Source organism: Saccharothrix syringae, assembly GCF_009498035.1.
Lineage (GTDB): Bacteria > Actinomycetota > Actinomycetes > Mycobacteriales > Pseudonocardiaceae > Actinosynnema > Actinosynnema syringae.
Window position 1 is genome coordinate 8316380 of the sequence record NZ_CP034550.1, and the last position, 57671, is coordinate 8374050.

A 57671-nucleotide genomic window follows, 5' to 3' on the forward strand; every position below is an offset into this window, starting at 1 on the left:
CGCGGCCTGGCCGACCCGCAGCGCGCACTTGCCCAGCGGGCCCTGGCCGCCCAGCCCGCGCAGGTCGCCGGGCACGGGCAGCACCAGCCGCGCGGTGGTGGCTGCGGCGCGCCGCAGCGACGCGAGCAGCAGCGCGGGACCCACCGGGACCTCGTCGGGGCCCGGCAGGTCGAGGGCGGTGGCGGTGCCGTCGTCGTCGGCGACCACCTCGTGCGCGTCCGCCCAGGCACCCAGGGCGTCGAGCACGTCGTCCGCCGCGGCCGCTCCGTGCAGCCAGGCGGACGTCCAGACGACCAGCGTCGCACTCGCAGTAGACACGCTGTCCGAGGGTACGCGGACAACGGCCCGGGATCAGGCCGCCGGCCCCACGTGTTCCACCAGCAGGGACCGGAATTTCGCCACCGCGTCGGCGTCGGCGAACGCCCGGTGCGGCACCGCGTACAGCGCGGCGCCGGCGGTCCGCAGCACGAAGCCCCGCGACGTCTCCGCCCAGCCGGGCAGGTCCGCCCAGTCGACCTCGCTGCGCGCGGCCTCGCCGACCGACATGCGCAGGGAGTGGTCGTCCGCGGTGCCGCTGACCGTCCTGGCGGCCAGCGGGTGGTTGTGGAAGTTCACCGCGGTGCCCACCGGCACCAGCGCGATGATGACCGCGGCCAGCACGAGCGCGAACACGCCCGCCCAGGTCATGCCCAGCAGCAGCACCACGACGCCGAGCCCGCCGAGCACCGCGGCGAACCACGGCGCCCAGCGGTAGAGCGGCACGGCGATCTTCAACGCGTCGCTCCAGTCCCCCGGCCGCGGCGACCAGCTGAAGTCGACGCTCACGGTGCCGTCCGGTCCGAACCGGCCCGCGCCGAGCCCGCCTGCTCCGAACCCGCCCGGTCTCCACCCGGCTGCCCCGAACCCGCCTGCCCCGGCCGCGGCCTGCGGGCCGGTTCGCAGCACCGCGGCGCGCACAGCTCGCCGTTGGCCGTGCAGCCGGCCGCCGGGAACGCCGACAGCTTGCGCACCGGCGCGCCCGCCAGGTGCTCGTCGACCAGCTCGGCCACCAGCCGCGCGAACCGCGGGTCGTCGTTCGGGGTGCCCGCGCGGGCGAAGCCCATGCCCAGCTCGGCCGCCCGGTCGCGGGCCTCGGTGTCGAGGTCCCAGACGACCTCCAGGTGGTCGCTGACGAACCCGATCGGGCACACCACGACGTTGGCCACGCCGCGGGCGTGCAACTGGTCGACGTGGTCGACGATGTCGGGCTCCAGCCACGGCACCTCCGGCGGCCCGGAGCGCGACTGCCACACCACGTCGTACTCGTCGACCCCCAGCGCCGAGGCCACCAGCCGGGACGCCTCCCGCACCTGCCGGGAGTAGCGGTGCCCGCCCTCCTCCGGCGGCCCGGCGGCCCGGTCCGCCGACAGCGGCACCGAGTGGGCGGTGAACACCAGCCGGTACCCGTCGAACGCCTCGGCGGCGGAGCGCACGGCGTCCGCGAAGGACTCGATGAACAGCGGGTGGTCGAAGAACTGGCGGATCTTGACCAGCTCGGGCGCGTCCTCGACGGCCGCGCGGGCCCGCAGGATGTCCTCGTCGTACTGGCGGCACGCCGAGTAGCCGCCGTAGGCGCTGGTGGGGAACACCAGGGCGCGCCGGACGCCCGCGGCCTTCATCTCGGCCAGGGTGTCCTCGACCATGGGGTGCCAGTTGCGGTTGCCGAAGTACACCGGCAGGTCCACCAGCGCGCGCACCCGCTCGATCGCCGAGCGGTTGAGCGCGTTGATCGGCGAGACGCCGCCGAAGTGCTGGTAGTGCTTCTCGACCTCGTCCAGCCGCTCGGGGGGGACACCGCGGCCCCGGGTCACGTTCTCCAGGAATGGGCGCACGTCCTCGGGCCCTTCCGGGCCGCCGAAGGACAGCCAGAGCAGCGCGTCGTAACTCACCCGGACATCCTCGCGCCGTGACCACCACCACGCACGACCGGGTCGCGTGATCGAACGCACGCGACCCCGGTCGGGTGGTCGGGCCCTAGAGCCCCAGGAAGTGGACGCCGCCGTCGACGAACACCATCGAGCCGGTGGTGGCGGGGAACCAGTCGGACAGCAGGCCGCACACCGACTTCGCCACCGGCGTGGGGTCGTTGACGTCCCAGCCCAGCGGCGCCTTCTCGCCCCACATGGCCTCCAGGTCGGCGAAGCCCGGGATCGACTTGGCCGCCATGGTGCGCACCGGGCCCGCCGAGACCAGGTTCACCCGGATACCGCGCGGGCCCAGGTCGCGGGCCAGGTAGCGGTTGATCGACTCGAACGCCGCCTTGGCCGCGCCCATCCAGTTGTAGGCGGGCCACGCCTGGCGGGCGTCGAAGTCCAGGCCCACGATCGACGAGCCGGGGCCCAGCAGCGGCAGGGTGGCCTGCGCCAGGGCCTTGTAGGAGTACGCCGAGACGTGCATGGCCGTGGCCACGTCCTCCCACGGCGCGTCCATGAACGGCGCGCCCAGGCACGACGGCGGGGCGTAGCCGATGGCGTGCACGACGCCGTCCAGCCCGTCGACGTGCTCGCGGACCCGGTCGGCCAGCGAGTCCAGGTGCCCCTGGTCCTGCACGTCCAGCTCGATCACCGGCGCGGCCTCGGGCAGGCGCTTGGCGATGCGCTCCACCAGGCTCAGCCGGCCGAAGCCGGTGAGCACGACCTGGGCGCCCTGCTCCTGGGCGGCCCTGGCCACGTGGAAGGCGATCGACGCGTCCGTGATCACCCCGGTGACCAGCAGCCGCTTGCCTTCGAGCAGTCCCGTCACGGGTTCTTCCTCCGAGAGTTGTGCTTGCTGTGCTTGCGGTGGGCCGTCAGTGGCCCATGCCGAGGCCGCCGTCGACGGGCACCACCGCGCCGGTGATGTAGGCCGCGGCGTCGGAGGCCAGGAACGTGACGGCGGCGGCGACCTCGTCGGTCGTGCCGTACCGGCCCGCGGGCACCTGCGCGAGGATCTGCTGCTTGCGGTCCTCGGGCAGGGCGTCGGTCATGTCCGTGGTGATGAACCCGGGCGCGACGACGTTCGCGGTGATGTCGCGGGTGCCCAGCTCGCGGGCGATCGAGCGGGCCACGCCGACCAGGCCGGCCTTGCTGGCCGCGTAGTTGACCTGCCCCGCGCCGCCGGTGAGGCCGACCACGGAGGAGATGAACACGATCCGGCCGTAGCGCTTGCGCAGCATGCCCTTGGACGCGCGCTTGGCCACCCGGAACGCGCCGGTCAGGTTGGCGTCGAGGACGCGGGTGAACTGCTCGTCGGTCATCCGCAGCAGCAGGGTGTCGTCGGTGATGCCGGCGTTGGCGATCAGCACCTCGACGGGTCCGTGCGCGGCCTCGACCTCGGTGAAGGCGGCGTCGACCTCGTCCGGGTCGGTGACGTCGCACTTGACGCCGAGCAGGCCCTCGGGGGCGCCGGAACCGCGGTGGGTCACCGCGACCTTGTCGCCCTGCGCGGCGAACGCCCTGGCGATCGCCAGGCCGATGCCCCGGTTCCCGCCCGTGACCAGTACGGACCTCGACACGCTCGCTCCCATCACCGCCGGCTGATGCGCCGCGAGGCTATCTGCTACCCGGGAGTTCGCCACCATCGGCCGGGGTTGGATCACAATTCGGGTCGTGACCGGGTTCGCCGGACGGCCGTGGGCGGGGCCCGCGGCGCCCCCGACGAGTCGCGTGACGGGGGTGCCGGCCGCGTCTCGCCGGGATGCCGGGGAAGCGGGGAGGTCCGGCGCCTTGCCGGCGAGGAACGGCGGTACCGGCTTGTCGTCGGGACCCGTGATCGCGGCCTCGTGGACGTCGGGCGCGGAGAAGTGCTCGCCGTCGAGCGCCGGGACCCGACCGCCCGGCTCGCCCGCGCGCGGCGCCGGCCGTTCGGCTGGTACCCGCTCTGGCGGCTCCAGCCGGGAAGCCACCCGGCCGAGGTGGCGATGGCGCCCGCGACGTGCCGGAACCGACCGGGTCGGTCAGGGCGTTGTGCGCTGTGACTCGGCTGCCGCACGCCTCCGGATGTCACCGTTCGACGCACACCCGTTGGACCCTGGAGCGACACCGCGGCACCCCCGGCGCCGGCGACCGGCCGCCGTCGCGGATCACAATGCACCGCGTGACCGGATTCGTCGAACGCCTGCGGGCCGAGGTGGACGGTGACGTGCTCGCCGACGCCGCGAGCCGCGCCCTCTACTCCACCGACGCCTCGAACTACCGCCACGTGCCGCTGGTCGTGGTGCGGCCCCGGTCGGTCGACGCCGTGCGGGCGGCGGTGGGGGTGGCGGTCGAGCACGGCGTGCCGGTCACCCACCGGGGTGCGGGTACCTCGATCGCGGGCAACTCCGCGGGCGCCGGCCTGGTGGTCGACTTCTCCCGCTACCTCGACCGGGTGATCTCGATCGACCCGGTCGAGCGGCTGGCGGTGGTGCAGCCCGGCGTGGTGCTGGACCGGCTCAACGACGCGGCGCGGCCGCACGGGCTGGTGTTCGGCCCCGACCCGTCCACGCACTCCCGCTGCACGCTCGGCGGCATGATCGGCAACGACGCGTGCGGCTCGCACTCGGTGGCCTGGGGCAAGACCAGCGACAACGTGCGCGCGCTCGACGTGCTGCTGGCCGACGGGCGGCGGTTCGACACGCGCACCCCGCCGCCGCTGGACCTGCCCGGGGTGGACCCGGCGTGGTTCCCCGCCCTGGACCGGCGGGTGTCGGGCTACCGGCTGGACGCGCTGCCGGACCTGACCCGGGCGCTCGTCGGCTCCGAGGGCACCTGCGTCACCGTGCTGGGCGCGACGGTGGAGCTGGTGCCGCTGCCGGAGCGGCGGGTGCTGGCCGTGCTCGGGTTCGACGGCCCGTACGACGCCGCGGACCTCGCGCCCGCGCTGCGCGAGCTGGACGTGCTGACCGTCGAGGGGCTGAACGCGTCGCTGGCGCGGGCGGCCGGGCAGCTGCGGCTGCTGCCGCGCGGCGAGAGCTGGCTGTTCGTGGAGACCGCCGACGAGTCCGCGGCGCACCGGGCCGCCGCGCTCGCGCCGCACTCCGCGGTGGTGACCGACCCGGCGCGGCAGCGCGCGTTGTGGCGGGTGCGCGAGGACGGCGCGGGGCTGGCGACCCGGATGGCCGACGGCGGCGAGGCGTGGTCGGGGGGGGAGGACGCGGCCGTGCCGCCCGAGCGGCTGGGCGCCTACCTGCGCGAGTTCGACGCGCTGCTGGGCCGGCACGGCAGGCGGGGCGTCACCTACGGCCACTACGGCGAGGGCTGCCTGCACGTGCGCATCGACTTCGACCTGGCGCGCGGGCACCGGTCGTTCCTGGAGGACGCGGCCGACCTGGTGGTGGCGCACGGCGGGTCGCTGTCCGGCGAGCACGGCGACGGGCAGGCGCGCTCGGAGCTGCTGCCCCGCATGTACCCGCCGGCGGCGATCGAGGCGTTCCGCCGGTTCAAGGCGGCGTTCGACCCGCGCGGGCTGATGAACCCGGGCCGCATCGTCGACCCGCTGAAGCTGGACGACGACCTGCGCGTGGTCGTCGCTCCCCCGGTGATCCCGACCCGCGCGGCGCTGGCGCTGCGCGCCGACGGCGGCGACCTGGCGGCGGCCACGCGGCGGTGCGTCGGCGTGGGCAAGTGCCTGAACACCGCGGGCGGCGTGATGTGCCCGAGCTACCGGGTGACGCGGGAGGAGAAGCACTCCACGCGCGGCCGGGCGCGGCTGCTGTTCGAGATGCTGGGCGGGCGCGTGGTGCGCGACGGGTGGCGGTCGGCGGAGGTGCGCGACGCGCTGGACCTGTGCCTGGGCTGCAAGGGGTGCAAGCGCGACTGCCCGGTGGACGTGGACATGGCCGCGTACAAGGCGGAGTTCCTGCACCACCACTACCGCCGGCGCGTGCGGCCCGCGGCGCACTACTCGATGGGCTGGCTGCCGCTGTGGCTGCGGCTCGGGCTGGTCAACCGGGTCAGCGCCCGGTTCGCGCGGTTCGCCGGGGTCGACCCGGCCCGCCCGCTGCCGGTGCCGGTGCGGTCGTTCCAGTCGCGGTTCCCGGGCGGTGGCGACGGCGACCGGGTGCTGCTGTTCCCGGACACGTTCACCAACCACTTCGAACCGGGCGTCGGGCTGGACGCGGCGGCGGTGCTGCGGCACGTGGGCCAGGCGGTGGAGGTGCCCCGGGCGGCGGTGTGCTGCGGGCTGACGTGGTTCTCCACCGGCCAGCTCGGCGTGGCGCGGCGGGTGCTGCGGCGGACCGCGCGGGTGCTGCGGCCGTGGACGCGGGCGGGCGTGCCGGTGGTCGGGCTGGAGCCGAGCTGCACGGCGTTCCTGCGGGCGGACGCGCTGGAGCTGGCGGGCGACGACCCCGACGTGACGGCCCTGGCCGGTGCGGTGCGGACGTTCGCCGAGCACGTCGGGCCGCTGGTGGAGCCGCGGCCCGCGGCGGGTGGGGCGGTGGTGCAGCCGCACTGCCACCAGTACGCGGAGGTGGGGCTGGACGCGGACCGGGAGCTGCTGGCCAGGGCGGGGGTCGAGGCGTCGGTGCTGGAGGGCTGCTGCGGCCTGGCGGGCAACTTCGGCTTCGAGCGCGGGCACCACGACGTGTCGATGGCGGTCGGCGACCTGACCCTGTTCCCGGCCGTGCGCGCGGCGGGCCCGGACACCCCGGTCGTCGCGGACGGCTTCAGCTGCCGCACCCAGATCCGCCACGGCACCGACGCCACCCCCCAGCACACGGCCACCCTGCTCCGCCACCGCCTGGGCCTGTAGCCCGCGAGTCGAACCTCCAGCACCCTCGTGTCGAACCTCCGGCACCCCCGTGTTCAACGCTCGGGACCCCCGAGTTCGACATTCGCGTTCACATCCTGTTGGGCCTGAATGTCGAACTCGGGGGTCCTGGGGGTTCGACACGACGGGTCTGGAGGTTCGACTCGCGCGTGCACCCGGGCGGCGGCGCGGGTCTGCCTATCGGGCGGCGGCCTCGAACAAGTCGTGCGTCCCCGGTCGAACAGCACCACCCGCACCGAGGTGATCCCCGGCGTCTCCTCCGCCGTCTCGGCGATCGTGGTCGACGCGATCCGCGCGGCGGACTCGACCGGCCACCGGTGGGTCCCGTGGAGATCGCCGGGAACGCGATGCCGCGCGCACCGGGACCGGCCGCGACGCGCATCGAGTTGCGGTAGCGGTCGGCCGGCGGGTGGGAGCGGTCCTCCGTCGCCACGGCCTGCCCTGTTCCGAGCCCCGGCCGCGATGTCGGGTTCGACGCGGTTCACGAGCGGCACCCTCCGGCCTTCACGGGTCGTGGTCGATCGGGTCCCCCCGGCCTGAATGTCGAACTCAGGGGTCCTGAATGTCGAACTCGGGGGTCCTGGGGGTTCGACACGACGGGTCTGGAGGTTCGACTCGCGTGGGGGCTAGGGGGCGATGCCGGTCAGGGCCAGGGCCAGCAGGCGGTCGGCCTCGGCGGGGTCGCCCTCGGCGGCCAGCGAGACGGCGTTGGCCAGCTTGAGCAGGTCGGCGGCTGCCACGTCGGGGCGGGCGGCGCCGGCCCGCCGGGCCTCGGCCACGAGGGCGTCGGCGGCGGTGGTGATCATCGCGTGGCAGGTCTCGCCGAGGGCCGGGTCCGCGCCGCGCAGCAGTGACGCGGCCAGGCCCCGGTTGGCGGCGGCGTGCCGGGCCACCGCGCGCAGCCACTCGACCAGGGACGCGTTCGCGGACCGCGCGCACAGCGCCGCCACCCGGTCGTGGAACACCGCTTCCAGCAGGGCCTGCCTGGTCGGGAAGTGGCGGTGCAGGGTGGCCGAGCCGACGCCCGCGCGGCGGGCCACCTCCTCCAGCGAGGCGTCCGCGCCGTGCTCGGCGACGGCCGCGTCGGCGGCGGCCACGATCCGCTCGCGGTTGCGCCGTGCGTCGGCTCGCATGGGCGGCTCCCGGATGAGGACTCGACGAAGTGGGGTGGTCCCCCATATCGTAGCCCGCACTAAACGGGGGACCACCCCACTTGCAGGAGGAGAACTGGTGAGGACGATTGCCGTGGTCGGTGCGACCGGGCTCCAGGGGCGTGCGGTGACCGAGCGGCTGCTCGCCGACGGCTGGGCGGTGCGGGCGCTGACCCGCACCCCCTCGCGGGCGACCGGGCCCGCGCCGTTCGTCGGCGCCGAGATGGACGACGTGGACTCGCTGGTCGCCGCCATGACCGGGGCGCACGGCGTGTTCAGCGTGCAGCCGACGGTCGGCTCCCCGGGTGCCCCGCCCGGCTTCACCGCCGACGACGAGGTGCGCTGGGGCCGCAACGTCGCCGAGGCCGCGCGCCGGGCCGGGGTGGCGCACCTGGTCTACAGCTCGGTCGCCGGCGCGGGCCGGGACGAGGAGCTGCCGGTGAACGTGGCCGCCAAGGCGCGCGTCGAGCGTGCGCTGGACCTGCCCGCGACCGTGCTGCGCCCGGTGTCGTTCATGGAGAACTTCACCGGCGCCTACGCCCTGCGCGACGGCGCGGTGGCCACCGGGCTCGCGCCGCACGTGCCGCAGCAGCTCATCGCCGTGGACGACGTCGCCGCGCTCGTGGCGCTCGCCTTCTCCGCGCCGGGGACCTGGATCGGCCGCGCCGTCGACGTCGCGGGCGACGAGCCGACCCCGGTGGAGGTCGCCGCCGCGATCTCGGCGGCCGTCGGGCGGGAGCTGCCGTACGAGCAGGTCCCGGTCGAGGCGATCCGGGCGGTGGGCGAGGACTTCGCCTTCGCCAACGAGTGGCTGAACGAGCGCGGCTACCGGGCCGACGTCGCCGCCACCCGCCGGCTGCTGCCCGGCGCGGAGGACCTGCGGGCGTGGCTGGCCCGGGTCGGGGCGGCGCGGATCGACGCGTTCCTCAGCGGGTCTGCGCGGTGATCCAGGCCAGGTAGTCGGGGTTGCCGCCGAGCACCGGCAGGGCCACCACCTCGGGCACGTCGTAGGAGTGGTTGGCCTTGACGAACTCGGTCAGCTCGTCCACCCGGTCGTAGGCGGTCTTGATCCAGAGCTGCCACTCCCGGTCGTCCCGGACCTCGCCGTCCCACCGGTAGACGCTCCGGATCGGACCGCCGACCTGCGCGCACGCCGCCAGGCGGGCTTCCACCACCGCCCGCGCCAGGGTGGCGGCGGACTCGGCGCTGTCGGTGGTGGTGAGGACCACCACGTGGTTGTCGTCCACGCGCGGAGCGTAGCCGTTTCGGGGCGTGGGGGCGCCCGATGGCCCCTCGTCGCCAACCGCACCGCGGTCCGACCACCGGTGGCCGGGGGTGTGCCGCGCCCTGTCGTTCGACGACGCGGCACAACGGTCCCCGACCGCGAACCGACGGGGCGTCGAGCGCCCGGCGGCACCGAAAGGCGCTACAGCCGAGCCGCCAACCCCTCCCAGGGCGCCGCCACTTCGAGCTGCCGCGCCAACCGCAGCAGCACCCCCTCCGCCCCCAACCGCCCGAGGAACTGCACCCCCATCGGCAACCCGTCCGGCGTGCGGTGCAGCGGCAGGCTGATCGCGGGTCGCCCGGTCACGTTGGCCAGCTGCGTGTAAGGCACCCACCGCAGGTTCCGCTCGACCACCTGGTCCACCGCACCGAGGTGCCGCAGCACCCCGGTGGTCCGGGTGCGCAGCACGGCCCGCGCCAGCGTCCTCAGGTACCCGGGCGTCTCCAGCGACCCCACCCGGATCGGCGGCTCACCGAGCGTGGGCGTCAGCAGCAGGTCGTGGCCCTCGTGGAACGACGCCAGCGCCGCGACGTACGAGCGGCGGCGTTCCTGGGCCTCGTGGAACTCCACCGCGCCGAACGTGCGGCCCAGCGCGGCCATGAGCAGGGTGTCCTGCTCGAACCCCTCGTCGCCCGCGCCGGTCAGCCGGCGGACCCGGGCGACCTCGACCGCCTGGTGCACGAACCACGTCACCAGGAAGTCGCGGGCCAACTGCCGGTCGTCGTGGGGCGGGTCCACCTCCTCCACGTGGTGGCCCAGGTCGGTGAGCAGGGCGGCGGCGTGCTCGACCGCGCGCACGGCCTCGGGGTGCGGCTGCGCGCGCAACGCGCACCGGGTGGTGTAGCCGACGCGCAGCGGTGCCGGCGCCTCGTCGAGCCGGTCCAGGAAGGACCCCTCCGGCACGGCCGGGGCGTACGGGCTCATCGCGTCGGGCCCGCTGATCACGTCGAGCATCGCCGCGGTGTCGCGGACCGTGCGGGAGATGACGCCGGCCGTGGCCAGGCCGTTGAGCGGTTCGCTCTCCACCGGCCCGGACGGCACCAGCCCCCGGCCGGGCTTGAGGCCGACCAGGCCCGTGCACGCCGCCGGGATGCGGATGGAGCCGCCGCCGTCGCTGGCGGCGGCCACCGGGACGATGCCGGCGGCCACCGCGGCCGCGGCGCCGCCGGACGAGCCGCCCGGGGTGCGGTCGGGCGCCCACGGGTTGCGGGTCGGGCCGTGCAGCTCCGGTTCGGTGATGCCCTTGGAGCCGAACTCGGGGGTGTTCGTCTTGCCGAAGACGACCAGGCCCGCGTCGAGCCAGCGCCCGACGACGGTGCCGGTGTGCTCGGCGGGCCGGCCCGCCAGGGCGCGGCAGCCGTTGGCCGTGGGGGTGCCCGCGATGTCCTGGTGCAGGTCCTTGAGCAGGAACGGGACGCCCGCGAACGGGCCGGACAGCTCGCCCGCGACGCGCTGGTCGGCGTGGTCGTCCAACCACGTGCACACGGCGTTGACCTCCGGGTTCACCGCCCGCGCCCGGTCGCGGGCGGCCGCCAGCAGCTCCTCGGCCCGCACCTCGCCGGACGCCACCAGCCCCGCCAGCGCCAGCCCGTCGTGCCCCAGGTAGTCGCGCTCGTCCACCCGCCACCTCCTCGTCCCGGTCGGATGCGGTCGGGACATGATCGCCCACCGACCGGCCGGTTCCAAGGAGCGTCCGCGGAACACCCCTCCGCCGCTACGCCCGAACTGCCCGAACGGCACCCGGAGGTGGTCCCGCGGCGGTGCGGCGAACGAGGTTCAGGCGCGTGCGGACGGCCGCCGGCTCCACGCAGGAGTCCTTCGCGGGAGCCGTGCACGTCGACCGCGGCACGGTGGCGCGCCGGCACCCCGCGTCCGGGCGCTGTTCGGGATCCGCGGCGCACGAACCCTGGCCCGGCTGGGCGCGGTGGGTCGACGAAGCCGAGCTGTCCTGGCACCTCGGGATGCGCGAACTCCACCTCGGGAACGTCGCGGCACGCGCCGACCACTTCCACGCCGCCGGGGGATCGCCGCGAGTCGGACCGGGACCGGCAGCTCTCCACCGCCTCGACCGCTCACCCGCCCCCGCGCCGGTCCGCGACCCGGGCACGGCCCTCCGCGCCGCCTCGGCCACGGGATGACCAGGGCAGCACGTTGCGCGCACCGGGCCGCACCCGCAGCACCTCCCGCCTCTCCCCGTGCCGCAGCACCACGTCACCCGGTAACAGGGCGCTCACCGCCACGACCGTCGGCTCGCCGTCGCGCCACCGCAGGTCCACGGTCAGCCCGCCGCGCGCCCGCAGCCCGCTCACCCGGCCGGTCCGCCACGCCGGGGGCAGCGCGGGCAGCAGCTCGACCTCGCCGGTGTGGCTCTGCACCAGCATCTCCGCCACCGCGGCGGGCACCCCCAGCGAGCCGTCGACCTGGAACGGGTCGGCCGCGACCAGGTTCGGGCAGCGCGGCATCGCCGCGAGCAGCGCGGCCGCCCGCTCCCCCTCGCCCAGCCTGGCCCACAGGGCGGCCTTCCAGGCGTACGACCAGCCCGGCCCGTCGTCGCCGCGGTCCTCCAGCGCCTGCCTCGCGGCGAACGCCTCCGGCGTCCCCCGCGCGATCCGCGTCCCGGGGTAGAGCCCGACCAGGTGCGACACGTGCCGGTGCCGCGGCTCGGTCTCCGGCACCTCCCGCGCCCACTCCAGGAGCTGGCCGCGCGAGCCGACCGGCAGCGGCGGCAGGCGGTCCAGCAGCGAGGTGTCCACCGGCAGCCCCAGCACCTCGCCCGCCTCGCGCAGCCGGGTGAACAGCTCCCACACCAGGGTCAGGTCCATGGTGGACCCGACGCCGACGGCCACCGCGTTGCCCGCCGGGCCGAGGTAGTGGTTCTCCGGCGAGGTGGACGGCGCGGTCGTCGGCACGCCCTCGTGCTCGAACACCCACGACCGGCAGAAGTCGGCGGCGCCCAGCAGCACCGGCCACGCCCGCGTGCGCAACCACTCCACGTCACCGGTGAACGCGTAGTGCTCCCACAAGTGCAGCGACAGCCACACACCGCCCATCGGCCAGTTCGCCCACGCCGGGTCGCCCTGCACGGGCGTGGCCAGGAACCACGGGTCGGTGTTGTGGTGCGCGCACCAGCCGTCCGCGGCGTACAGCTCCCGCGCCACCTCCGCGCCGGACCGCGACAGCCCCTCCACGAACTCCAGCAGCGGCTCGTGGCACTCGGGCAGCGCGGTCGGCTCGGCCGCCCAGTAGTTCATCTGCGTGTTGATGTTGATCGTGTAGTTCGACCGCCACGGCGGCTCCGGGTGCGGGTTCCACACGCCCTGGAGGTTCGCGGGCAGCGTGCCCGGCCGGGACGAGGCGATCAGCAGGTACCGGCCGTACTGGAACAGCAGCGCGGCGAACGCCGGGTCGTCGGCCGACCACTCGGGGGTCGGCCCGTCCGGCTCGGGCCCGAGGTCCAGCGACACCCGGTCGTAGAGCGCCCGGTGGTCGGCCACCGCCCGGTCGCGGAAGACCTGCCAGGCGGGCGGTTCGGCCAGGCCGACGTAGAAGGTGACCGCGCCCGGCTCGGCCACGCGCGCCAGCGGGACGGGCGCCTCCAGCGTCGCGGTCACGCCCGGTGCCCCGGTGACCCGCACGGCCAGCGCGTGGTGCTCGGCGGAGCACACCGCCTCCTGCCGCACCCCGTCCCCGTACTCCACGGCCGCGATGCCCGTGCGCAGGTCCAGCGACCGCGAGTAGCCCGGACCGGGCGTCAGCCCGTGCAGCCGGAGCACCCCCAGCGGCTGGTACACGCCCGTGTCGGGCCCCTGCACCGACCTCAGCAGCTCCTCGGCCCGCTCCGGGTCGCCCGCCAGCACGGCCTCCCGCGCCGCCGCCACCCGGTCGGCACCGCCCGCGGGCCGCGCCGGGCCGCCGAGCCACACCCGGTCGTCGTTGAGGTCGAAGCGGCCCGTGCCGCGGCACATCGCGCCGAACCGGCCGCTGCCCAGCGGCAGGGCCTCCTCCCACCGCTCAGCCGGGCTGCGGAACCAGAGCCGCGACACCGAACCTCCCCAGGGTCAGCGAACCGGACACGGCCCCGCCGGTGAGCAGGTCGACGTGCGCGCCCGGCACGTCCAGCCCCACCTCGTCGAGCCCGTGGTTGACCAGGAACAGCACGTCGCCGCGCCGCACCGCCTCGACCCCGCGCGGCGGGCGCAGCACCGGCTCCACCCCCGCCTCCGCCACCACGCGCTCGAACAGCCGGCGCGCGGCGCCCCGCTCGGGCCGGGTGGCCACGTACCAGGCCACGCCGGCACCGTACCGGTTGCGCAGCACCACCGGGGTGCCGTCGGCGAGGGCGGCCACCACCTCGGCGCCCTCGGCGCGCAGGTCGTCGTACCAGAAGTCGGCGGTGAACCCGCCGAGCGAGGCCGACGAGCACTCCAGCACGTCGTCCGGCCCGAGCGGGACCACCTCCTCGATGCGCAGCCCGAGCAGCTCCCGGAACGGCGCCGGGTACCCGCCCGGGTGCACCCGGTCGTGCTCGTCGACCAGGCCGGAGAAGAAGCCCATCACCAGCGTGCCGCCGCCCTCGACGAACGACCGCAGCGGCCCGGGGTCGCGCACCAGGTACAGGTTGGGCACCACCACCAGCCGGTAGGCCGACAGGTCGGCGGAGGCGGGCGCGAAGTCGACGGTCACGCCCAGGTCGAACAGCGGCTCGTAGCAGTCGCGCACCCGGTCGAGCAGGTCGAGGTCGTCGGACGGGTGCGCGTCCAGGCCGACCGCCCACCAGCTCTCCCAGTCGAGCACCACGGCGACCTGCGCGGTCACCCCGGTGCCCGCCACCGGGGCGAGCGCCTCCAGGTCCGCGCCCAGCGCCTCGACCTCGCGGAACACCCGGCTGTCCGGGCCCGCGTGCGGCAGCATCCCGGAGTGGAACTTCTCCGCGCCGCCCCGCGAGGCCCGCCACTGGAAGAAGCACACCGCGTCCGCGCCGCGCGCCACCGCCTGCACCGACTGGGCGCGCAGCTGACCGGCGGGCTTGGGCGGGTTGCGCCGCCGCCAGCTCACCGCGCTCGCCGCCTGCTCCATCAGCAGCCACGGGCCGCGCTTGAGCGAGCGCATCAGGTCGAAGCTCATCGCGCTGACCACGTGCGAGGTGGGGTCGGCCGGGTCGGGGTACCAGTCGTGCGAGACCACGTCCTCGTGCGCGGCCAGCACCCAGCAGTCCACGACCTGGCTGAGCCCCATGAAGTTCGTGGTCACCGGCACGCCCGGGGTGGCGCTCCGCAGCACGTCCCGCTCGGCCACGAAGCACTCCACCAGCGCGTCGGAGCAGAACCGGGCGAAGTCCAGCCGCTGGCCGGGGTTGAGCACGTACGGCGCGCGGCGCGGCGGGATCACCTCGTCCCACTCGCCGTAGCGCTGGCTCCAGAACGCCGTGGACCAGGCGTCGTTCAACGCGCCCAGGTCGCCGTACCGCCCCCGCAGCCACCGCCGGAAGTGCGCGGCGGTCACGTCGCAGTGGCACACCTGGCCCAGCTCGTTGCCCACGTGCCACAGCGCGAGCGCCGGGTGGTCGGCGTAGCGCCGGGCCAGGTCACCGACGAGCGCCAGCGCGTGCTCCCGGTAGACCGGCGAGGACGGGCAGAACTGGTTGCGCGAGCCGTAGGCGAGCCGGCGGCCGTCGAAGTCCACCGGCAGGGTCTCGGGGAACCGGTGCCCCAGCCACGGCGGCGGCGAGGCGGTCGGCGTGGCCAGGAACACCTCGATCCCGCCCGCGTGCAGCAGGTCGAGCACCCGGTCCAGCCAGCCGAAGTCCCGCTCGCCGGGCCGGGGTTCCAGGCGGGCCCAGGAGAACACGCCGACGGTCACCGTGGTCACGCCCGCCCGGCGCATCAGCTCGACGTCCTGCGCCCACACCTCCTCCGGCCACTGCTCGGGGTTGTAGTCACCGCCGTAGCGGAGCCGGCTCATCCCTTGATCGCCCCCACGATGACGCCCTTGGTGAAGTGCTTCTGCACGAACGGGTAGACGATCAGCACCGGCACCACCGCGATGACGACCACGGCCATCTTCACCGCGAGCGTGGCGACCGGGCCGCCCGTGCCGTCCAGGGTGGAGTCCACCGCGCTGGTGCCCGGGATCGGCTGTCCTTGGAGGACGTAGGTGCGCAGCACGAGCTGGAGCGGCCACTTGTCGGTGGAGTTGAGGTACAGGAAGGCGTTGAAGAACGCGTTCCAGTAGCCGACCGCGTAGAACAGCGCGATCACCGCGGTGACGCCCTTGGACAGCGGCAGCACGATCCGGGTCAGCACGCCGAAGTCGTTGGCGCCGTCGATGCGGGCGCTGTCCACCAGGTCCTGCGGGATGTTCATGAAGAACGACCGCAGCACCACCAGGTTGAACGCGGCCACCGCGCCGGGCAGCACCAGCGCCGCGTAGGTGTCCAGCAGCCCCAGCGACTGCACCAGCAGGTAGGTCGGGATCAGGCCCGGTCCGAACAGGAACGTCAGCAGCACCGCGAACAGCAGCGGCCGGTGCGCGAACGACCCCGGCCGCGACAGGCCGTAGGCCGCCAGCAGGGTGACCACGACGCTGAACAGCGTGCCCACCACCGTGATGCCGGTGCTGACCAGCACCGACCGGGTCACCGTGCCGCCGGACAGCAGCTCGGCGTAGGCGGTGAGGCTGAACCCGTCGGGCACCACGACCAGCCCGCCTGCCCTGGTGACCGCCTGCGCGGGCGAGACGCTGGTCAGCACCACCACCCACAGCGGGAACAGCACGGCCAGCAGGACCACGCCCACCAGCACGCCCTTGGCCGCCTGCCCGAGGCGCGTGGGCGGCTCCTCCCACACGGGTCGGGTCGGGCGGGGCCGGGTCGGTCCCGTGCGCGCACGGGACTGGACGACGGTCATCGCGAGTACACCCCCTGCTCGCCGGCCAGGTGCGCGACCTTGTTGGCCGCCAGCACCAGCGCCAGCCCGACCAGGCCCTTGACCAGGCCGGCCGCGGCGGCGTAGGAGAAGTCGGAGTTCACCACGCCGGTGAAGTACACGTAGGTGTCGAGCACCTCGGCCGCGGCCGCGCCGACCGCGTCGCGCTGGAGCAGGAACTGCTCGAAGCCCACGGTCAGCGCCTCGCCCAGGCGCAGGATCAGCAGCAGCACGATCACCGGGACCAGGGCGGGCAGCGTGACGTGCCACAGCCGCCGCCACCGGCCCGCGCCGTCCACCGCGGCCGCCTCGTAGAGCGAGGTGTCGACCGTGGACAGCGCGGCGAGGAACACGATCGCGCCCCACCCGGCGTCCTTCCACACCGCCTGGGCGGTGACCAGCCCCAGGAACAGGTCCGGGTCGGTCATCACGTCCACCGGGGAGGCCCCGTGCGAGCGCAGGAACGAGTTGAGCACCCCCGCGCCGCCGATCATCTGCTGGAACAGCGTGATCACCAGCACCCAGGAGAAGAAGTGCGGCAGGTAGACCACGCTCTGCACGAACATCCGCAGCCGCGGCGACAGCAGGCTGTGCACCAGCAGCGCGATCCCGATCGGCACCGGGAAGTAGAACACGAGCTGGAACGCGGTGATGGCCAGCGTGTTGACCGTCGCGGACCAGAAGTCGGGGTCGCCGAGGATGCGCCGGAAGTTCGCGAACCCGGTCCACGGGCTGCCCGCGATGCCCACGTAGGGCGAGTAGTCCTGGAACGCCACCACGTTGCCCAGCAGCGGCACGTAGTGGAACACCACCAGCAGCCCGATCGCCGGGGCCACCATGAGCAGCAGCACCCAGTCGCGCCGCAGCCGCCGGGCCCACGACGACCGCCGGGCGGGCGGGGACGGGCGGCCCGCCGCGGTGGCGGGCCGCTCCAGCACGTCAGCGCCCGGCATCGGAGAGCGCCTTGTCGTAGAACGCGCGCAGCTCGTCACCACCGGCCTTGCGCCAGTCCTCGGCCAGCTTCCCGACGTCCTCGACGGGCGTGCGGCCGCGCAGGACGTCGTTGGTGCGGTCCTCGAACTGCTTGGGCAGCTTGGAGAACTCGGCGGGCTCCTCGATGCGCAGGCCGAACGTGGGCGGCTTGACCTGGTGCTGGTAGGCGTCGGCGAGCCAGCCGTGCAGCGACCGGACGTAGTCGGGGTACTGGGTCTCGACGATCGCGTCCGGCGGGCCGGCGATGAAGTTGTAGGTGAGGGTGATCTCCCGGCGGCCCAGCTCGTTCAGGTCCGGCGCGCCGCCGGCGCCGCGGGCGCTGTGCTTGCCCTCGGTGCCGTAGCGCAGCAGGAAGTGCTCCTCGGTGCCGATGGGCGCGGCGGCGAAGTTCGCCACCCGCAGCAGCTCGCGCACCCGGTCGTCGGGGACGTCCTTGCGGATCAGGGTGACCATGGCGGTGGGCGGGCTCACCGGGTAGGTAGGCGTGCCGCCGTCGGCCGCGAACAGCGGGAACAGGTCCATGCCGAAGTTCGGGTTGATCGGCCGCTGCTGGGCCAGCGCCTCGCGCCACGCGCCGAGGCCGTCCTGGTAGATCAACATCTGGCCGCCCGCGAACAGCTCCTTCAGCCGCGTGGTGTTGCCCGCGACGATGTCGGGGTGCACGTAGCCCGCGGCGTAGAGGGACCGGGTGAACCTGACCGCCTCGGCATAGGCTTCGGTCTCGATCTTGTTGACGACCTTGCCGGAGGCGTCGCGGCTCCAGTCGCCCGGGTCGCCGAAGATCCGGACCACGGAGCGGAAGACGTCGCCGACGGCCCACCGGTTCCTGGCGGGGTCGTTGATCTGCTTGCACAGCGCGGCGAACTCGTCGGCGCTCTTGGGCGGCTGTACGCCGAGCTGCGCGAACAGGTCGCTGCGGTAGAACAGCGCCTCGGGGAACGGCCGGTCCGGGAACGGCACGCCGTACAGGCGCCCGCTGTAGACGCACTGGTGCCACGCGTCGGTGGGGATGTTGGCCAGCAGCGGGTAGTCCTTCACCTTGTCACCGGCGAGGAAGTCGGTCAGGTCGCGGAACACCTCACCGACGCCCTCGCCGAACCGGGGCGGGATGGTGAACGTCGGCATGACGGTCATCTCCGGCACCTGCTTGGCGGCCATCATCGCGGCCAGCTTCGCCTGGTAGTCGCTGCCCTGGACCAGGTCGAACCGGACCACGCCGCCCAGCCGCGCGTTGACCGCGTCGTAGTAGGAGTTCTCGCCCAGGCCCGGCGGGACGGGCCAGAAGGCGGGGGTCATCGCGGTGACCTCGCCGCCGCTCAGCGGCTTGTCCCCCACCGCGGCCACCAGCTTGTCGGGGAAGGTGAGGTAGCCGGGCGCGGAGCCGTTGACGCCGGGCAGGTCGGGCTTGGCGAACTCCACCGGCACGTGCGCCGGCAGCACCTTGGCCAGCGCGTCGTCGCCCAGCGCGGAGCCGGTGTGCTGCGGCGCGGACGAGCCGCAGCCGACCACGAGGGTGCCGCCGGCGACCGCCGTGAGCGACAGGAAGCCTCTGCGGTTGAGAATCATGAACGCTCCTTGGCGTTGATTCCGGGGATGTGCGCGCCTTCGCGCACGAAGAGGGGGATGCGGTCGAGGGGTGCGTCGACCAGGAGGGTCTGCCCGCCTTCGTGGAGCTCGCCGGTCGCGGCGTCGGTCCACCGCGCGCCGGCCGGGAGGTGGACCTCGCGGGCGCGCTGACCGAGCCGGTGGACCGGCGCGACGAGGAGGTCCGGGCCGAACAGGAACTGGTCGTCCACCGCCCACGCGGCCTCGTCGCCCGGGTGGTCGACGAACAGCGGGCGCATCGGCGGCAGGCCGGTCTCGGAGGCGACCCGCATCTGCTCCAGGACGTAGGGGCGCAGCGCCTCGCGCAGCCGCATGGCCGCCACGATGTGCTCGTACGCCTCTTCGCCGTAGGACCAGACCTCGTTGGGGCCGCCGGTCATGGTGGGGTGCAGCGGCACCTCCGGGTCGCGGAAGCCGTGCAGGCGGAACAGCGGGCACAGCGCGCCGTACTGGAACCAGCGCACGACCAGCTCGCGGTACTCGGGCGAGTCCTGGTCGCCGCCGTGGAAGCCGCCGATGTCGGTGGTCCACCACGGGATGCCGGACAGCGCCACGTTGAGCCCGGCGCGGATCTGCGCGGCCAGGGACTCGAAGGTGGCCGGGATGTCGCCCGACCACAGGGCCGCGCCCCACCGCTGGCTGCCCGCCCACGCCGAGCGGTTGAGCGTGATGATCTCCGTCTCGCCCGCGGCGCGCATGCCCTCGTAGTACGCCCTGGCGTTGTTGGCCGGGTAGGCGTTGAGGACTTCCAGGCCCGGGCCGTCGTGGGTGAGCAGGTTCGCCGGGGTGCCCGGCTTCAGCTCGGGTTCGCAGGCGTCGAGCCACCACACGCGCACGCCGTGGTCGTAGTAGTTGCGCTTGACCCGGTCCCAGACGAAGGCGCGGGCCTCGGGGTTGGACGCGTCGTAGAACGACACGCCGACCTCGCCCTCCACGCCCTTGTCCGGCCAGTCCGCGTGGAAGGGCGGGCCCTGCTCGGTGGCCAGGAACAGGCCGCGCTCCAGCATCACCGGGTGGTTCTCCGACAGCGGGCTGACCGACGGCCACACCGAGACCATGAGCTTGACGCCCATCTCCTCCAACTCGCGCACGGCCGCGGCCGGGTCGGGCCACTCGGCCGGGTCGAACCGCCACTCGCCCAGGTGGGTCCAGTGGAAGAAGTCGACCACGATCACCGACAGCGGCAGGCCGCGGTCGCGGTACTCGCGGGCCACGGCCAGCAGCTCCTCCTGGGAGCGGTAGCGCAGCTTGCTCTGCCAGAACCCGGCGGCCCACGCCGGGAACGCCGGGGCGTGGCCGGTGGCGTCGGCGTAGTGGCGCAGCACGTCGGCCGGCTCGCCCGCGGTGAGCCAGTAGTCGATCTGGCGGGCGCTGTCGGACACCCAGCGGGTCCCGGTGACGCCCAGCTCGACCCGGCCGACCGCCGGGGTGTTCCACAGCAGCCCGTAGCCGCGGCTGGAGAGCAGGAACGGGATGCTCACCTCGGCGTTGCGCTGCACCAGCTCGACCACCGCGCCCTTCTGGTCGAGCAGGCCGTGCTGGTGCTGGCCCAGGCCGAACAGCCGCTCGCCGTCGTAGGCGCGGAAGTTCTGGGCGATGCGGGAGTAGCCGTTGCCGTTGGCGGTGAACAGCCGCGCGCCGGGCCACCAGAAGTGGATGCGCTCCTCGGCCAGCAGCTCGGCCTGGGTGTCCTCGCGGACGAACCGCAGCAGCCCGTCGGCCAGCTCCACCCGCAGCGCGCCGTTGACCAGCACGGCGCTCTCCGCGCCGACCTTGACCTCCGCGTCCGCTTCGGGGCGCTCCCCCAGCGCGCCGGGCACGTCGTCGCGCACCCCGGTCAGGCCCACCCGGACCCGGACCGAGTCCGGGCCCCACGCCTCCACGCGCACCACCTGGTGGCCGTCGCGCCAGTCGAAACCGCCGCTGATCTCGCGCAAGCCCATCCGGGTCCCTCCCTGAAGTGAAATCGAAGCGCTTCGACGACGCGCGGCCGCCCGCGCGGGGCGCCGGGGGTCAGCGCGCGGTGCTGGCCCGCTCGGTCAACCGCGGCGGCAGCAGCGTCAGCGGGGGCGTCGGGGTGCGGTCGAGCTTGGCCATCAGCAGCGCGACCGCGTGGTGGCCCAGCTGCTCGGCGGGCACCGCCACCGAGGTCAGCGGCGGCGTCATCCGCTCGGCCAGGTCGTCCGGGCAGATCGCGACCACGGCCACGTCGTCGGGCACCTTGCGGCCCAGCGTGCGCAGCACCTCCACCACCGACGGGAGCGCGGCCTCGTTGTGCACCACCAGCCCGGTCACCGCCGGGTGCCGGTCGAGCAGCCCGGTGATCGCCACCCGCACCGACTCGTGGTCGGGCTCGGTGGGCAGGGTGGTGGAGGCCACGCCGCGCCGCATGGCCGCCGCGCTGAACCCGGCCATGGTGCGGTGGGCGAACCCGGTGTCGCGCTGGTAGACCGCGCGCGGCGCGCCCACCAGCGCCACGGAGGCGTGCCCGAGGTCGGCCAGGTGGTCCACGCACCGCGCGCCCGCCTCGGCGAAGTCCAGGTCCACGCAGGTCAGCCCGGCCGCGTCGGCGGGGAACCCGATGAGCACCGAGGGGCGGTCCAGCTCGCGCAGCACCGGCACCCGCTCGTCGTGCATCTCCACGTCCATCACCAGCAGGCCGTCGACCTGGGCGCTGCCCGCCACCCGGCGCAGGCCCGCCGCGCCCTGGTCCGCGGTCACCAGCAGCACGTCGTGCTCGTGCCGGCGGGCCGCGTTGGCCACCGCGACCACGAACTGCATCAGCACCGGCATGTTCATGCCCTCGCGCACCGGCAGCACCAGCGCCAGCACGTTGGCCCGGTTGCTGGCCAGCGACCGGGCGCCCGCGTGCGGGTGGTAGCCCAGGGCGCGCACGCTCGCCTCCACCCGCGCCTTGGTGGCCGAGGAGATCGAGCGCCGCCCGGTCAGCACGTACGACACCGTGCTGGGCGCGACACCCGCGTGCCGCGCGACATCGGCGATGGTGACCACGTCAACGCACCTCCCGCACCCGCACGCCCGCCGCCTCGGCGGTGAGCACCAGCGCCGCGCCGTCGAACGAGACCCGGGTGCCCGGCGGCGCGGCCCGCTCGCCGGGGACCACGTCGTGGAACGCGAGCCAGGCGCCCGCGCGGGTGAACTCGACCTCGTCGTCCACCAGCCGCACGCCGTCGCAGTCGTCGAAGTCCACCGCGCGCAGCACGCCCGAGCGCGGCCCGACCCGCTCGCCCGGCACGTCCACCACCAGCCGCGCCCGGACGTCGCGCGACGAGGAGCCGACCAGCAGCTCGTACCGCCCGGCCGCCACCACGCGCCGCCCCGCGGCCACGTCCCAGTGCCACAGATTCTCCACCGGCAGCTCGACGGTCGCGGTCTCCCCCGGTCCCAGGTGTACCCGGCGGAACGACTGGAGCCTGCGCACGGGCTGCCGCACCGGGTGCTCGGGCGCGGCCGAGTACAGCTGCACCACCTCGGCGCCGGCCACCTGCCCCGTGTTGGTCACCGACACCCGCGCGACACCCCCGGCGTACTCGAACCCGGAGTACTCGAAGGTCGTGTACGACAGGCCGTGGCCGAAGGGGAACAGCGGCTCGCCGGTGAAGTAGAGGTAGGTGCTCCCGGCCCGGATGATGTCGTAGTCGAGGATGTCGGGCAGGTCGTCGTCGGAGCGGTACCAGGTCTGCGGCAGCCGGCCCGACGGGGAGAACGCCCCGAACAGCGCCTCGGCCACCGCGCGGCCCTGCTCCTGCCCGCCGTGCGCGGTCCACAGGACCGCCGGCAGGTGCTCCTCCTCGCCCCCCAGGGCGTACGGGTAGCTGCTGACCAGCACCAGCGCGGTTCTCGGGTTCGCCTCGCGCACCGCCCGCACCAGGTCGAGCCACGGCAGCCGCAGCGTGGTGCGGTCCTGGGTCTCCCGGCCGTTGACGTGCGGGTCGTTGCCCAGCACCAGGACCACCGCGTCGGCCGAGGCCGCCACCCCGACCGCCGCGGCGATCCCGTCCACCACCACCTCGACGGTGAACGGTCCGGTGTCGGTGCCCCGCACCTTGTTGCGCAGCACCACGGCGTCGCCCTCGAACCGGGGCTCGAACAGCTCGCGCACGTCCCACCCGCCCGGCATGGCCGCCTTCGCCACCAGCGAGCCGTCCTCGGCCACGCCGAGGTAGCGGCGCGAGCCCACGTCGCGCAGCGTCCACACGCCGTCGCCCCAGTCGAACCGGTCGAACAGCGCCCGCTCGCCCAGGCCGACCACGCCGCCGCGCACGCCGAGGTAGCGGCCGTCCGCCGCGCGCAGCGCGATCCGGTCGACGCCCTCGTGGTGGGTCACCGAGGTGAACTGCTCCAGTCCTCTTCGGACGGTCACCTGGTAGGGGAGCGTGCCGCTGTACCAGTCCTCGAACAGGGTGTCCGCGTGCGTGCCGATGACGGCGAGTTCGGTGCCCGGCCGCAGCGGCAGGAAGGAGTCGTTGCGCAGCAGCACCACGGCCTGCCGCGCGGCCTCCAGCGCCAGCTCGCCGTGCGTGCCGATGACGTCCGGCCCGATGGCCGCGTACGGGTTGTCCTCCGGCGGGTCGAACTCGCCGAGCCGGAACCGCAGCCGCAGCACGTTGCCCACGGCCCGGTCGACCGCGGCCCGGTCGAGCAGCCCTTCCTTCAGCGCCGTGGTCACGCTCTCGACCATCAGCGCCGGGTCGGCGTCCTGGTCGGTGAAGCTGTCCAGCCCGGCCCTGATCAACGCCGCGTGCGCCTCCACCTGCGTGGACAGGTAGCCCTGCACCCCGGCCACGTTCGACGGCGCGTACGCGTCGCTGACCACGGCCAGCCCCTCCGGGGCCCGGGGGCGCAGCTCCGCCCCGATCAGCGGGCTCAGGTGCGCGGGTCGGCCGTTGACCAGGTTGTACGACGGCATCACCGCCACCGCCGCGCCCGCCTCGACCGGCCCCAGGAAGCACGGCAGCTCGTACTCGTGCAGCACCCGCGGCCGCAGGTCCGACGACGTGGTGCAGCGGTCGTCCTCGTTGTTGTAGCCCAGGAAGTGCTTCAACGTCGGCGCGGTGCGCAGGTACCGCGGGTGATCGCCGCGCAGGCCGCGCGCGTACGCCGTGCCCATCGCCGCGGTCAGCACCGGGTCCTCGGCGTAGCCCTCCTCGTTGCGGCCCCACCGCGGGTCGCGCAGCGGGTTGACCACCGGCGCCCACACGTTCAGGCCGTTGGCCAGCGGGTCGCGGCGGTGGAAGCCGCGCGACTCCACGCCGACCGCCTCGCCGACCCGCGCCACCAGGTCGGTGTCCCAGGACGCGCCGAGGCCGACCGCCTGCGGGAAGACCGTGGCCTCGCCGCGCCAGGCCACGCCGTGCAGCGCCTCCGAACCGGTGCGGAACGCCTCCAGGCCCAGCCGGGGCACGGCGGGCTGCCACTGGTGCAGCAGCGCCACCTTCTCCTCCTCGGTCAGCCTGCCGAGCAGGTCGGAAAGCCTCTCTTCGACCGGCAGCGCCGGATCGCGGAACGGCAGGCCCACGGCACACCTCTCGTGCTGGTCGAATACCTCGAACACCCAGCTCTCTGAATCGAATCGTTTCGATTCACGGTTCTGAACATCCCAGGCAGTGGGACCGAGCGGGATGTCCAAAAATGTGGCACAGCTCTCCCCGCGCGTCAACACCGAAGTTTCGAGGAAGTTTCGTTCGACCGTTCGAATCGAATGCGTTCGATTCGATAAAAAGAAACGCCGAACACCCCCCTCACCACGTCGTGAGGGGGGTGTCGGCGACCTTCGGCTTGCTGCTACCCGAACAGCTCCACGTGCAGCTGGAACGCCGTGGCGATCTCAGCCTGCGCCCAGAAGCGGTGGTAGGTGAAGGTCGGCGCGGGGCCGCCGTCCAGGTACGCCTGGACCTTCGGCCAGTCCGGGTCCTGCTTGAACATGGACCGCATGCCCAGGAAGGACACGCCCGGCTTGATCTGGTCGCCGTTGGGCATGGTGCCCGACCAGCCCGGGGGCACGTACGGACCCTCACCGGTCGACGAGTTGTAGACGTCGTCGAAGCGGTTGTAGTCCTTGCGCTCCTCCGGCACCGCGATGCCCTTGTCGTCCTGGTGCGCCAGCAGCGCCGTCAGCAGGCCCTCGCCCACGGTCCGCGCCTGGGCGTTGCCCGACTTGGCCGCGTAGTTGAGCAGGGTCTTGGCGTAGGACGCGGCGATGCCGACGTCCTGGCTGAAGTTGAGCACCCGGACGCGCAGGTTCGCGTTGGAGCCGGGGTTGGAGGCGTTCCAGGTGTCCGGCGCGCCGCTCCACTCCAGGTCCGACGGGATCTGGAACTGGCCGTTCGTGCCGACGGTGGTGTTCGCGATGGCCCAGGGGACCCACTTGTCGAGGATCTTCTTGGCCGCCGCGTTGCCCGTCATCTGGTACAGCGAGGCGGTGCGCTCCATCTGCCACGCCTGGAAGCCGAACCAGCGGTTCGACGGCGGGTCGTGCCACACGGGGTGGGGCTCGTAGAACATGCCGTAGAACGTCGGCGTGCCGGAGGGCGGCGTGCCGTACTGGCCGTTCCAGGTGTTCGTGACACCGCCGGCGATGGCGCCGTCGGCGGACTGCAGCCACTGCAGCAGCTCCAGCTGGCGGGTCAGCGAGGTGGCCCAGTCCTGCTGGCCGGTGGCCGACTTCGGCTTCAGGGCCGCCACGTTGGACAGCGCGTACGCCGCCAGCGGGTTCTGGTAGCCCTGGTGCGAGGCGCCGTCACCGATGCGCCACGCCCAACCGGCGGACGTGTCCGTCGCGCCGCCCCACGCGTAGTACCAGGACATCAGGTAGTGCGCGCTGTCCTTGCCGGTACCACCCGGGCACGAGGTCGGGCTGGTGCAGTTGCCGATCTTCTTGAAGTACTTGTCGAACATGGCGTAGCGCAGGTAGTCGCCCATCTTGGCGGCCTTCTCGATCTCCGAGGAGATCTCGGACGCCTTGCCCTGCGCGGTCGCCCACTGCTGGGCCAGCAGCGCCACCTGCACCGCACGCGCGTCGGCGTCCGGGGCGTTGGTGTACTTCCACTGCTTGGCGTACGAGGAGTCCTTGGTGAACAGGTCCAGGAAGCCGTTGGGCCCACCGTGCTTGAACGTGTCGCAGGACGGCTGCGGGATGGTCTCCCACACCGACTCGGACGAGCCGCGCTGGTAGGTGTTGATGTACGCGGGCGCCGTGTTGGTGCCGTCGCCGCACCGGCCGAAGCCGTAGGTGTTGTCGACGTCGAGCAGCCAGTGCATGCCGTAGATGTCGCTGTTGCCGTACGCCGACTTCAGCTCGGCCGCGATCGGGTCGCGACCCACCGGGACGTTGGAGTCCAGCTGCGACGGGTACGAGCTCATCTGCGGGTGCTCCGGCGCGTAGGTCGCCGGCTTGGACGCGTCGTACTTGTCGTTGGTCGGCTGGTCCGCCTTGGCCGGGATGATGTACTTCTCCATCGAGGCCCAAGCCTTCTTGAAGGAGGTCCAGTCACCGGTGATCCGGCCGTAGCTGGCCTCCAGCCACAGGTAGTAGCTGAACGCCTCGGACGTGGTCTGGTGACCGTGGTCCGGCGCCTCCACCATCAGCGTCTCGACCGAGTGGTAGGGCACCTTCAGGCCGTCGCTGAAGGTCCGGAAGTACCCGCTGGCCGGGTCGTGGATCTTGGCGTGCTGGTCCAGGAACGCCTGCTCGAAGTCGGACGCGTTGCCGTCGACCTCGCGGACCTCGACCGTGGCCGAGGCGATCCCCGTGGAGCTGGCGGTGAACGTGGCGGTGCCCAGGTCGCCGCCGTTGTTCGCCGAGGTGACCGTGACGTTCTGCTTGGTCGCCCAGTTGCTCGGGGTGAACGTCAGCGTCGCCGGGCCGGCCGTCAGGTCGGAGCTGCCGGCCGAGCGGGCCACCGTCACGGTGACGTTGCCGGTCGGCGCGGTGGCCAGCGAGAGGCCGAAGGTGCCGGTGTTGCCCTGCCGGATGCTCAGCGACGTCGGGCTGGCCTGGATGGCCTGCCCCGCCAGCACCCGGATGCCCACCTGGCTGGTCTCGGTCACGCCGCCCTTGTCGTCGGTGGCGCGCGCCGTGATGGCGTGGTCACCGACGCCCGCACCGCTCCAGGAGCCGGTGTACGGCGAGGAGGTGTCGGTGGCGACGACCACGCCGTCGGCGAGGAAGTCGACCTTCGACACGGTGCCGTCGGAGTCGCTCGCGGTGGCGGCCAGCGAGACCGCCTGGCCCGACTGGAACGCCTGGCCCGCCGTCGGCGAGGTCAGCGCGACGCTCGGCGCGACGTTCGGGCCGGTGCACCGGTTGCCGTTGATCGCGAAGTCGGTCGGGGCGTTGTTGGCGTTGGTCCACTGGCCGTTGAACCCGACCGAGACCTGGGCCCCCGTGGCGAGGTTGGGCGCCCAGCTCGGCCCGGCCACGGTCACCACGCTGCCGCTCTGGCTGAACGTGCCGTTCCAGCCCTGCTGCACGCGCTGCCCGTCCGGGAAGGTCCACGTGAGCCGCCAGTTGTTGACGGCGTCACCCTGGTTGCGGATGCTCACGCTGGCGCCGAAGCCACCGGGCCACTGGTTGGTCACCTGGTAGTTGACCGTGCACGCGACGGCGGCGTTCGCGACCGGCGCGACGAACGGCATAACACCCGCGGCGGTCGCCGCCGCGGCGATCAACGCGAGCGGTCCGGTTCGCAACCGTCCCGCTCTGGTGCGGTACCTCATGCGTCCTCCTCCTGCACGGATCAGCCATTGATCCGCGAGCTTCGGCGGCGGTGTGGTGGTGCGGCGGCGGTGTGGTGCGGTGGTGCTCGGGCTCGGGGTGGTGCTCGGGCTCCGGGGTGGTGCTCGGGCTTGGAGTCGGCACGGGGCGCCTGGGCGCGCAGAACGCCCCGTGCCGAGACTTGGGCGCTAGGGCTCGGCGCCCCAGACGAGGGTCCCGCCGCTGTAGGCGGTGACCCGGTCGAAGTCGGTCAGCGTCGCGCTGACCCGGTAGCTGTGGTCGTCGGCCTGGTTGAAGGTGGACCAGTCGGACTTGGCCACCCGCAGCTGGATGTCCCCGGTGCTCGCGCCGGCCGCGAGCGTGCCCGCGGTGAACGAGACCTGGAGGTAGGAGTCGGCGCCGGGGCGCGCGGTGGGCAGCTTGACCACCGTGGCCCGCACGTTCGCGCAGCCGACCACCGCCCAGTCGCAGAACACCTGGTAGTTGGCGTTGGCGGTGTCCCCGGTGAACCAGTACCGCAGGGTCGCGGTCGAGCGGTCGACCGCGCTCTGCCCCCGGTTGACCAGCGCCAGCGCGGTGCCGATCTGGTTGGCGGTCGCGGAACCGCCGCCGCGCTGCTGCACGGCCAGCGCGCCGCTGCTCGCGGCGGTGGTCCGGAAGGCGACCGCGGCGCTCGGCGAGGAGAGGTTGCCGGAGGTGTCCTTCGCCCGGACGGTGAAGGTGTACGCGGTGTCCGGGGTCAGGCCGGTGAGCTGGGCGCTCGGGCCGGTGGCGGTCGCGGCGACCGTGCCGTCCGGGCGCAGCACCTCGTAGCCCGCCACGGCCTCGTTGTCGGTGGACGCGGTCCAGCTCAGCGTGGCGCCGGTGGCGGTGATCGCGGAGGCGGTCGGCGTCCCCGGCGCGGTGGGCGCCTCGCGGTCGCCGGTGGCGTCACCGGTGACCAGCGTGACCACCGCGGTCGCGGAGGTGTTGCCCGCGGCGTCCCGGGCCCGCACCGCGAAGGTGTACGAGGTCGCCGGGGTCAGGCCGGTGAGCTGGAACGCCGGGGTGGCCGTGGCACCTGCGAGCGTGCCGTCCGCCCGGAGCACGTCGTAGCCGGCCACCCCGACGTCGTCGGTGGACGCGGTCCAGCTCAGCGTGGCGCTGGTGGCGCCCACGTTCGTGGCCCGCAGGCCGGTGGGGACGGACGGGGCCTCCCGGTCCACGACGGCCGGGCCGGGCTCGCGGCCCCACTGCACCGCGCCGTCCTGGACGAGGGTCAGGCGGTCGGTGAGCGCGACGGTGTTGCCCTGGCCCAGCCCCTCGTAGGACCAGTCGTTCGACGGGTCCCAGGTGCCCGCGCTGGTGATGCGGAACTGCACCTCGTGCCGGTGCGCGGACTGGCCGCCCGGGTACACGTCGGGGCAGGGGACGTCGACGTAGTAGACGCGGCCGCTGTGCTGCTTCGGGGCGCTGGGCGTGCCGCACTGGTTGTAGTTCGTGGTGACGGTCACCTGCTCGGGCGTGGTGGTGCCGTCGAGGGTGAAGTAGTAGCGCAGCGAGCCGTTGAAGGTGCGGGCGGGCCACGCGGTCTTGTTGATCACGAACGCCTTGACCTCGGTGAACCCGGCCGCCTGCTGGTTGACCGACGCCTGCACGGTCAGCTCGGGGCCGTCGGTGGTCTCGGCGACCGGGAAGTTCGCCAGGGGCGTGCCGCCGTACTCCTTGTAGAGGCGGGCCAGCGCGCTGGTGAAGCCGGCGTTGTAGTCGAGCGCGACCTCGTTGGCGACGAAGTCGGTGCGGTCGTCCTTGTAGCTGTCGTTGTTGGTGCCGGGGCCGCCGACCAGCGCGCCGTAGAGGACGTGCCGGCTGGTCGCGGGCTCCTGCATGGTGTCGGCCCACGCGCCGTGCGCGGTGCGGTGGTGCGGGTTGCGCGGCGGGTTGGCGCCGAAGCCGACGACGTAGCTGGAGCTGCGCGGGTTGTCGCCCAGCGCGTAGTTGATCTGGCGGACGCCGAAGTCGTGGTAGGTGGCGGCCCTCGCGGCGTCGCGGCTGCGCAGCCAGTCGCTGTGGACCAGGGCGACGAACGCGGTGTTGGCCGCGTAGCGCAGCGAGCCCCAGGTGTCGAGGTGGGCCTGGCCGCCGGGCGAGTAGCGCACCCGGTTGCCGTTGTAGCCGGTGGACCAGTAGTCCAGCCACCTGTTGGTGTCGTCGACGTACTGCTGCTCGCCGGTGAGCCTGGCCATCAGGGCGTACGCGCCGTAGGACTTGTCGTCCCAGGCGATGGTCCACCGGTAGGAGCGCGTGGTGGTCTGCGGCTCGGTGGACAGCTTCGGGTACTCGGCCTTGGCCTTGTCCAGGTAGGCGGCGTCACCGGTGGCCCGGTGCAGCCAGATCGCGCCCCAGACCAGCTCGTCCTGGTAGCCGCTGTGCGAGTTGTAGAACTTCGCCGCGTCGGTGATGCAGGAGCTGTACTTGCCGCGGTAGGTGTCGGCGAAGCTGTAGAGCTGCTTGGCGTGGGTCAGCAGGGTGGCCGCGTAGGTCGGGTCGCTCTGCTTGAACACCATGGAGGAGGCGGCCATGGCGGCGGCGTACTCGCCCGCGAGGTCCGAGCCGGGGCAGGAGGCGTCCACCTTGTACGACGGGCGGCCCATCCGCATGGCCTCGGCCGCGCCCCACCACTTGTGGTCGTCGTCGCCCGCGCCGACCTGCCCGTAGACCACGTTGGGCGACGGGTGGGCCTTGATGATCCAGTCCGTGCCCCACCTGAGGTTGGCCATCAGGTACCGGAGCTGCCCGGATGCCTCGTAGGCGTCCCGGTTCTCCACCGCGCCCCACGCGAGCATGGTCATGGTGGCCGCGAACGGCAGGCCGAACTTCACGTGGTCGCCCGCGTCGTAGAAGCCGCCGGACAGGTCCAGGCCCGCGTCCTGGCCGTCGCGCAGCGCCGAGTCGCCGCGCCAGTTCACGCGGTTGTCGGCGGGCAGCTTGCCCGACCGCTGGGCGTCGTAGAACCAGATCGACTTCTGCAGCGCCTCGCCGTAGTTGAACGCGGGCGCGGCCACCGCGGCAGGGGTCTGGAGCGGTGTGAGCAGCAGGGCGCCGACCAGCACGGCGAGCGTGCCGGACAGCGCTCTGTACATGCGTCGTCGCATGCGGTGCCTCCGTGGGGCAGGGCGGTGGAGGTTCTGGGAGCGCTCCCAGTTCGGGACTGTAACGCCATCGAAACACCGTGAAAAGAGGGTTCGACCACAAAGCCTTGACAAGTTCGGCCCAGTGGCTTCCGCCACATGGGCTGATCGCAGGCCCCCGTTGGTCCGGATGACGCAAGGTTGGGGAGCGCTCCCAGAAGGTCATCGCGCCCGGCAGGTCGGCTCCGGGGTCGACGCCGGGCCGTTCGCGGTGTAGCCGAAGGTGGCCGAGGCGTTCGGGGCGAGGGTGCCGTTCCACCCCGCGTCGTCGACCGAGACCTGTGAACCGGACTGGGTGAGCCTGCCGTTCCACAGGCTGGTGATCGTCTGCCCGGCGGCACCCCAGGCGACCGTCCAGCCGCCCAGCCGCGCGGTGCCGCGGTTGGTGACCGTGACCTCGGCCTGGAAACCGCCCTGCCACGAACCGGCCACGCGGGTGGTCGCCGTGCAGCCCTCGTCCGGCGGCGCGGTGGTACCGGTGGTCGTGGTCGTCGTGGTGGTGGTCGTCGTCGTGGTCGTCGTGGTCGTGCTCGTCGTGGTGGGGCCGTAGCTCAGGCCGTGGCCGAGGGGGTAGAGCGGGGTCTTGCCGTCACCGGCGTTGATCGGCTGCTGCGAGGAGCTGTTCATCCAGGTCACGGGCAGCGTGCCGGTGGGGTTGTAGTCGCCCAGGAGCACGTCGGCCACGCCGCGCCCCTCGGTGCCGGGCAGCCAGGAGGCGAGCAGCGCGTTCCAGTTGCCGACCTGCCCGGCGACGTCCAGGGGGCGGCCGGAGACGAGCACCACGACGACCGGGACGCCCGCCGACCGGAGCCGGTCGATCGTGCCCAGGTCCTCCTGGTCCAGGCCCAGCCCGTTGGGCCGGTCGCCCCGCCCCTCCGCGTACGGCGCCTCCCCCACCACCGCGACCGCCGCGGTGTAGGAGCGGTCCACGCCGTTGCCGTAGCGCTCGTAGGTGACGTTGGCGCCCGCGTCGCGGAGCCCTTGGAGGATCGTGGTGCCCGGCGTGGTGTTGCCGCTGCCGCCCTGCCAGCTGATCGTCCACCCGCCGCTCTGGTAGCCGATGTCGTCGGCCGACTTGCCGGCCACGAAGTACCGGCCGGCGCGCGACAGCGGCAGCACGCCGTCGTTGCGCAGCAGCACCTGCGACTTCCGCACGGCCTCGCGGGCCAGCTCGCGGTGGGCGGCCGAGCCGACGGTCCCGGTCAGCGAGCGGTCGGTGTACGGGCGCTCGAACAGGCCCAGCTCGAACTTCTTGGCCAGGATGCGGCGGTTGGCGTCGTCGACGCGGGCCTGGCTGACGCGACCGGCCTGGACCTCGGCCTTGAGCAGCGAGGTGAACCGCGCGTAGTCGTGCGGGACCATGACCATGTCGATGCCGGCGTTGACCGCCGCGGCGACCTCGGCGCCGGTGAAGCCGGTCGCGCCGTCGAGCTGGTCGACGCCCGCCCAGTCGGAGACCACGAAGCCGGCGAAGCCCAGCTCGCCCTTGAGCAGGTCGGTGATCAGGTAGCGGTGGCCGTGCGCCTTGACGCCGTTCCAGCTGCTGTAGGAGATCATCACCGAGCCGACGCCCCGCCGGACCGCGGCCTGGAACGGCGGCAGGTGGACGGCGCGCAGCTCCTGCTCGGGAATCCGGGCGTCGCCCTGGTCCTTGCCGCCCGCGGTGCCGCCGTCGCCGATGTAGTGCTTGGCGGTGGCCAGCACGGAGCGGTTGTCGCCGCCGAGCACGGCGCCCTGGAGGCCGTCGACGTAGGTGGTCATGGCGGTGGCGATCTCGGGCACCTCGCCGAACGACTCGTAGGTGCGGCCCCACCGGTCGTCGCGCGCCACGCACAGGCAGGGCGCGAAGTTCCAGTCGACGCCGGTGCCCGCGACCTCGGTCGCGGTGGCCGCGCCGACCCGCCGGACCAGCTCGGGGTCGCGGGTGGCGCCGAGGCCGATGTTGTGCGGGAAGATCGTGGCGCCGCGGACGTTGTTGTGGCCGTGCACGGCGTCCACGCCGTAGATCACCGGGATGCCCAGCGGGGTGGACGTGGCCACGCGCTGGAACTGGTCGTACATGTCGGCCCACGCCTGCGGGGTGTTCGGCGTGGGCGCGGAGCCGCCGCCGGAGAGCACCGAGCCGATCCGGTAGGTGGCCAGGTCGGAGACGGGGTCCAGGGCGGCCCGGTCGACCTGGGTCATCTGGCCGACCTTGTCGTCGAGGGTCATCCGGGCCAGCAGCTGCTCGACCCGCGGGTCGGCCTGGGCGACCCGGGCGACGGCCACCGGTCGCGGGTCCGGGACCAGGACCGCGGCGGTGAGGGAGGCGGTCGCCAGGAGGGCGGTGGCCGCGGCCACCGCGAGGGGCCGGGAGGGGGTGCGCGTCATTGCGATCCTCCGGGGAACGTGGTCTGGGAGCGTTCCCACAGTAAGAGCGCACCCTTTCCAGCACCAGATCTGCTGCTTCCGGCCTCCTTCCCACTGCTCCCTCCGGCCGAATTTCGTCGAATCTTCGATAACAACCTCAAGCGCCGCGCGAGGCGAGCCCGTTCCCCGACCGGCCCAATATCCGGCAAGATCTGCGCACGGAGCGTGATTTCACCGCTGTAATTTTTGCCCACTCGGCCCGCGAACGGTGTTCATCCAGCGCTGCCCTCACCCACCGTGAAAGAACCGCAGGGCCACCCGCCGGAGAGGGCCTCTTTTCCTCAGCGTTTCCGACTGGCTACAGTCCTGCCACCTGGGAGCGCTCCCAGTCCCGGTCAGATCCCGTTGCACCGACGCTGCGAGGACCCTCCGATGCACTCATCGAACGCCCACGACCCCGGCCACGGCGGCCGGCGTCAGCGCCACCGGGGCCGCACGGCCGCCGCGACCGCGATGTCCGGCGCGCTGATGGCCGGCGCCGTCGCCCTGGTGCTCGGGAGCGGCACGGCCGCCCAGGCGGCTGATTCGCCGTTCTACGCCGATCCGTCGAGTTCGGCGGCGCGGTGGGTGGCGCAGAACCCGGGCGACTCGCGGGCGGGGGTGATCCGGGACCGGATCGCGTCGGTGCCGCAGGCGCGGTGGTTCACCACGACCAACACCTCGTCGGTGCGGTCGGAGGTCAGCGCGTTCGTGGGTGCGGCGGCGTCGGCGGGCAAGATCCCGATCCTGGTGGTCTACAACATCCCCAACCGGGACTGCGGCGGGGCCAGCGGCGGTGGCGCGCCCTCGCACTCGGCCTACCGGGCGTGGGTGGACGAGGTCGCGGCCGGGCTGGCCGGCCGTCCGGCGTCGATCGTGCTGGAACCCGACGTGCTGCCGATCATGTCCAACTGCCAGGACGCCAACCAGCAGGCCGAGACCCGGGCGTCGATGGCGTACGCGGGCAAGCGGCTCAAGGCCGGCTCGTCGCAGGCGAGGGTGTACTACGACATCGGCAACTCCGCCTGGCTGACCCCGTCCGAGGCGGCCAACCGGCTGCGCGCCGCCGACATCTCCAACAGCGCCGACGGCATCGCCTCCAACGTGTCGAACTACCGCTGGACCTCCGACGAGGTCAACTACGTCAAGAACATCCTCAACGCGGTGGGCGACTCCCGGCTCAAGGCCGTGATCGACACCAGCCGCAACGGCAAGGGCCCGCTGGGCGAGGAGTGGTGCGACCCGGCCGGCCGGGCCATCGGCACGCCGAGCACGACCACCACCGGCGACTCCCGCATCGACGCCTTCCTGTGGGTCAAGCTGCCCGGCGAGGCCGACGGCTGCATCGCCCAGGCCGGCCAGTTCGTGCCCCAACGCGCCTACGACCTGGCCATCGCCGCCGGCCCGATCACCACCACCTCAACGACCACTTCGACCACCACCACTACTTCTACTACTTCGACCACTACCACCACGACGACGACCACCCAGCCTCCAGGGGACGGTTGCCGGGTGTCGCACCGCGTGGTGAGCCAGTGGTCCGGCGGTTACACCGGTGAGATCGTCATCGAGAACCGGGGCGCGTCCATCGACGCCTGGACCCTGACGTTCTCCGCACCCGGTGTGACCGTTTCCCAGGGCTGGAACGGGACGTGGAGCGACGCGGGCGACACCGTGCGCGTCACCAACGCGTCCTGGAACGGCAGGCTCGCGACCGGTGGTACCGCGACCATCGGTTACAACGCGAGCTACAACGGAAGCACCCCACCGTTCAGCTCTCCCACTTTGAACGGTGCGGTGTGCGCCTGATGCCGTGACCAGCCCACCCGGCGGCTCCCCTCCCCGACTGGCAGTCAACGGGAGGGGAGCCGCTTTTATATGCTCGACCGGTGACCGACCCGATGGACGCCACCGCCCTGGCCGGCGACCCGACCGCGTCCCCCGAGGCCCTGTCCCGCCTGGCCGACGACCCGAGCCCGGCGGTCCGCGCGGCGCTGCTGGCCAACCCGTCCCTCCCCGCCGACCTGCGCTACCAGGTGCACGCCGGCCTGCGCGCCGACGCCGCCGCCGGCAACGGCGAAGCCGAGAACCTGCTGGCGTGGCTGCGCTACGACCGCTCCGACCGCACCGCGTGCGACCGCCCCGAATGAGCACCGAGCCACCCCGCTGCCCGTGCGACTCGGGCGAGCGCTACCCCGACTGCTGCGCCCCCTACCACGAGGGCCGCCGGAAGCCGCCGACCGCCGAAGCCCTCATGCGCTCCCGCTACAGCGCCTTCGCCCTGGCCCACGAGGACTACCTGCTCGCCACCTGGCACCCCAGCACCCGCCCACCCTCCCTGGACCTGGACCCGGACCAGCGCTGGACCCACCTGGAAGTCCTCAACCGCACCGACGGCACCCCCTTCCAGACCACCGGCACCGTCGAGTTCCGCGCCCACTACCGCTGGCGCGGCGAACGCGACGAACTCCACGAAACCAGCCGCTTCACCCGGGAATCCGGCACCTGGTACTACGTGGGCCCAACGTAGAACTCACCGGTCCTAACCGCATGACACGCGGGACTTGACCGCATGACACGCGGGTCCTGAACGCATGACACGCCGGTGAAAGCGCTCCCACCCCGGGCGTGTCCTCCACTCAGACACCGCGAGTCGAACCTTCAGGCCCCCCGTGTCGAACCTTCAGGACCCCCGAGTTCTACGTTCGGGACCCGCGTGTCATGCGTTCAGACCTCGCGTGTCATGCGTTCAAGCCCGGCGTGTCATGCGTTGGGGACCCGCGTGTCATGCGTTCGGGGCGCCTGAGGTCTGCGTTCGGGGTCAGCGCGGGGCGTTTTGGGAGCCTCGGACGCCGGTGCCCGAGTCGCGGGGCAGGGTGCAGCTCGCCGCGGTGTTGAACGGCCCGGGGACGGTGTCCAGGCCCGACTTCTTCTGCGTGCCCTCGTACCCGGCCTCGCAGGGGGGCGGCTCGAAGAAGGTCAGGGCCAGCCCGAAGGAGGCCCGCCCGTCGCGCACCGCCTCCCCGCCCACCGACACCGCGTCCGGCACGGTCACCAGCACCTGCTCCACCTGCCCCTGCCGCGTCACCAGCACGTCGGCCGTGGTCAGCAGGTTCGCCAGCACCACGCCCAGGTTCGGCCCGGACTCCCGCAGCACCGCGCTCACCTCCGCCGCCGCACCCGGCGCCGCCGCGATGAGCCGCCGCAGGTCGCCGTCGGAGGCGCGCAGCCGCTCGGCCACCAGCACCGCGTCGTCGGCGAAGGAGTTGATCGCCGCCGAGTGGTCCAGCTGGGTCTTCAGCACCACGGCCGAGTCGTCGAGCAGCCGGGCGGTCCGGGGCAGGTGGTCGGCCGCGGTGTCGACGAAGTCGACCGTGGCGTCGAGCAGCGCCTGGAGGTCGGGCCCGGTGCCGCGCAGCGCGGTGTCCAGCTCGTCCACCACGGTCCGCAGCGCGTCCACCGGCACGGACCGCGCCAGGTCGTCGAGGCTGGTCAGCACCTTCTCCACAGGCGGCGGCAGTTTCGTCCGCCCCTGGTCGATCACCGAGCCGTCGGTCAGGAACGGGCCGCTCCCGCCGCGCGGCCGCAGGTCCACGTACTGCTCGCCCACCGCCGACCGGTTGGCCACCACGGCCTCCAGGTCGGCCGGGATCGGCGGCGCGCCCGCGTCGATGCGCAACTCGGCCTCGACCTGCCCGCCGCCGAGCCGGATCTCGCCGACCCGCCCCACGGGCACGCCCCGGTAGGTCACCTCGCCGCCGGTGAACAGGCCGCCGGTGCGGGGCAGCTCCAGCCGCACCGCGTACCCGTCGTCCAGCACGACCAGGCCCGCGTACCTGGCGCCGACGTAGCTGACGCCGAGCAGGGCGATCACCGCGAACAGCGCGACCTGCACCTTGATCCGCCGCGTCGTCATCGCGACCCCGCCGGGGGTTCCAGCGTCAGGTACGCGTTGAGGTAGTCGCCCTTGATGCCGTCCAGCACCGCGTCGGTGAACGGGAACGTCAGCAGCAGCTCCAGCGACTGCGGCAGGTCCTGCCCGGACTCGGCCAGCCGCCGCAGGGTCGGTTCCAGCGCCCGCAGGTCGGCCAGCAGGTCGTCGCGGCCGCGGTCGACCACGTCCACCGCCACGCCCGACAGGTCGTTCAACGCGTCCAGCAGCCCGACGAGCTGCCCGCGCTGCTCGTGCAGCACCCGCAGCCCGGGTTCCAGCCCGTCCAGCACCTCGCCGATCTCCCCCTTGCGCGCCGCCAGGTTCGCCGCGAGCCGGTCCACGCCCTCCAGCGCCCGCGTGATCTCGCCCTTGTGCCGGTCCAGCGATCCGGTGAACGACTCCACTGTGGACAGCAGCGACCGCACCGCGGCCTCGTTGCCCGACAGCGCCGCGCTCAGCTCCCGCGAGATGTCCCGCAGCTGCCCGATGCCGCCGCCGTTGAGCAGCATGGACAGCGCGCCGAACACCTCCTCCACCTCGGGGTTGCGGTTGGTCCGCGCCACCGGCACCACCGCGCCGTCCACCAGCGGCGACGACGCGCGCTGCCCGGGTGGCGCCAGCTCCACGTACTTCTCGCCCAGCAGGCTGGACTGGCGCAGCCGCGCCACCGCGTTGGCGGGCAGCAGCACGTCGCCGCGCACGGCCACCCGCACCAGCGCGGTCGAGCCGTCCTCGGAGAGCCCGATGTCCTCCACCTCGCCCACCGGCACGTCGTCGACCTTGACCGCCGCGTGCGGCACGAGGTCCAGCACGTCGTCGAACTCCACCGTCACCCGGTACGGCCGGTCGCCCAGGTCCGCGCCGCCGGGCAGCGGCAGGTCGTAGGCGCTCGGCAGCGAGCACCCGGTGAGCACCAGCACCGACAGCAACGCCGCCCACCGCCTCACCGGGCACCCCCCGGCACGCTCAGCAGGTCGGTCACGAACTCGTTGAGGTTGGTCCGCGCGTTCAGCGTCCCGGTACCCGGGTCGTAGGCCCGGACCACGTTGTGCAGCGCCACCGGCGCCACCTGAAGCACCTCGGTCAGCGACGCCTGCTGCTCGACCAGGGAACCGGTCAGCACCGCCAAGTCATCCACACTGGACTTGATGCGGGACCGGTTGTCCCGCAAGAAGTTCCGCACCTGCTCCAGCGCGCCGGCCAGCTCGCCCAGCGCCGCGCCGAGGTCGTCGCGCTCGGCGGCGAAGAACCCGGACACGTCGGCGAGCTGGTCGGCGAGCTGCCCGACCTGCCGGTCGTTGGCGGCCAGCACCGAGGTGAACGACTGGAGGTCGTCCACCGTGGCGAACAGGTCGTCGCGGGACCCGGCCAGCGTGCGGGCCGCGTCGGCGAGCTGCCGGATCGACTCGCCCAGCGCGCCGCCGTTGCCGTCGAGGTTGGCCGCGCCGGTGCGCAGCAGGTCGGACAGCGCGCCGTCGCGGTTGGCCCCGTCGGGACCCAGCGCGGTGAGCAGCGTGTCCAGGCTCTCGTACAGCTCGTCCAGCTCGACGGTGCCCGCGGTGCGCGCGCTGGGCACGACCGCGCCTGGCGCGAGCTTGTCGCCGCCGGTGTAGGCGGGCGCGAGCTGCACGTACCGGTCGGCGACGATGTTGGGCGACACGACGACGGCGCGGGCGTCGGCGGGCACGTCCACGCCGGGGTCCAGCTCCAGCTCCACGCGCACCGACCCGCCCTCGGGCGCCACGCCGACGACCCGGCCGACCCGCACCCCGAGCACCCGCACGTCCGAACCCCCGTACACGCCGACGGCCGCGGTGAAGTAGACGGTGACCAGCGTGGTGGCGGGCCGCAGGAAGACCCACCACACCGCGGCGGTGGCGACCAGCACCAGCACGAGCCCCTGGGCCAGCGCGACGACCAGGCGCCGCCTGCCCCGCGTGCGGACGAACATCAGCGGCCTCCCGGCGTGCAGTCGCGCGGCGCGCCGGGCGTGGTGACGAGCCCGCACACGTAGGTGTCGACCCACTGGCCGTTGCCCAGCGAGTTGTTCAGCAGCCGGTAGTACGGCCCGGCCAGGGCCAGGCCCCGGTCCAGCGCCTCCTGGTTGTCCCGCAGCACGTCGGTGACGCGCTCCAGCTGCTCCAGGGCGGGCCGCAGCTGCTCGGAGTTGTCCGCGACGAGGCCGGAGATCTGCCTGGACAGCTCGCGGGTGCCGTCGAGCAGCCTGCCGATGGCCTCCCGGCGGGCGGAGACCTCCTCCAGCAGCAGGTTGCCGTCGGTGATCAGGGCGGCGAAGTCGTCGTTGCGCTCGGCCAGCACCCCGCTGACCCTGCTCGCGCCCCGGACCAGGGCGGCCAGCTGCTCGTCGCGCGAGGAGATGGTCCTCGACAGCGCGGACAGGCCGTCCAGCGCCTGCTTCACGTGCCGCGGCGAGTCGCGGAAGGTGTCGGAGAGCACCCGGAAGCTCTCCGCCAACTGCCCGGTGTCGATCCGGCCCGCCGTGTCGGCCAGGCCGCTGAACGCCTCGATCACGTCGTACGGCGAGGTGGTGCGCTCCAGCGGGATGGTGCCGGTGAGCGGTTCGCGGCCCTCGGAGTCCACCGCCAGGTACTTCTGCCCGAGCAGCGTCTTGATCCGGATCTCGGCCCGGCTGCGGTCGCCCAGCCGCACGCCGGACACCCGGAACGCCACCCGCACCCGCCCCTCGTGCAGCCCGACGTCGGTCACCGCGCCGACCTTCAGGCCGGCCACGCGCACCTCGTCGTCGACCCGCAGCCCGGCCGCCTCGGTGAACTCGGCGGTGTGCCGCTCGCCGGCGCCGAAGAACGGCAGGTCCTCCAGGAACAGGGTGAGCACGGTGGTGACCGCGATGACCAGGAGGCCCACGGCCCCCAGCAGCACCGGTCGGCCGGTGATCCATCGGGCTGTCATCGGCGGCACCTCGATTCGGTGACGGGGATGCCCACCGGCGGTCCGCCCGGCGCGGGCTCGGCTTGCGACGAGGCGAAGCACAGGTAGAAGTTGAGCCAGGAGCCGTAGGAGGCGGTGCGGCCGATCGCCTCGAACTTCACCGGCAGGTTGCGCACGAACGGCTCCAGCTCGGGCGCGTTGCCGAGGTTGCCCGCGAGCAGGCCGAGTTGGGCGATGTCGTCCTTGAGCGGCTGCCGCCCCTGCTCCAGCAGCGAGGCGGTGCTCTCGCCCAGCGCGGCCAGGCCCGCGATGGCGTTGCCGATGGGCTGCCGGTCGGCGGCGAACCCGGAGACCAGCTCGCGCAGCGACAGCACCAGCTCGCTGAACCGGTTGTCGCGCGAGTTCACCACGTCCAGCACGGCGTTGAGGTTCGTCACGACCTGGCCGATCACGTCGTCCTTGGCGGCCAGCGCGGTGGTCAGCGACGCGGTGTGCGCGAGCAGGCCCTCCACCGTGCCGCCCTCGCCCTGGAGGACCTGGATGATCTCCTGGGCCAGCTTGTTCACGTCGTCCGGGTCCAGCGCCTGGAACAGCGGCCTGAACCCGTTGAACAGGGTGGTCAGGTCGAGCGCGGGCGTGGTGCGCTCGACCGGGATGAGCCCGCCGGGTGGCAGCCGGTCGGCCAGGGGCCCGGCCGGCTGGTCGAGCGAGACGTACCGCTGGCCGACCAGGTTGCGGTACTTGATGGTGGCGGTGACGTTCGCGGACAGCGGCCGGTCGTCGGCGACGGAGAACCCCACGTCCACCAGCTCGTCGTCGACCAGCTCCAGCGACTCGACCTGGCCGACCTTGACGCCCGACATCCGGACCTCGTCGCCCTCGGCCAGCGCGGTCACGTCGGTGAAGCGGGCGAGGTAGGTGTCGGTGTCGCCGACCTCGCTGCCCGCGATGGTGGCGGCGAGGAAGCCGGTGGCGGCGACGGTGACCACGACGAAGACCAGGAACTTGGTCAGCGGTGCGGCGATGTTCCTCATCCGGCGCTCCTCACCCGGCACCCGCCCGCTCGACGCCCGTTCACCCGCTCACCCGCCGGACACCCGCCCACCCCGCGCCCCTCCACCCCGCGCCCGCCCATCCAGCGCCGGTCCGACCCGTGCCCGACCACCCGGCACCCGCCTGTCCAGCGCCCGACCACCCCGAGCCGGCCCACCAAGTGCCCGACCACCCGGCGCCCAACCACCCGGCGCCCAACCAGCCCACGCCCAACCACCCCACGCCCGCTCATCCGGCCGCCATCAGCAGCCCGGCCCAGTCGGGCACCTGGTCCGCCGCGACCGCCGTCACCGGCCCGGCCGGGCAGTGCGGCGTGCCGCCGGGCCGGACGACCGGCTCGTCGCGACCGGGCAGGTACCGCTCGGCCGGCGGCACGACGGTGACGTTCGCGTGCACCCCGGGCTCGTCGGTGCCCTTGCCCAGCATCTGGTCCACCCGCAGGCGCAGCTCGTTGACCGCGCGCAGCACGCAGGGGAACTCCGGCGAGTAGGTGGCGAGCAGCTCCAGGGTCGGCCGGGCCCGGTGGGCCAGGTCGACGGCCACCCCGCCGTGCCGGCTGAGGAACCCGGTGAGGTCGGCCGAGGCGGTGGTCAGGCCCGCGTAGACGGCGTCGAGGTCGGCGCGCTGCGCGGCGACCGTGCGGCTGACCTCGGTGGCGTCCCGCAGCGCCCGGACCAGGTCGGGGCCCGCGTCCGCGTAGACCTCGGCCACGTCGGCGAACCTGGTGATGTCCTCGGTGAGCACCGGCAGCTTCGGGTTCAGCTCGCGCAGGTAGGCGTCGAGCGCGGTGATGGTGCGCCCCAGGTCCTCGCCGCGCCCGTCGAGCGCCTGCGCGACCGAGGTGAGCGTGGCCGCGAGCTTGTCCGGCCGCACCGCCTGGAGCGTGGGCATCAGGTCGGCCAGCACCCGCTCCAGCTCGACGGCGGTGGACGTGCGGTCCTGCTCGATCACGTCGCCGTCGCCGAGCGGGCCGGCGGGGTCCGCGGGCGGCTCCAGGCTGACGAACCGCTCGCCGAACAGCGTCTTGGGCAGCAGCCGCGCGGACACGTTCGCCGGGATGCGGTCCACCTGCGCGGGCTCGATGCCCAGCTCCACCTCGGCGCCGTCGCCGCGCGAGCGGACCGCGCGCACCTCGCCCACGCGCACGCCGAGCAGCTTCACGTCGGACTCCGCCTGGAGCTGGTTGCCGACGTGGTCGGTGCGCAGCAGCACGGTCACCCGCCCGGTGAACACCTCCCGGTACGCGGCGACCGACAGGCCGCACAACGCGACCAGCAGGACCGCGAACACCAGCCCCAGCACGCGACGCCGAAGTACCACTTGTATTCTCCGGGAAGCCAGTCGTTAATTTGCCGGATACACGTTACCGGTCGGTACGTTACGCACGGCCACACTAACGCACAAGCAACGCGACCCCTTTGTCAAGGACGTGACAAAAATCTGTTCCGGAACACTCACCGGGATACAAAAAGTCCACCGCGCCCTGGCGCCCCGGCGATCCCTGCGGCTACCAATGTCGTTCGGAGCGCAACCGAGCCGTCTGTGGGGGCGAGCTGCATGAACAGGACCGGGGAACTGCCGACCGCCGAGTTAGCGCGGATCGGTGACGTGGAGCTGTGGGAGCGTTTGCCGGCGGAGCTGGCGCCGAAGTTCCGGGCGCGCGCGGGTGACGTCGCGGTCGACATGGTCCGGGAGATCCAGCGCCAGATCGCGGAGTACTCGCAAAAGCTGGAGGGAATGTTCGGCCAGGTGGTGGTCGAGGGGGTGGAGCAGGCGATCCACCAGTTCATCGACCGGATGGTCGACCCGACCGCGGAAAGGGAGGACCGCGCCAAGCTCTTCCGGCTGCTGGGCAAGCTGGAGGTGAGCGCGGGCCGCAGCCTGGACCTGCTCCAGACCGCCTACCGGATCGGCGCGCGGGTGGCCTGGAGGCGGATCTCCGAGTTCGGCCAGACCGAGCGGGTGCCGCTGGCCACCATGTGCCTGATCGCCGAGGCGATCTTCGCCTACATCGACGAGCTGTCGCTGCGCTCGATGGAGGGCTACGCCGAGGCGCAGGCCCGGCAGGCGGGCGCGCTCCAGCGGCGGCGCAAGCGGTTGCTGGAGCTGATCCTCGGCGAGCCTGGCTACCACCCCAACGCGCTGGCGGACCTCGCGGAGGCGGCGCGCTGGCCGTTGCCGGACCGGGTGCTGGTGGTGGCCCTGGAGCGGCGCACCGACCAGCACCAGCTGCCGATCCCCTCGCTGCACGAGGACATCCTGATGGACCTGGAGGGCAGCGAACCGTGCCTGCTGCTCACCGACCCGGAGCGGCAGCTCGTGGCGCTGGAGCACAAGCTCGGCGGGTGGCGCGCGGCGGTCGGGCCGCTGGTGCCGCTGGCCGCGGCGCGGCAGTCGCTGCGCTGGGCGCGCCGGACGATCACGCTGATCCAGTCCGGGGTGATCCCCGACCGGCCCATCGTCGACACCGCCGAGCACCTGTCCACGCTGCTGCTGCTCGGCGACGAGGAGCTGGTGCGCGAGCTGGTCAAGCGGGCGCTGGCGCCGCTGGAGGGGCTCACGCCCAAGCAGCAGCAGCGGATGCTGGAGACGATGTCGGCCTGGGTGGAGACGCGGGGCAGCGCGCCGGAGGTCGCGTCGAGCCTGGCCGTGCACCCGCAGACGGTGCGCTACCGCCTGCGGCAGCTGGAGGAGCTGTTCGGCGCCAGGCTGCACGACCCGGACGCGCTGTTCGACATGGGCATCGCGCTGCGGGCGCTGCGGTTGCTCACGAGCCCTCCGGGAGCGCGGTCAGCGTGAGCTCGATGGTGTTGCCGGGTCCGGAGACCAGGCCGGTCATCAGCGGGTCCAGCCGCTCGCGGTCCTGGCACCCGCCGAACGCGGGGATGTCGTAGGTGCCCTTCAGCACGGTCGCCATCAGGTCGAACGGCCCGCTCACGTCGAGCGACAGGGGCTGGGCGGCGCGGCAGGCGGGTCCGACGCCCAGCGGCTGCGCGTTCACCGCCACGTCGTCGAGCCGCAGGTCGATCTCGCTGTGGGCCCGGATGTCACCCGCGGCGATGGTGCCGGTGACCTTGCCGATGGGGGTCATGTGGGTCTTCGCGGTGGTGGGCACGAACCCGAACACGACGAAGTAGCCGTCCGCCACGGGGAGCGTCAGGTCGCCGGTGATGGTGCCGTTGACCAGGTCGATCTCGGCCACCAGCCGGCCGGGGCCGATCGCCAGCTCGGACCCGAGCCTGGCGATCCGGGTGACCGCGTCGACCCGGTAGACGATCACGATGGTGACCGGCTGGACGGCCGCCGCCCCGGCCGCGGGCACCGGTCGCACCGGCGCCTGCGGTCGCGCCGGGCTCGGCGTCGGCGTCGGGGTGGCACCCAGCAGCGCGGCCAGCGCGACCAGGAGCACCGCGAGCTTCACCGGACCGCTCCATCCATTCTTCGAAACTACTTCCGGATCGGTCCGGACACAAGGAGGGATTTATTTGTCATCCCGGTGACAAGTTGTCCGGTCGGTTTTTGTTGGTCCGGTGCGAATAGTTGCCGCAACTATCGCGCAAAGATAGCTTACCGACCGGTAGCCCACGTCCCGGCACATTCAGGGAGAGATCATGGCATTACGACACCGGGTGGCCGCCCTCGGACTCGGCGCGGTCGTGGTCGGCTGCTCGGCCCTGCTGGGCGCCGCGGGCGTCGGCCACGCCGCCACGGCCACGCTGACGCTGGTCTACAGCTGCCCGTTCCCGCTCATCGGGGACCAGGACATGAGCGTGCGGATCGTGGCCGAGGACCTGCCCGGCCCCGGCGAGGCGGTCGCCGGGCAGCCGCTGCCGCCGGTCCGGGTCACCGCCACCGCGACCGTGCCGGAGCTGGCCACGCAGGGCCTCGTGCTGGTCGGCGCCGCGACCGTGGAGGGCACCGCGCGGGCGGTCACCGTCGTGGACAACGCGGGCACGCCGCTGGACGTCGCGGCGGACCTGGTCGTGCCCAGGACGCCCGTGCCGCCGTCGGGCGCGTTCGACACCGTGGCGACCGGCCAGGCGCCGTCGGTGACCCTGCCCAACGCGGGCGACACCACCATCACCGTGGGCGGGTTCGAGGCCACCCTGACCCCGAAGACCGCCGACGGCTCCGACACCGGCCTGGGCACCTTCCCGCTGCCGTGCACCCTCAAGCCGGGGCAGGACACCGTGCTGCACCGGGTCACCGTCCGACCGGGCGGCGGCTCGACGACCAGCTCCACCACGACGACCGGCTCCACCACGACCTCGGAGAGCACGAGCACCACCACGGGTTCGTCGACCACGACGACCTCCGGCACCACGACGTCGGGCGCCACCTCGTCCACCACGACCACGTCAACCGTCCGGACCACCACGACCACCACGACCTCACCCGCGGCCGTGGTCCCGGTCGGCACGAGCGGCGGCAGCAGGCTGGCGAGCACCGGCGCCTCGATCCGCGGCGCGCTGGTGCTGGGCGGGCTCCTGCTGCTCACGGGCGCCGCCACCCTGTTCCACCTGCGCCGCCGCCGCGCCTGACACAACGGCCGCACGACGAGGGCCGGCCCGCGCCGAGCGGACCGGCCCTCTCCTCGCGCGCGGCTAACCCGGCAGCCCCGGCAGCTCGCCGACCTGCTCCGGCGCGGGCGGCGTGATCTCGACCGGCGCGCCCCAGTCCCGGTAGTCGGCCACCCGCACCACGTCACCGCCCTCCGCGGGCGTCCGCACCTCGCTGCGCACCGGCAGGTCCTGCTCGTCCACCCACAGCCTGAGCACCGAGGGCTGCCCGTCGGCGCTCACCTCCGCCGTGTACCGGACGGTCCGCCGCCCGGACAGCTCCTCCTCGGCCCTGCCGGTGATCCGCGCGCCCTCGGGCAGCGCCTTGCGCAGGTCGGCGGTGTCGCGCAGCCGCACGGCGACCTCCGCCATGGCCTGCCCCAGGGGGTCGTTCGCGTCGTTCGGGTCGAGCCGCAGCCACGGCTTGTCCGGCTGCGGCGCCTGCCCCTGCGGGATGCGGACGAACAGCGCGTCCGGCACCATGACGTAGGCGACCTCCTCGGCGTCGCCCGGCGCGAGCCGGCACGAGGCGGCGAAGTCGGTGGTCCGCAGCTCGCAGGTGCCCCGACCGGCGGCCGAGAGGTCCAGGTCGACCACGACCGAGCGCTTGGCCTCGGCGGCCACCCGGGTCGCCTCGGCCAGCGCCTGCGGCGTGTCGAACGACCTCATCGCCGGCTCCGGCTCGGCCGTGCACGCGGGGACCGCCGCCAGCGCCGCGGCGGCGAGGCCCACCAGGGCCACACGGTTGGTGCGCATGCTCCTCCTCGGACCGGAAAACGGGGAATACCCCGACACCTTATCCGGGGAAATCGTTCCCGGAACCGGCCGAGCAGCAGTTGTTGCGCAATTTGAGGAAAGCGAGGACACATTTGTCAGGCGGATGACAAATCAGGGTCTTCGCACCGATCCCAGCAGGTTCCGGGCCACCTCGCGCAACTTGGTGTTGTGCTGCTGCGACTCGCCGACCAGCCGGGTGAACGCCTCGTCGGCGGTGATGCCGTAGGCGCCCATGAGCACGCCCTTGGCCTGGTCGATCTCCGCGCGCGACACCAGCGCCCGCTGGAGGTGCTCGACCAGCGCGCGCGACCGCTCGTACCGGCGGAACCCGGTGATGGCGGTGCACGCGGCGGTGACGAACAGCTTGAGCAGCGCCTCGTCGAACGGGTCGAACGCGTGCTCCTCGGAGCTGTAGATGTTGAGCGCCCCGAGCACGTCCTCCTCCTTGAGGACCAGCGGCGCCGACAGGTAGGCCCGCACGCCCGCGCGCTCGGCGGCGGCCGCGAACTCGGGCCACCGCACCCGGCCGACGTCGACCGAGACGCGGACCGGCCTGCGCTGCCGCGCCGCCTCCAGGCACGGGCCGTCGCCGGCGGCGTACTGGTCGGCGTCGACCTCGACGACCTTCCGGTCGGTGGCGGCGGCCGTGATGGGACCCTCGGGGGTCAGCACGGTGACGCCGACGTTCTCGGCGTCCGGGATGACCCTGGCGGCCGACTCGGCCAACTGCTGGAGCACGTCCTCCAACGGCTGGTCGTCGGCCAGGACGGTCGCCAGCTCCTCCAGCGCCTCGCTCGCCTCGTCCAGGAGGGTCGTGGGGACGTGCTCGTCGATGCTCACAGGCATTGTGTACACCCTGAACGCGATAATCGCCCCAACCAAAGGGGGTGGCCGGGGTGCGCGTGCTGCTGGTCGAGGACGACGACGGTGTCGCCGATGCCCTGGTGGAGGCGTTGGAGGACAACGACCACCGCCCCGGTCGGGTGACGCGGGGCGCGGACGCGCTGCTCGCCCACCGCGACTTCGACGTGCTGCTGCTCGACCTCGGCCTGCCCGACGCCGACGGCCTGGACGTGCTGCGCAAGATCCGCCGGGTGTCGTCGGTGCCGGTGCTGGTGCTCACCGCGCGGGGCGACGAGCGGTCGATCGTGCGCGGGCTGCGCCTGGGCGCGGACGACTACCTGGTCAAACCGGTGCGGCTGGGCGAGCTGCTGGCCCGCATCGAGGCGGTGGTCCGCCGCAGCGCGGCCCTGACCGGCCCGCGCGAGCGCACCGTGCGCGTGGGCGACGTGGAGATCGACCTGGAGGGCAGGCGGGTCGTCGTGGGCGGTGCCGAGGTGGCGCTGACCAACCGGGAGTTCGACGTGCTGGCGGCGCTGGCCCGGCGGGCGGGCACGGCGGTGAGCCGCCAGCAGCTCATGGACGAGGTGTGGGGCGACGCCTACCTGGCGGTGTCCCGGTCGCTGGACGTGCACGTGGCCGGGTTGCGGGCCAAGCTCGGCAGGCCCGGCTCGCTCACCACCATCCGGGGCTTCGGCTACCGGCTCGCCGCCGACGAGCGCGAGGGCTGAGGGGTGCGCCGCCGCCTGCTGCTCGTGCTGCTGCTGTTCTCCGCCGCCGCCGTGGCGGCGTTCGCGATCCCGCTGCTGTCGGCCACGGCCGCCGAGCGCACGCAGCGGTTCGCGATCGGCCGCACCGCCGACCTGGACCGGTTCGCCGCGCTCGCCCAGCAGGCCGACACCACCGGCGACCGCACCGCCCTGGCCGACGAGGTCGCCGCGTACGTCGAGCTGTACGGCGAGCCGGTCGTGGTGGTCGACGCCCGGCGGGAGGCGGTCGCGCAGGCGGGCCTGACCGCCGACGACCCGGCGCTGGCGCGGGTCCTGGACGCCGCGCTGCGCAACCAGCCCGCCCAGGAGGTGCCGGTGGTGCGGCCGTGGTCGTCCGGGCACGTGGTGTTCGCCCGCCCGGTCGGCACGGGCACGCGGGTGGCGGGCGCGGTGGTGCTGCGGGCGTCGGTGGACCGGGCGGCGGCGGACGTGGCCGCGCGGTGGCTGTGGGTGCTGGGCGGCGCGCTGGCCGCCGGCCTCGCCTCGGTGCTGCTGGTGGTGGCCGTGACCCGGTGGCTGCTCAAGCCGCTGGCGGAGCTGGCGGTCGGGGTCCGCGCGGTGGCCGCCGGCGAGCGGCGGGCGCACGTGCCCGGCAGCAGCGGCCCGCCGGAGGTGCGCGAGCTGTCCGAGTCGTTCAACCGGATGTCCGACGCGGTCACCGAGGCCGCCGACCAGCAGCGGCGGCTGATCGCGGACACCTCCCACCAGCTGCGCAACCCGATGGCGGCGCTGCGGCTGCGCATGGACACGCTGCGCGACCAGGTGCGGCCCGGGGGCAGGCGCGCCTACCGGGCGGGCGTGGACGAGGTCGAGCGGCTGGAGTCCCTGCTGGACGGCCTGCTCGCGCTCGCGGCGGCGGAGAGCACGGCCACCGAGGTGGCGGCCGGCGGGCGGGAGCCGGGGTTGGCCGACTTGGGCGCGGTCGTGGTGGACCGGACGGGGTTCTGGGAGGTGCCGGTGCCGGGGGTGCCGGTGACCCCGGTGCTGGTGCGGTGCCCGGAGTCGGAGCTGGCGCAGGTGCTGGACGTGCTGCTGGACAACGCGGTCAAGTACGGGGGTGCGGTGGAGGTGGGGCTGGGCGCGGACCGGGTCGCCGGGATCGGGTGGGTCGAGGTGCGCGACGACGGGCCGGGGTTGACGCCGGAGCAGTTGGCGCTGGCCACGACGCGGTTCTGGCGGGGGACGTCGGACCGGAGGGGCAGCGGGCTCGGGTTGGCGATCGCGGACCGGTTGGTGCGGGCGCGGGCCGGGACGCTCGTGCTGACCTCGGTGGACGGGCTGACGGCCCGGGTGGAGCTGCCGCTGGAGCCGCTGCTGTGACGCCCCGGATCGCGCCGCCCGGCCTCACCGGGACCCGCGCCGGACGCGGCCCCGGGGGCACCGGAGTCGCCACGCCCGCCGCCCGCCCGACGGCTCCCCTGCCGACCACACGCGCCACCCGCCCGACGGCTCCCCTCCCGACCACACCCGCCACCCGCCCCGCCCTCCTCCCCCGCCGGTCGTTCCTGCTGACCCTGCCGGCCGCCCTGTCGTCCCCCCTCGCGGCAACCGCGTGCACGAGCGGCGAGCCGTCCGGGGAGGTCACCATCGCGGCGGGCGAGCGCATCGGCCTCTACTACGACTTCGCCACCCTCCTGGCCGGCCGCCTGGAGGGCCTGCGCGGCCGCCCGCTGGAGACCGAGGGCAGCCGGGCGAACCTGGAGCTCCTGCGCACCGGCGGCGCGATGGTCGCGCTGACCCTGGCCGACGCCGCGCGCGCCGCCGACCCGGCGCTGGAGCTGCGCGCCCTGGGCCGGGTCTACGAGAACTACCTCCAGCTCGTGGTGCGCGCCGACGACCCCGCGCGGCAGGTCGCCGACCTGGCCGGCCGGACCGTGTCGCTGGGCGCGGCGGGCTCGGGCGCGGCCCTGTCCGGGGAACGGGTGCTGGACCTGCTCGACCTGCGCGGCTCGGTGCGGGTGGAGCACCACCGGCTGGCCGACGCGACGCGGGCGCTGGCCGAGGGCCGGATCGACGGCCTGCTGTGGTCGGGCGGCGTGCCCACGCCCGCGCTGGACGACCTGCCCGGCGTCCGCCTGCTGCCGCTGGCCGGGCTGGTGCAGGGGCTGCGCGCCGCGCACGGCTCGGTGTACGAGCAGGTGTCGGTGCCGGCCGGCGTCTACGGCGCGGACCGCGAGGTGCCCACGATCGGCGTGGCGAACCTGCTGGTGTGCCGGGCGTCGCTGCCCGACGGGGTGGCCGCGGCGATCACCCGCACGCTGGTCTCCCAGGCCGCCGCCCTGGTGCCGGGGCAGGCGCTGGGCACCCAGTTCCTGGACGTGCGCAGCCTCATCGGCACCGCCGGCCTCCCGCTGCACCCCGGCGCCGCGGCCACCTACCGGGACTTGCACGGGTGACGGGACCGGGTTGCCCGGTGATCCGCCACCGGGCAGCCCGGTCGATCAGGGGAGGCGCTGCCCGAGGACCAGCGCCCCGGCCACGGCCAGCAGCCCCAGCACCGTGCCGAGCGCGACCCACGGCCGCGAGGCGTCGGTCTGCTTCTTCTCGTAGCCGATCTGCTCGCCGAGCGTGTCGTACACGCGCCGCAGCTCCTCGGCGCTGGCCGCCTTGAAGAACTCGCCGCCGGAGAGCTTGGCGATCTCCCGCATCGAGTCGTCGTCGACCGGGACCTCCTGGGAGCGACCCTCGATCTCGACCACGCCGTCCTCGGTGCCGAACGAGATGGTGGAGATCGGGATGCCGGCCTTCTTCGCGTCCTCGGCCGCGTCGAAGGCCCGGCGCGCGCCGACGGTCTCCTTGCCGTCGGTCATCAGCACCACCCGCGCGGGCGGCGGGCCGTCCGCGCCACCGACGACCTTGCCGAACGAGTCGATGGCCGCCAGCGCCGCCACGATCGCGTCACCGGTCGCGGTGGACTGGGCGAGCTTGAGCCCGTCGATGCTCTGGGTGACCGCGCCGCGGTCGGTGGTCGGCGCGACCAGCACGGTGGCCGACCCGGCGAAGGAGATCAGGCCCAGGTTGATGCCCGGGGTGAGGCCGTCGGCGAACGACTTGGCCGCCACCTGCGCCGCCTCCAGCCGGGACGGCTTGACGTCGGTGGCCTTCATCGACAGCGACGTGTCGACGACGAGCATCACGGTGGCCCGGTTGCGCGGCACCTTCTGCTCGGCGGTCGGCCCGGCCAGCGCCACGGTCAGCAGGGTGAACGCCACCAGCAGCAGCGCCGCGGGCACGTGCCGCCACCAGCCCTGCCGCTTGGGCGCGACCTTCTCCAGCATCGGCAGGTTGGCGAACCGCAGCGTGCGCTTGCGCATCACCCGCTGCACGACCACGTAGAGGGCGGTCAGCGCCGCCACCGCGGCCAGCAGCAGGAACCACCACGGCGCGGTGAACCCCGACAGGCTCATCAGGCCACCCCTCCCGACCAGCGGCGCTTGCGGGCCACGACGAAGCGCACGGTGTCGGCGATCCAGTCCGAGTCGGTGCGCAGCACCAGGTGCCCGGCGCCCGCCCGGCGCAGCCCGGCGGCGACCTCGGCGCGGTGCTCGGCCGCCGCGGCGGCGAACTCGCGGCGCAGCAGCGGCGAGGTGACCACCTCGCGCCGGCGGCCCGTCTCCGGGTCGGCCAGCACGACCGCGCCGATCTCGGGCAGGTCGAGGTCGCGCGGGTCGACCACCTCGATCGCGACCAGGTCGTGCCGCGCGGACAGCGCCCGCAGCGGGCGCTGCCACTCGGTGCCGCCGAGGAAGTCGGAGATCACCACGACCAGGCCGCGGCGGCGCGGCGGGCGGCGCAGCTGCTCGACCACCTCGGCCAGCGAGCCGCGGGTGCCCTCGGGCGCGCGGGGCGTCTCGGCGACCCGGCGGATCAGGCCGCGGGAGTGCGCCAGGCCGCCGCGGGCCGGGATGCGGACGAGCTGGTCGCCGGTCGACACCAGGGCGCCGATCCGGTTGCCGCCGCCGCGGGTCAGGTGGGCCACGGCGGCGGTCGCGGCGACCACCAGGTCGCGCTTCTCGCACGCGGCCGTGCCGAAGTCCAGGCTCGGCGACAGGTCGATCGCCAGCCACGTCTCCAGCTCGCGGTCGGCGACCGTCTCGCGGATGTGCGGCACGGTGGTGCGGGCGGTGACCGCCCAGTCCATCCGCCGCACGTCGTCACCCGGCTGGTAGGGCCGCGCCTCGCCGGGCTCGGACCCCGGGCCGGGCACCAGGCCGAGGTGGTTGCCCTGGAGCAGGCCGTCGAGCCGGCGGCGGACCTCCAGTTCGAGCGTGCGCAGCGCCGCCTCCAGGCGACCGCCGTGCAGGGCGGGCGGCGCCCAGGCGGGACGGGTGTCGGGGGTCGCGGCAGGCTCGGTCACGGCCTGCCCGCGGGCTGCGGCGCGGCCGGCCGCGCGGACACCTGCGGCAGCGGCACGGTCTGGAGCACGCGCGTGATGATGTGGTCCAGCGGCACGCCGTCGGCCAGCGCGTCGTAGGACAGCACGAGGCGGTGGCGCAGCACGTCGGGCACCACGTCCACGATGTCCTGGGGCAGCACGTAGTCGCGCCCGCGCACCAGCGCCAGGGCGCGGGCGGCGGCGATGATGCCGAGGCTGGCGCGCGGCGAGGCGCCGTAGGCGACCCACCCGGCCACGTCGGTGAGCTGGTGCTCCTTGGGCGCGCGGGTCGCGATGACCAGCCGCACCACGTAGTCGACCAGCGCGTGGTGCACGAACACCCGGGACGCCACGCCCTGGAGGCGGACCAGCTCCTCGGGGCTGAGCACCTGGCTGGGCACCGGGGGCTCGACGCCCATCCGGTAGACGATCTCCCGCTCCTCCTCGGCCGTCGGGTACTCGACCTGGATCTTGAACAGGAACCGGTCGCGCTGGGCCTCGGGCAGCGGGTAGACGCCCTCGTTCTCGATCGGGTTCTGGGTGGCCAGCACCAGGAACGGGGTGGGCATCGGGAAGGTCCGGCCGCCGATGGACACGTGCCGCTCGGCCATCACCTCCAGCATCGCCGACTGCACCTTGGCGGGCGCGCGGTTGATCTCGTCGGCGAGCACGAAGTTCGCCACCACCGGGCCCAGCTCCACGTCGAAGCTTTCGCTGGCCTGGCGGTAGATGCGGGTGCCGAGGATGTCGGCGGGCACCAGGTCGGGGGTGAACTGCACGCGCGAGAACGACCCGCCGACGACGTTGGCGAACGTCTCCACGGCCAGGGTCTTGGCCACGCCGGGCACGCCTTCCAGCAGCAGGTGGCCCTTCGCCAGCAGGCCGACGAGCATCCGCTCGACCAGCCGGTCCTGACCGACGATCACCCGCTTGACCTCGAACACGGTGCGTTCGAGCAACTGGGCGTCACGAGCCGGCGTGGTGGGCGCCTCGGCGGCGGGCTCGGACAAAGGTCCTCCTCGACAGGGTTGTGCGGCTGGGTGCAAGTCTCCCCCCGGGCCGGTATGGACCATGTGAAGGGGTCATCAGAGGTCTGCTGGTGTGTCGACGTCCCGCGCCTCACCCGGTTCCGCGGGCACGAGGACGGGGCGCAGCGGGTCGAGCACCGAGCGCACCGACGCGTCGCGCGGGTCCGCGGGCAGGGCGGCGCGCAGCCGGTCAGCGCGCCACGCGCCGGTCAGCCACTGCGGGCGGTCGCCCTCGTCCACGAGCACCGCGCCGGCCTCGGCCACCGCGGCCACCAGCCGGTCCACTGTGGAGCGGGTGAGGCCGGGCTGGTCCACCGCCAGCACGACCACGAGGTCGGTGCGCACGTGCCGCAGGCCCGCGGCGAGCCCGGCGACCGGTCCGCCGCCGGGCGGGTCCTCGCGCGCCCACCGCACGCGGGGCAGGCCCCCGCCCACCGAACCCACGCCCACCGGACCCACGCCCGCCGAACCCACGCCCGCCGAACCCACGCCCACCGGACCCACGCCCGGCACGTCCCGCCGCGGCCCCACGACCACGGCCTCCGCCGCCCCGCCGACCGCGTCGAGCACGCGCTCCAGCAGGGTCCGCCCGTCCACCACGAGCAGCGCCTTGTCCACCCCGCCGAGCCTGCTGCCCCGCCCGCCCGCGAGCACCACCGCGCTCCAAGCGGCCCGCGCCGCACCGTGCTCCACGCCCCCAGGCTAGGCGGGCTCGCCCACCGCGTCGTCCCCGGTGGCCAGCAGCACCCACAGCAGCACCGCCACCACCACGGCGCTGGTCACGAACACCGGGAAGACCAGGTCGAACACCGCCGTGCCGGTCGGCGCGGGCACCTCCGCGTCGAGCGCCACCCCGACCGCGGCCATGCCCGTGTAGTGCATCCCGGTCACCGCCACGCCCATGATCAGCCCGGCCGCGAGGCTGCCCGAGGGCGTGCGGACCGCCAGGGTGAACCACAGCGCGGCCGTCGCGGCCACGATCGCGACCAGGCACGACGCCGCGACCAGCGCCGGGTCGTGGGAGATGGTGCCGCGGAACCGGACCGCCGACATGCCCAGGTAGTGCATGCCCGCCACGCCGAGCCCGGTCAGCACGCCCGCGAGCAGCAGCCGCGGCCGGGTGAACCGGAACAGCGCGACCAGCGACAGGCCGAGGCCGACCACGACGATCGCGACCACGGCGGACAGGGCGGTCAGCGGCGCGGAGTACCGGACGTTCGCACCCGGCACGTCGAAGCCGAGCATGGCGATGAAGTGCACCAGCCAGGTGCCGACGCCCCCGATGGCGAACGCGCCGGACGCGGTCCAGCGGACCTTGGCCGCGCGGTGGGGCTCGCCGCCGGCCCGCGCCATGCAGGCGAGTCCGATCAGCGAGCCCACCACGGCGACGACGTAGCCCATGACGAGGGTCGACAGGTCCCCGGAGAAGTGGTGCATGGTGTCGTGTTGCACCAGCAGTTCCTAACTACCCGTGACCGAAATCACCAGATCAGGGCAGCTCGGTCGCCATAGTTGAGACCTGTTCGCATTATTTCTCTACTCTGGGTGGTTATTGCACGACCTCCAGCTCCCCCCGGCCCACCGCCCGGCGCCCCACCACCCGGTTCCGGCCGGCGTCCTTGGCCTCCAGCACGGCGACGCTGGCCTCCTCCACCGCGTCGGTGACCGAGGCGCCCGGCACCACCTCCACGGCGCCGATCGACACCGTCACCACCCCGCCCGGGTTGCCGCGGTGCTCCAGCCCCAGCCGCTCCACCGCCCGCCGGACCCGCTCGGCCAGCGCCAGCGCGCCGTCCAGCCGCGTGCCCGGCAGCAGCACGGTGAACTCCTCGCCGCCGTAGCGGTAGGTGCGGTCGCCGGTCCGCGCGGTGCGGCTGATGGCCTGCCCGACCTGGCGCAGCGTCTCGTGCCCGGCCAGGTAGCGGTAGATGGTGTTGTAGCTGTGGAAGCGGTCGATGTCGACCAGCAGCAGGCTGTACGGCTCGCCCGACCGGTTGCGGCGGTGGTGCTCGGCGTCGAACGAGGCCGGGTTGGGCAGGCCGGTCCGCTGGTCGGTGGTCGCCGCCTCGGCCAGCGCCCGGTTCTCCGCGTGCAGCTCCTCCAGCCGCTCGGCGAGCCGGTCCACCTGGTGCTTGCGCGCCAGCGCCCAGTCCTCCAGGTCCTCCTGGTAGACCGCGACCGGGCCGACCGTCTTCGCCCGGTACATCGCCAGGTCGGCCTGGTGCAGCAGGTCCTCCGCGCTGTGCCCGGGCCGCACGAACGTGATGCCCGCCGACACCGACACCCGGACCACGCCCGCCGCCGGCACCAGCGGCGCGCCGATCACGTCCAGGATGCGGTGCGCGGCCGCGACCGCCTGCCGCTCGTCGAGCCGGTCGAGCAGCACCGCGAACTCGTCGCCGCCGAGCCGGGCCGCCGTGCCGCGCCCGGCCACCGCGCTCGCCAGCCTGCCGGCGACCAGGCGCAGCACCTCGTCACCCGCGGCGTGGCCGTGGCGGTCGTTGACCTCCTTGAACTGGTCGATGTCGAGGAACACCAGCACGGGTCCGGGCGCGCCGCGCACCGCCTGCTCCAGCCGCGGCACGAACCCGGTGCGGTTGGCCAGGCCGGTCAGCGCGTCGGTGTTGAGCATGCTGCCCAGCTCGTCCGCCGTCTCGGCCCACCCGGTGACGTCGAGCGCCACCACCACGAGCCCGCGCACCTCCGGGTCGTCGCGCAGGTCGCGGGCGAGCAGGTCGACGCGCCTGCTCGTCGAGCCCTCCACCGGCACCGAGCAGCCGCACCGCGACGCGCCCGCCCTGCCCGCGGCCTGCAGGAACGTCCCCACCGCCGCGGCGTCGCCGGGCGCCACCAGGTCGGGCAGCGGCCCGTGGCCGCCGCCGAACAACCGCCGGGCCGCGGGCGTGGCCCACCGGACCCTCAGGTCGTGCGGATCCACCACCAGCACCGCGGCGTCGGCCCGTTCGAGCACCGCCTGGTGGAAACCCCCGTTCACCGCTCGACGCGGCGGACCGCGTCACCGGGTCTTCCCAGAACCTCTGTCCCACCTGCACAGGTCGCCATGGTCCCCCCTGGACGTGACTTCCTCCCCTTGCCGTTGAAAGTACCGAATTCAACGGTCCGAATTCGAGTGCCCGACGGCATTCCGCCCCGTTTGGCGTGGTTATTCCGAGTGCCTTGGCAAGGTCGACCGCACCGCCCGTGGTCAGCGCAAACCGGTGGACGTTCATTCTGACGTGTGTATAACCTGCGCGCGCCAGTCCACGACGTCCCAGAAGAGGTGCATTGCATGCCCGTCCGGGTCCCGGCCGCCGATCGGCCGAACACGACGACCGACCCCCTGGACACGAGGACGAACAGCAGTGGACATACCGCGCATATTCACCATTCGTGAGAGCAGCCACCGCATCCACAACCCGCTCGACGACGCCAAGCTGGCGACGCTGGGCGCGGCGCTGCGGCTCGACCCCGGCGCGAGCGCGCTCGACCTGGCCTGCGGGTCGGGCGAGATGCTGTGCACGTGGGCCCGCGACCACGGGATCACCGGCACCGGCGTCGACCTGAGCACGGCCTTCATCGCCGGCGCCCGGGCCCGGGCGGTCGAGCTGGGCGTGACCGACCGGGTCCGGTTCGTGCACGGCGACGCCGCCGGGTACGTGGCGGACGAGCCGGTCGACGTCGCGGCCTGCCTGGGCGCGACCTGGATCGGCGACGGCGTGCCCGGCACGGTGGACCTGCTGCGGCGCAGCCTGCGCCCCGGCGGGTTGCTGCTGGTCGGGCACCCGTACTGGCGGCTGGACCCGCCGGACGACGACACCGCGCGGGCGTGCCTGATGGGTGGTCGCGACGAGCTGCGCTCGCTGCCCGGTTTGCTGGCGGAGTTCGACGGGCTGGGCTGCGACGTGGTCGAGATGGTGCTCGCCGACCAGGACAGCTGGGACCGCTACGCGGCGGCGCAGTGGCTCAACACCCGCCGCCGGCTCGACGAGCACCCGGACGACGAGCTGGCGGAACAGCTGCGGGCGGAGTTGCGCACCGAGCCCGTGCGGCACGCGCGCTACCAGCGCGAGTACCTCGGGTGGGGCGTGTTCGCCCTGATGGACCGCTGAGGGTTCGCCGGGCGGTCGGCCGCACGGCCGGCTGACGGCCGGCAACCCGGTCGACCGCTCACCCAGCCGCCCGGCAAGGTGGTCGACCACCCGGCCGGCTGACGGCCGGCAACCAGTCGGGCCGACCGCTCACCCAGCCGCCCGGCAAGGGTGGTCGACCACCCGGCCGACCACCCGGCCGGCAACCCGGTCGACCACCCGGTCGACCGCCGGTGGTCCGCCATCCGGTCGACCGCCGGCGCGGTGCGCGGCCCCGGCATCGCCCGGGGTCGCGCACCACCACCGGGACCACCCCG

General features: G+C 73.8%; 45 protein-coding genes and 1 pseudogene (1 of these 46 cut by a window edge). 11 read left to right on the plus strand and 35 right to left on the minus strand.

What is annotated here, in order from left to right:
• The 5 genes from EKG83_RS34465 to fabG form a co-directional block, all read right to left on the minus strand.
• Positions 1 to 318 carry the 5' end (the start) of a hypothetical protein gene (locus EKG83_RS34465; RefSeq protein WP_033434980.1) on the minus strand. 480 nt of this gene lie to the left of the window's left edge, so only the first 318 of its 798 coding nucleotides appear in the window; it begins with the start codon at positions 316 to 318; the stop codon falls past the left edge of the window.
• A gap of 33 nt (positions 319 to 351) precedes the next feature.
• Entirely contained in the window at positions 352 to 825 is a 474-nt protein-coding gene (locus EKG83_RS34470) for a YcxB family protein (protein ID WP_033434979.1), read from the minus strand.
• The gene (locus EKG83_RS34475; protein ID WP_084717080.1) at positions 822 to 1928 is read right to left on the minus strand and encodes a ferrochelatase; all 1107 of its coding nucleotides are present in this window, start codon (positions 1926 to 1928) and stop codon (positions 822 to 824) included. Before EKG83_RS34475 ends, EKG83_RS34470 begins: the two co-directional genes overlap by 4 nt.
• An 85-nt stretch (positions 1929 to 2013) precedes the next feature.
• Positions 2014 to 2781, minus strand: coding sequence for an enoyl-ACP reductase FabI (gene fabI / locus EKG83_RS34480; RefSeq protein WP_033434978.1), 768 nt, complete (start codon positions 2779 to 2781; stop codon positions 2014 to 2016).
• Positions 2782 to 2827: 46 nt separating this feature from the next.
• Entirely contained in the window at positions 2828 to 3532 is a 705-nt protein-coding gene (gene fabG / locus EKG83_RS34485; protein WP_033434977.1) for a 3-oxoacyl-[acyl-carrier-protein] reductase, read from the minus strand.
• A gap of 572 nt (positions 3533 to 4104) precedes the next feature.
• Here fabG and EKG83_RS34490 point away from each other — a divergent pair.
• Entirely contained in the window at positions 4105 to 6750 is a 2646-nt protein-coding gene (locus EKG83_RS34490) for an FAD-binding and (Fe-S)-binding domain-containing protein (protein ID WP_153278648.1), read from the plus strand.
• A gap of 644 nt (positions 6751 to 7394) precedes the next feature.
• Here EKG83_RS34490 and EKG83_RS34495 read toward each other — a convergent pair.
• Entirely contained in the window at positions 7395 to 7901 is a 507-nt protein-coding gene (locus EKG83_RS34495; protein ID WP_033434975.1) for a TetR/AcrR family transcriptional regulator, read from the minus strand.
• Positions 7902 to 7998: 97 nt separating this feature from the next.
• Between EKG83_RS34495 and EKG83_RS34500 the strand changes: the two genes are divergently transcribed.
• Positions 7999 to 8865: an NmrA family NAD(P)-binding protein gene (locus EKG83_RS34500; protein ID WP_211269282.1), complete on the plus strand. Its 867-nt coding sequence runs from the start codon at positions 7999 to 8001 to the stop codon at positions 8863 to 8865.
• Here EKG83_RS34500 and cutA read toward each other — a convergent pair.
• The 14 genes and pseudogenes from cutA to EKG83_RS34565 all read right to left on the minus strand — a co-directional run.
• The gene (gene cutA / locus EKG83_RS34505; RefSeq protein WP_033434974.1) at positions 8846 to 9166 is read right to left on the minus strand and encodes a divalent-cation tolerance protein CutA; all 321 of its coding nucleotides are present in this window, start codon (positions 9164 to 9166) and stop codon (positions 8846 to 8848) included. The two genes, EKG83_RS34500 and cutA, sit on opposite strands and share 20 nt — an antisense overlap.
• Positions 9167 to 9345: 179 nt before the next feature.
• A complete protein-coding gene (locus EKG83_RS34510) occupies positions 9346 to 10824 on the minus strand; it encodes an amidase (protein WP_033434973.1) in 1479 nt (492 codons plus the stop codon).
• Between the two features lie 452 nt (positions 10825 to 11276).
• The gene (locus EKG83_RS34515; RefSeq protein WP_051766859.1) at positions 11277 to 13247 is read right to left on the minus strand and encodes a glycosyl hydrolase family 95 catalytic domain-containing protein; all 1971 of its coding nucleotides are present in this window, start codon (positions 13245 to 13247) and stop codon (positions 11277 to 11279) included.
• Positions 13216 to 15165, minus strand: a complete 1950-nt coding sequence (locus EKG83_RS34520; protein ID WP_033434972.1) for a beta-galactosidase — start codon at positions 15163 to 15165, stop codon at positions 13216 to 13218. The genes EKG83_RS34515 and EKG83_RS34520 overlap by 32 nt, the downstream gene beginning before the upstream one ends.
• Positions 15162 to 16109: a carbohydrate ABC transporter permease gene (locus tag EKG83_RS34525; RefSeq protein WP_051766858.1), complete on the minus strand. Its 948-nt coding sequence runs from the start codon at positions 16107 to 16109 to the stop codon at positions 15162 to 15164. The genes EKG83_RS34520 and EKG83_RS34525 overlap by 4 nt, the downstream gene beginning before the upstream one ends.
• A complete protein-coding gene (locus EKG83_RS34530) occupies positions 16106 to 17080 on the minus strand; it encodes an ABC transporter permease (protein WP_033434970.1) in 975 nt (324 codons plus the stop codon). Before EKG83_RS34530 ends, EKG83_RS34525 begins: the two co-directional genes overlap by 4 nt.
• Positions 17067 to 18686, minus strand: a complete 1620-nt coding sequence (locus tag EKG83_RS34535; RefSeq protein WP_033434969.1) for an extracellular solute-binding protein — start codon at positions 18684 to 18686, stop codon at positions 17067 to 17069. The genes EKG83_RS34530 and EKG83_RS34535 overlap by 14 nt, the downstream gene beginning before the upstream one ends.
• Positions 18683 to 20668: a glycoside hydrolase family 31 protein gene (locus tag EKG83_RS34540; protein ID WP_033434968.1), complete on the minus strand. Its 1986-nt coding sequence runs from the start codon at positions 20666 to 20668 to the stop codon at positions 18683 to 18685. Before EKG83_RS34540 ends, EKG83_RS34535 begins: the two co-directional genes overlap by 4 nt.
• Before the next feature lie 70 nt (positions 20669 to 20738).
• A complete protein-coding gene (locus EKG83_RS34545) occupies positions 20739 to 21737 on the minus strand; it encodes a LacI family DNA-binding transcriptional regulator (RefSeq protein ID WP_033434967.1) in 999 nt (332 codons plus the stop codon).
• 1 nt (position 21738) lies between these two features.
• Positions 21739 to 24264, minus strand: coding sequence for a beta-glucosidase family protein (locus EKG83_RS34550; protein ID WP_063741516.1), 2526 nt, complete (start codon positions 24262 to 24264; stop codon positions 21739 to 21741).
• A 266-nt stretch (positions 24265 to 24530) separates the two neighbouring features.
• On the minus strand, positions 24531 to 27464 hold the full coding sequence (locus tag EKG83_RS34555) for a glycoside hydrolase family 48 protein (protein WP_033434966.1): 2934 nt from the start codon (positions 27462 to 27464) through the stop codon (positions 24531 to 24533).
• 186 nt (positions 27465 to 27650) lie between these two features.
• Positions 27651 to 30596, minus strand: coding sequence for a glycoside hydrolase family 9 protein (locus EKG83_RS34560; RefSeq protein WP_084717078.1), 2946 nt, complete (start codon positions 30594 to 30596; stop codon positions 27651 to 27653).
• Between the two features lie 198 nt (positions 30597 to 30794).
• On the minus strand, positions 30795 to 31187 hold the full coding sequence (locus tag EKG83_RS48635) for a cellulose binding domain-containing protein (protein WP_228122968.1): 393 nt from the start codon (positions 31185 to 31187) through the stop codon (positions 30795 to 30797).
• A pseudogene (locus tag EKG83_RS34565) lies at positions 31179 to 33002 on the minus strand (glycoside hydrolase family 3 protein); the annotation flags it as partial. The gene EKG83_RS48635 and the pseudogene EKG83_RS34565, both read right to left, overlap by 9 nt.
• 411 nt (positions 33003 to 33413) lie before the next feature.
• On the opposite strand from EKG83_RS34565, the gene EKG83_RS34570 reads away from it, so the two are divergent.
• The 3 genes from EKG83_RS34570 (at position 33414) to EKG83_RS34580 (ending at position 35550) form a co-directional block, all read left to right on the plus strand.
• Entirely contained in the window at positions 33414 to 34829 is a 1416-nt protein-coding gene (locus tag EKG83_RS34570; protein WP_228122325.1) for a glycoside hydrolase family 6 protein, read from the plus strand.
• An 80-nt stretch (positions 34830 to 34909) separates the two neighbouring features.
• The gene (locus tag EKG83_RS34575) at positions 34910 to 35170 is read left to right on the plus strand and encodes a hypothetical protein (RefSeq protein WP_033431832.1); all 261 of its coding nucleotides are present in this window, start codon (positions 34910 to 34912) and stop codon (positions 35168 to 35170) included.
• Entirely contained in the window at positions 35167 to 35550 is a 384-nt protein-coding gene (locus tag EKG83_RS34580) for a YchJ family protein (protein WP_033431833.1), read from the plus strand. The genes EKG83_RS34575 and EKG83_RS34580 overlap by 4 nt, the downstream gene beginning before the upstream one ends.
• A gap of 291 nt (positions 35551 to 35841) precedes the next feature.
• On the opposite strand, the gene EKG83_RS34585 is transcribed toward EKG83_RS34580, so the two are convergent.
• From EKG83_RS34585 to EKG83_RS34610, 6 genes are all read right to left on the minus strand, one after another.
• Positions 35842 to 36936, minus strand: coding sequence for an MCE family protein (locus tag EKG83_RS34585; RefSeq protein WP_033431834.1), 1095 nt, complete (start codon positions 36934 to 36936; stop codon positions 35842 to 35844).
• A complete protein-coding gene (locus tag EKG83_RS34590; RefSeq protein WP_033431835.1) occupies positions 36933 to 37901 on the minus strand; it encodes an MCE family protein in 969 nt (322 codons plus the stop codon). The genes EKG83_RS34585 and EKG83_RS34590 overlap by 4 nt, the downstream gene beginning before the upstream one ends.
• Positions 37898 to 38905, minus strand: coding sequence for an MCE family protein (locus tag EKG83_RS34595; RefSeq protein ID WP_033431930.1), 1008 nt, complete (start codon positions 38903 to 38905; stop codon positions 37898 to 37900). The genes EKG83_RS34590 and EKG83_RS34595 overlap by 4 nt, the downstream gene beginning before the upstream one ends.
• Positions 38905 to 39885 carry an MCE family protein gene (locus EKG83_RS34600; protein WP_033431931.1) on the minus strand — a complete coding sequence of 327 codons (981 nt, stop codon included), beginning with the start codon at positions 39883 to 39885 and terminating at the stop codon, positions 38905 to 38907. Before EKG83_RS34600 ends, EKG83_RS34595 begins: the two co-directional genes overlap by 1 nt.
• The gene (locus EKG83_RS34605; RefSeq protein WP_033431836.1) at positions 39882 to 40898 is read right to left on the minus strand and encodes an MCE family protein; all 1017 of its coding nucleotides are present in this window, start codon (positions 40896 to 40898) and stop codon (positions 39882 to 39884) included. The genes EKG83_RS34600 and EKG83_RS34605 overlap by 4 nt, the downstream gene beginning before the upstream one ends.
• A 247-nt stretch (positions 40899 to 41145) precedes the next feature.
• On the minus strand, positions 41146 to 42237 hold the full coding sequence (locus tag EKG83_RS34610) for an MCE family protein (protein ID WP_194282960.1): 1092 nt from the start codon (positions 42235 to 42237) through the stop codon (positions 41146 to 41148).
• Between the two features lie 237 nt (positions 42238 to 42474).
• On the opposite strand from EKG83_RS34610, the gene EKG83_RS34615 reads away from it, so the two are divergent.
• Complete coding sequence (locus EKG83_RS34615) at positions 42475 to 43716, plus strand: PucR family transcriptional regulator (protein ID WP_051766095.1); 1242 nt, start codon at positions 42475 to 42477, stop codon at positions 43714 to 43716.
• On the opposite strand, the gene EKG83_RS34620 is transcribed toward EKG83_RS34615, so the two are convergent.
• A complete protein-coding gene (locus EKG83_RS34620) occupies positions 43685 to 44338 on the minus strand; it encodes a hypothetical protein (RefSeq protein WP_033431837.1) in 654 nt (217 codons plus the stop codon). The genes EKG83_RS34615 and EKG83_RS34620 overlap by 32 nt on opposite strands.
• A gap of 190 nt (positions 44339 to 44528) precedes the next feature.
• On the opposite strand from EKG83_RS34620, the gene EKG83_RS34625 reads away from it, so the two are divergent.
• Positions 44529 to 45458 carry a DUF6801 domain-containing protein gene (locus EKG83_RS34625; protein ID WP_153278650.1) on the plus strand — a complete coding sequence of 310 codons (930 nt, stop codon included), beginning with the start codon at positions 44529 to 44531 and terminating at the stop codon, positions 45456 to 45458.
• Between the two features lie 63 nt (positions 45459 to 45521).
• Here the strand turns inward: EKG83_RS34625 and EKG83_RS34630 are convergent, their stop codons facing one another.
• Both EKG83_RS34630 and EKG83_RS34635 read right to left on the minus strand, forming a co-directional pair.
• Positions 45522 to 46232, minus strand: a complete 711-nt coding sequence (locus tag EKG83_RS34630; RefSeq protein WP_033431838.1) for a hypothetical protein — start codon at positions 46230 to 46232, stop codon at positions 45522 to 45524.
• 132 nt (positions 46233 to 46364) lie between these two features.
• Positions 46365 to 47099, minus strand: coding sequence for an ANTAR domain-containing response regulator (locus tag EKG83_RS34635; RefSeq protein ID WP_051766099.1), 735 nt, complete (start codon positions 47097 to 47099; stop codon positions 46365 to 46367).
• Positions 47100 to 47149: 50 nt separating this feature from the next.
• Between EKG83_RS34635 and EKG83_RS34640 the strand changes: the two genes are divergently transcribed.
• From EKG83_RS34640 to EKG83_RS34650, 3 genes are all read left to right on the plus strand, one after another.
• Complete coding sequence (locus tag EKG83_RS34640) at positions 47150 to 47824, plus strand: response regulator transcription factor (RefSeq protein WP_033431936.1); 675 nt, start codon at positions 47150 to 47152, stop codon at positions 47822 to 47824.
• Between the two features lie 3 nt (positions 47825 to 47827).
• Entirely contained in the window at positions 47828 to 49183 is a 1356-nt protein-coding gene (locus EKG83_RS34645; RefSeq protein WP_033431839.1) for a sensor histidine kinase, read from the plus strand.
• A gap of 188 nt (positions 49184 to 49371) precedes the next feature.
• The gene (locus EKG83_RS34650; RefSeq protein WP_407690801.1) at positions 49372 to 50259 is read left to right on the plus strand and encodes a TAXI family TRAP transporter solute-binding subunit; all 888 of its coding nucleotides are present in this window, start codon (positions 49372 to 49374) and stop codon (positions 50257 to 50259) included.
• A 45-nt stretch (positions 50260 to 50304) separates the two neighbouring features.
• On the opposite strand, the gene EKG83_RS34655 is transcribed toward EKG83_RS34650, so the two are convergent.
• The 6 genes from EKG83_RS34655 to EKG83_RS34680 all read right to left on the minus strand — a co-directional run bounded on the left by EKG83_RS34655 (position 50305) and on the right by EKG83_RS34680 (position 56261).
• A complete protein-coding gene (locus EKG83_RS34655) occupies positions 50305 to 51270 on the minus strand; it encodes a VWA domain-containing protein (RefSeq protein WP_033431840.1) in 966 nt (321 codons plus the stop codon).
• On the minus strand, positions 51270 to 52220 hold the full coding sequence (locus EKG83_RS34660) for a DUF58 domain-containing protein (RefSeq protein WP_033431841.1): 951 nt from the start codon (positions 52218 to 52220) through the stop codon (positions 51270 to 51272). The genes EKG83_RS34655 and EKG83_RS34660 overlap by 1 nt, the downstream gene beginning before the upstream one ends.
• A complete protein-coding gene (locus tag EKG83_RS34665) occupies positions 52217 to 53248 on the minus strand; it encodes an AAA family ATPase (protein WP_033431842.1) in 1032 nt (343 codons plus the stop codon). Before EKG83_RS34665 ends, EKG83_RS34660 begins: the two co-directional genes overlap by 4 nt.
• Positions 53249 to 53323: 75 nt before the next feature.
• Positions 53324 to 53959, minus strand: coding sequence for a molybdenum cofactor guanylyltransferase (gene mobA, locus EKG83_RS34670; RefSeq protein WP_033431843.1), 636 nt, complete (start codon positions 53957 to 53959; stop codon positions 53324 to 53326).
• A gap of 9 nt (positions 53960 to 53968) precedes the next feature.
• Positions 53969 to 54718, minus strand: a complete 750-nt coding sequence (locus EKG83_RS34675; RefSeq protein ID WP_228122327.1) for an MHYT domain-containing protein — start codon at positions 54716 to 54718, stop codon at positions 53969 to 53971.
• A 97-nt stretch (positions 54719 to 54815) separates the two neighbouring features.
• Positions 54816 to 56261 carry a sensor domain-containing diguanylate cyclase gene (locus tag EKG83_RS34680; protein ID WP_033431845.1) on the minus strand — a complete coding sequence of 482 codons (1446 nt, stop codon included), beginning with the start codon at positions 56259 to 56261 and terminating at the stop codon, positions 54816 to 54818.
• A gap of 367 nt (positions 56262 to 56628) precedes the next feature.
• On the opposite strand from EKG83_RS34680, the gene EKG83_RS34685 reads away from it, so the two are divergent.
• On the plus strand, positions 56629 to 57375 hold the full coding sequence (locus tag EKG83_RS34685) for an SAM-dependent methyltransferase (protein WP_033431846.1): 747 nt from the start codon (positions 56629 to 56631) through the stop codon (positions 57373 to 57375).
• Positions 57376 to 57671: the final 296 nt, after the last annotated feature.

Coding starts and splice junctions, on each gene's coding strand:
- EKG83_RS34490 (WP_153278648.1), top strand. CDS start 4,105: ATGCACCGCGTGACCGGATTCGTCGAACGCCTGCGGGCCGAGGTGGAC.
- EKG83_RS34495 (WP_033434975.1), bottom strand. CDS start 7,901: ATGCGAGCCGACGCACGGCGCAACCGCGAGCGGATCGTGGCCGCCGCC.
- EKG83_RS34520 (WP_033434972.1), bottom strand. CDS start 15,165: ATGAGCCGGCTCCGCTACGGCGGTGACTACAACCCCGAGCAGTGGCCG.
- EKG83_RS34525 (WP_051766858.1), bottom strand. CDS start 16,109: ATGACCGTCGTCCAGTCCCGTGCGCGCACGGGACCGACCCGGCCCCGC.
- EKG83_RS34530 (WP_033434970.1), bottom strand. CDS start 17,080: ATGCCGGGCGCTGACGTGCTGGAGCGGCCCGCCACCGCGGCGGGCCGC.
- EKG83_RS34535 (WP_033434969.1), bottom strand. CDS start 18,686: ATGATTCTCAACCGCAGAGGCTTCCTGTCGCTCACGGCGGTCGCCGGC.
- EKG83_RS34540 (WP_033434968.1), bottom strand. CDS start 20,668: ATGGGCTTGCGCGAGATCAGCGGCGGTTTCGACTGGCGCGACGGCCAC.
- EKG83_RS34555 (WP_033434966.1), bottom strand. CDS start 27,464: ATGAGGTACCGCACCAGAGCGGGACGGTTGCGAACCGGACCGCTCGCG.
- EKG83_RS34560 (WP_084717078.1), bottom strand. CDS start 30,596: ATGCGACGACGCATGTACAGAGCGCTGTCCGGCACGCTCGCCGTGCTG.
- EKG83_RS34570 (WP_228122325.1), top strand. CDS start 33,414: ATGCACTCATCGAACGCCCACGACCCCGGCCACGGCGGCCGGCGTCAG.
- EKG83_RS34580 (WP_033431833.1), top strand. CDS start 35,167: ATGAGCACCGAGCCACCCCGCTGCCCGTGCGACTCGGGCGAGCGCTAC.
- EKG83_RS34585 (WP_033431834.1), bottom strand. CDS start 36,936: ATGACGACGCGGCGGATCAAGGTGCAGGTCGCGCTGTTCGCGGTGATC.
- EKG83_RS34595 (WP_033431930.1), bottom strand. CDS start 38,905: ATGTTCGTCCGCACGCGGGGCAGGCGGCGCCTGGTCGTCGCGCTGGCC.
- EKG83_RS34600 (WP_033431931.1), bottom strand. CDS start 39,885: ATGACAGCCCGATGGATCACCGGCCGACCGGTGCTGCTGGGGGCCGTG.
- EKG83_RS34605 (WP_033431836.1), bottom strand. CDS start 40,898: ATGAGGAACATCGCCGCACCGCTGACCAAGTTCCTGGTCTTCGTCGTG.
- EKG83_RS34615 (WP_051766095.1), top strand. CDS start 42,475: ATGAACAGGACCGGGGAACTGCCGACCGCCGAGTTAGCGCGGATCGGT.
- EKG83_RS34625 (WP_153278650.1), top strand. CDS start 44,529: ATGGCATTACGACACCGGGTGGCCGCCCTCGGACTCGGCGCGGTCGTG.
- EKG83_RS34630 (WP_033431838.1), bottom strand. CDS start 46,232: ATGCGCACCAACCGTGTGGCCCTGGTGGGCCTCGCCGCCGCGGCGCTG.
- EKG83_RS34635 (WP_051766099.1), bottom strand. CDS start 47,099: ATGCCTGTGAGCATCGACGAGCACGTCCCCACGACCCTCCTGGACGAG.
- EKG83_RS34655 (WP_033431840.1), bottom strand. CDS start 51,270: ATGAGCCTGTCGGGGTTCACCGCGCCGTGGTGGTTCCTGCTGCTGGCC.